At 53.6% G+C, this 56,393-nt stretch carries 58 protein-coding genes, 1 pseudogene and 1 other annotated feature (2 of these 60 cut by a window edge); of the genes and pseudogenes, 27 read left to right on the plus strand and 32 right to left on the minus strand.

What is annotated here, in order from left to right:
- Together LOC22_RS00285 and pdeR are read left to right on the plus strand one after the other, a co-directional pair.
- Positions 1-1,191 carry the 3' portion of an exoribonuclease II gene (locus tag LOC22_RS00285; protein ID WP_045335015.1) on the plus strand. The gene continues 744 nt to the left of window position 1, outside the view, so only the last 1,191 of its 1,935 coding nucleotides appear in the window; its start codon lies off the left edge, out of view; it ends in the stop codon at positions 1,189-1,191.
- Between the two features lie 204 nt (positions 1,192-1,395).
- Positions 1,396-3,387 (plus strand): cyclic di-GMP phosphodiesterase, encoded by a 1,992-nt coding sequence (pdeR, locus tag LOC22_RS00290; protein ID WP_032103394.1) that lies wholly within the window; start codon positions 1,396-1,398, stop codon positions 3,385-3,387.
- Here pdeR and LOC22_RS00295 read toward each other — a convergent pair.
- The gene (locus tag LOC22_RS00295; protein WP_003856826.1) at positions 3,384-4,253 is read right to left on the minus strand and encodes a crotonase/enoyl-CoA hydratase family protein; all 870 of its coding nucleotides are present in this window, start codon (positions 4,251-4,253) and stop codon (positions 3,384-3,386) included. The two genes, pdeR and LOC22_RS00295, sit on opposite strands and share 4 nt — an antisense overlap.
- Before the next feature lie 191 nt (positions 4,254-4,444).
- On the opposite strand from LOC22_RS00295, the gene LOC22_RS00300 reads away from it, so the two are divergent.
- The 3 genes from LOC22_RS00300 to osmB all read left to right on the plus strand — a co-directional run bounded on the left by LOC22_RS00300 (position 4,445) and on the right by osmB (position 5,898).
- Complete coding sequence (locus LOC22_RS00300) at positions 4,445-4,627, plus strand: hypothetical protein (RefSeq protein WP_003856825.1); 183 nt, start codon at positions 4,445-4,447, stop codon at positions 4,625-4,627.
- Between the two features lie 37 nt (positions 4,628-4,664).
- A complete protein-coding gene (locus LOC22_RS00305; RefSeq protein WP_048247243.1) occupies positions 4,665-5,417 on the plus strand; it encodes a DNA-binding transcriptional regulator YciT in 753 nt (250 codons plus the stop codon).
- Positions 5,418-5,679: 262 nt separating this feature from the next.
- Positions 5,680-5,898 (plus strand): osmotically-inducible lipoprotein OsmB, encoded by a 219-nt coding sequence (gene osmB / locus LOC22_RS00310; RefSeq protein WP_017384212.1) that lies wholly within the window; start codon positions 5,680-5,682, stop codon positions 5,896-5,898.
- A 104-nt stretch (positions 5,899-6,002) separates the two neighbouring features.
- Here osmB and yciH read toward each other — a convergent pair whose 3' ends face one another.
- From yciH to pgpB, 5 genes are all read right to left on the minus strand, one after another.
- The gene (yciH, locus tag LOC22_RS00315) at positions 6,003-6,329 is read right to left on the minus strand and encodes a stress response translation initiation inhibitor YciH (RefSeq protein WP_003856822.1); all 327 of its coding nucleotides are present in this window, start codon (positions 6,327-6,329) and stop codon (positions 6,003-6,005) included.
- Positions 6,329-7,066: an orotidine-5'-phosphate decarboxylase gene (gene pyrF, locus LOC22_RS00320; RefSeq protein WP_058700665.1), complete on the minus strand. Its 738-nt coding sequence runs from the start codon at positions 7,064-7,066 to the stop codon at positions 6,329-6,331. The genes yciH and pyrF overlap by 1 nt, the downstream gene beginning before the upstream one ends.
- A 184-nt stretch (positions 7,067-7,250) precedes the next feature.
- Positions 7,251-8,420: a lipopolysaccharide assembly protein LapB gene (lapB, locus tag LOC22_RS00325; RefSeq protein WP_003856819.1), complete on the minus strand. Its 1,170-nt coding sequence runs from the start codon at positions 8,418-8,420 to the stop codon at positions 7,251-7,253.
- 6 nt (positions 8,421-8,426) lie between these two features.
- On the minus strand, positions 8,427-8,735 hold the full coding sequence (locus tag LOC22_RS00330) for a LapA family protein (RefSeq protein ID WP_003856817.1): 309 nt from the start codon (positions 8,733-8,735) through the stop codon (positions 8,427-8,429).
- Positions 8,736-8,883: 148 nt separating this feature from the next.
- Positions 8,884-9,651, minus strand: coding sequence for a phosphatidylglycerophosphatase B (pgpB, locus tag LOC22_RS00335; protein WP_003856815.1), 768 nt, complete (start codon positions 9,649-9,651; stop codon positions 8,884-8,886).
- A 197-nt stretch (positions 9,652-9,848) separates the two neighbouring features.
- Between pgpB and ribA the strand changes: the two genes are divergently transcribed.
- Positions 9,849-10,439 (plus strand): GTP cyclohydrolase II, encoded by a 591-nt coding sequence (ribA, locus tag LOC22_RS00340; RefSeq protein ID WP_003856813.1) that lies wholly within the window; start codon positions 9,849-9,851, stop codon positions 10,437-10,439.
- A 37-nt stretch (positions 10,440-10,476) separates the two neighbouring features.
- Here the strand turns inward: ribA and acnA are convergent, their stop codons facing one another.
- From acnA to topA, 6 genes are all read right to left on the minus strand, one after another.
- Positions 10,477-13,152 (minus strand): aconitate hydratase AcnA, encoded by a 2,676-nt coding sequence (gene acnA / locus LOC22_RS00345; protein WP_017693321.1) that lies wholly within the window; start codon positions 13,150-13,152, stop codon positions 10,477-10,479.
- 165 nt (positions 13,153-13,317) lie between these two features.
- Positions 13,318-13,416: a small membrane protein YmiC gene (gene ymiC / locus LOC22_RS00350; protein WP_032103392.1), complete on the minus strand. Its 99-nt coding sequence runs from the start codon at positions 13,414-13,416 to the stop codon at positions 13,318-13,320.
- Between the two features lie 137 nt (positions 13,417-13,553).
- Positions 13,554-13,718, minus strand: coding sequence for a hypothetical protein (locus tag LOC22_RS00355; RefSeq protein ID WP_162183706.1), 165 nt, complete (start codon positions 13,716-13,718; stop codon positions 13,554-13,556).
- Between the two features lie 8 nt (positions 13,719-13,726).
- The gene (locus tag LOC22_RS00360; RefSeq protein WP_213083754.1) at positions 13,727-13,867 is read right to left on the minus strand and encodes a YmiA family putative membrane protein; all 141 of its coding nucleotides are present in this window, start codon (positions 13,865-13,867) and stop codon (positions 13,727-13,729) included.
- Between the two features lie 336 nt (positions 13,868-14,203).
- Positions 14,204-15,178, minus strand: coding sequence for an HTH-type transcriptional regulator CysB (cysB, locus tag LOC22_RS00365; RefSeq protein WP_006810844.1), 975 nt, complete (start codon positions 15,176-15,178; stop codon positions 14,204-14,206).
- Between the two features lie 186 nt (positions 15,179-15,364).
- A complete protein-coding gene (gene topA / locus LOC22_RS00370) occupies positions 15,365-17,962 on the minus strand; it encodes a type I DNA topoisomerase (RefSeq protein WP_017384217.1) in 2,598 nt (865 codons plus the stop codon).
- 398 nt (positions 17,963-18,360) lie between these two features.
- On the opposite strand from topA, the gene LOC22_RS00375 reads away from it, so the two are divergent.
- Entirely contained in the window at positions 18,361-18,612 is a 252-nt protein-coding gene (locus LOC22_RS00375; RefSeq protein WP_003856804.1) for a YciN family protein, read from the plus strand.
- A 35-nt stretch (positions 18,613-18,647) separates the two neighbouring features.
- Here LOC22_RS00375 and sohB read toward each other — a convergent pair whose 3' ends face one another.
- Positions 18,648-19,694: a protease SohB gene (gene sohB, locus LOC22_RS00380; protein WP_023296716.1), complete on the minus strand. Its 1,047-nt coding sequence runs from the start codon at positions 19,692-19,694 to the stop codon at positions 18,648-18,650.
- Positions 19,695-19,946: 252 nt separating this feature from the next.
- Here sohB and LOC22_RS00385 point away from each other — a divergent pair, with 252 nt between their 5' ends.
- Positions 19,947-20,708, plus strand: a complete 762-nt coding sequence (locus LOC22_RS00385) for a YciK family oxidoreductase (RefSeq protein ID WP_017384219.1) — start codon at positions 19,947-19,949, stop codon at positions 20,706-20,708.
- Positions 20,705-21,295, plus strand: a complete 591-nt coding sequence (gene cobO, locus LOC22_RS00390) for a cob(I)yrinic acid a,c-diamide adenosyltransferase (protein WP_015570385.1) — start codon at positions 20,705-20,707, stop codon at positions 21,293-21,295. Before LOC22_RS00385 ends, cobO begins: the two co-directional genes overlap by 4 nt.
- 34 nt (positions 21,296-21,329) lie before the next feature.
- Here cobO and rluB read toward each other — a convergent pair whose 3' ends face one another.
- The 3 genes from rluB to rnm form a co-directional block, all read right to left on the minus strand.
- The gene (gene rluB, locus LOC22_RS00395; RefSeq protein ID WP_230239248.1) at positions 21,330-22,205 is read right to left on the minus strand and encodes a 23S rRNA pseudouridine(2605) synthase RluB; all 876 of its coding nucleotides are present in this window, start codon (positions 22,203-22,205) and stop codon (positions 21,330-21,332) included.
- A gap of 97 nt (positions 22,206-22,302) precedes the next feature.
- Positions 22,303-22,923 carry an L-threonylcarbamoyladenylate synthase gene (locus LOC22_RS00400; protein WP_003856793.1) on the minus strand — a complete coding sequence of 207 codons (621 nt, stop codon included), beginning with the start codon at positions 22,921-22,923 and terminating at the stop codon, positions 22,303-22,305.
- Positions 22,920-23,813, minus strand: a complete 894-nt coding sequence (gene rnm / locus LOC22_RS00405; RefSeq protein ID WP_026080677.1) for an RNase RNM — start codon at positions 23,811-23,813, stop codon at positions 22,920-22,922. Before rnm ends, LOC22_RS00400 begins: the two co-directional genes overlap by 4 nt.
- Before the next feature lie 127 nt (positions 23,814-23,940).
- Here rnm and trpL point away from each other — a divergent pair, with 127 nt between their 5' ends.
- The 8 genes from trpL (at position 23,941) to yedF (ending at position 32,228) form a co-directional block, all read left to right on the plus strand.
- Complete coding sequence (gene trpL / locus LOC22_RS00410; RefSeq protein WP_071524153.1) at positions 23,941-23,985, plus strand: trp operon leader peptide; 45 nt, start codon at positions 23,941-23,943, stop codon at positions 23,983-23,985.
- Positions 23,962-24,056, plus strand: a sequence feature (Trp leader region). Its footprint overlaps the gene before it by 24 nt.
- Before the next feature lie 23 nt (positions 24,057-24,079).
- Positions 24,080-25,642 carry an anthranilate synthase component 1 gene (locus tag LOC22_RS00415; protein ID WP_230239249.1) on the plus strand — a complete coding sequence of 521 codons (1,563 nt, stop codon included), beginning with the start codon at positions 24,080-24,082 and terminating at the stop codon, positions 25,640-25,642.
- Positions 25,642-27,237: a bifunctional anthranilate synthase glutamate amidotransferase component TrpG/anthranilate phosphoribosyltransferase TrpD gene (gene trpD, locus LOC22_RS00420; protein ID WP_017384223.1), complete on the plus strand. Its 1,596-nt coding sequence runs from the start codon at positions 25,642-25,644 to the stop codon at positions 27,235-27,237. The genes LOC22_RS00415 and trpD overlap by 1 nt, the downstream gene beginning before the upstream one ends.
- Before the next feature lie 3 nt (positions 27,238-27,240).
- Positions 27,241-28,599, plus strand: a complete 1,359-nt coding sequence (gene trpCF / locus LOC22_RS00425) for a bifunctional indole-3-glycerol-phosphate synthase TrpC/phosphoribosylanthranilate isomerase TrpF (RefSeq protein ID WP_230239250.1) — start codon at positions 27,241-27,243, stop codon at positions 28,597-28,599.
- 10 nt (positions 28,600-28,609) lie between these two features.
- Positions 28,610-29,803 (plus strand): tryptophan synthase subunit beta, encoded by a 1,194-nt coding sequence (trpB, locus tag LOC22_RS00430; protein WP_003856780.1) that lies wholly within the window; start codon positions 28,610-28,612, stop codon positions 29,801-29,803.
- A complete protein-coding gene (trpA, locus tag LOC22_RS00435) occupies positions 29,803-30,612 on the plus strand; it encodes a tryptophan synthase subunit alpha (protein ID WP_015570379.1) in 810 nt (269 codons plus the stop codon). The genes trpB and trpA overlap by 1 nt, the downstream gene beginning before the upstream one ends.
- A gap of 174 nt (positions 30,613-30,786) precedes the next feature.
- The gene (gene yedE, locus LOC22_RS00440; protein WP_047717426.1) at positions 30,787-31,998 is read left to right on the plus strand and encodes a selenium metabolism membrane protein YedE/FdhT; all 1,212 of its coding nucleotides are present in this window, start codon (positions 30,787-30,789) and stop codon (positions 31,996-31,998) included.
- Positions 31,995-32,228 carry a sulfurtransferase-like selenium metabolism protein YedF gene (yedF, locus tag LOC22_RS00445; protein WP_003856774.1) on the plus strand — a complete coding sequence of 78 codons (234 nt, stop codon included), beginning with the start codon at positions 31,995-31,997 and terminating at the stop codon, positions 32,226-32,228. Before yedE ends, yedF begins: the two co-directional genes overlap by 4 nt.
- A gap of 286 nt (positions 32,229-32,514) precedes the next feature.
- On the opposite strand, the gene ompW is transcribed toward yedF, so the two are convergent.
- Entirely contained in the window at positions 32,515-33,147 is a 633-nt protein-coding gene (ompW, locus tag LOC22_RS00450) for an outer membrane protein OmpW (protein ID WP_017693317.1), read from the minus strand.
- 282 nt (positions 33,148-33,429) lie between these two features.
- Between ompW and LOC22_RS00455 the strand changes: the two genes are divergently transcribed.
- The 5 genes from LOC22_RS00455 (at position 33,430) to yciA (ending at position 38,017) form a co-directional block, all read left to right on the plus strand.
- On the plus strand, positions 33,430-33,834 hold the full coding sequence (locus LOC22_RS00455; RefSeq protein ID WP_017384228.1) for a YkgJ family cysteine cluster protein: 405 nt from the start codon (positions 33,430-33,432) through the stop codon (positions 33,832-33,834).
- Between the two features lie 25 nt (positions 33,835-33,859).
- Positions 33,860-34,603: a YciC family protein gene (locus tag LOC22_RS00460; protein WP_015570376.1), complete on the plus strand. Its 744-nt coding sequence runs from the start codon at positions 33,860-33,862 to the stop codon at positions 34,601-34,603.
- A 13-nt stretch (positions 34,604-34,616) separates the two neighbouring features.
- The gene (locus tag LOC22_RS00465; RefSeq protein ID WP_003856762.1) at positions 34,617-35,156 is read left to right on the plus strand and encodes a septation protein A; all 540 of its coding nucleotides are present in this window, start codon (positions 34,617-34,619) and stop codon (positions 35,154-35,156) included.
- Positions 35,157-35,336: 180 nt separating this feature from the next.
- Positions 35,337-37,523, plus strand: coding sequence for a TonB-dependent siderophore receptor (locus LOC22_RS00470; protein ID WP_193135748.1), 2,187 nt, complete (start codon positions 35,337-35,339; stop codon positions 37,521-37,523).
- A gap of 98 nt (positions 37,524-37,621) precedes the next feature.
- Positions 37,622-38,017: an acyl-CoA thioester hydrolase YciA gene (yciA, locus tag LOC22_RS00475; protein ID WP_003856759.1), complete on the plus strand. Its 396-nt coding sequence runs from the start codon at positions 37,622-37,624 to the stop codon at positions 38,015-38,017.
- A gap of 38 nt (positions 38,018-38,055) precedes the next feature.
- Here the strand turns inward: yciA and tonB are convergent, their stop codons facing one another.
- Entirely contained in the window at positions 38,056-38,778 is a 723-nt protein-coding gene (tonB, locus tag LOC22_RS00480; protein ID WP_230239570.1) for a TonB system transport protein TonB, read from the minus strand.
- 221 nt (positions 38,779-38,999) lie between these two features.
- Between tonB and LOC22_RS00485 the strand changes: the two genes are divergently transcribed.
- A complete protein-coding gene (locus LOC22_RS00485; protein ID WP_047062931.1) occupies positions 39,000-39,296 on the plus strand; it encodes a YciI family protein in 297 nt (98 codons plus the stop codon).
- A 33-nt stretch (positions 39,297-39,329) separates the two neighbouring features.
- Here the strand turns inward: LOC22_RS00485 and leuE are convergent, their stop codons facing one another.
- The 4 genes from leuE to LOC22_RS00500 form a co-directional block, all read right to left on the minus strand.
- Positions 39,330-39,965, minus strand: coding sequence for a leucine efflux protein LeuE (leuE, locus tag LOC22_RS00490; RefSeq protein WP_006810877.1), 636 nt, complete (start codon positions 39,963-39,965; stop codon positions 39,330-39,332).
- A gap of 67 nt (positions 39,966-40,032) precedes the next feature.
- The gene (locus LOC22_RS00495) at positions 40,033-40,443 is read right to left on the minus strand and encodes an Exc2 family lipoprotein (RefSeq protein WP_032609416.1); all 411 of its coding nucleotides are present in this window, start codon (positions 40,441-40,443) and stop codon (positions 40,033-40,035) included.
- An 11-nt stretch (positions 40,444-40,454) separates the two neighbouring features.
- On the minus strand, positions 40,455-40,580 hold the full coding sequence (locus tag LOC22_RS22290) for a KPN_01571 family protein (protein ID WP_208971014.1): 126 nt from the start codon (positions 40,578-40,580) through the stop codon (positions 40,455-40,457).
- Positions 40,581-40,697: 117 nt separating this feature from the next.
- Positions 40,698-40,871, minus strand: coding sequence for a YciY family protein (locus LOC22_RS00500; RefSeq protein WP_017384232.1), 174 nt, complete (start codon positions 40,869-40,871; stop codon positions 40,698-40,700).
- Between the two features lie 143 nt (positions 40,872-41,014).
- Between LOC22_RS00500 and cls the strand changes: the two genes are divergently transcribed.
- Together cls and LOC22_RS00510 are read left to right on the plus strand one after the other, a co-directional pair.
- On the plus strand, positions 41,015-42,475 hold the full coding sequence (cls, locus tag LOC22_RS00505; RefSeq protein WP_003856750.1) for a cardiolipin synthase: 1,461 nt from the start codon (positions 41,015-41,017) through the stop codon (positions 42,473-42,475).
- Between the two features lie 33 nt (positions 42,476-42,508).
- Positions 42,509-42,838 carry an HI1450 family dsDNA-mimic protein gene (locus tag LOC22_RS00510; RefSeq protein ID WP_003856748.1) on the plus strand — a complete coding sequence of 110 codons (330 nt, stop codon included), beginning with the start codon at positions 42,509-42,511 and terminating at the stop codon, positions 42,836-42,838.
- Between the two features lie 30 nt (positions 42,839-42,868).
- Here the strand turns inward: LOC22_RS00510 and LOC22_RS00515 are convergent.
- The 7 genes and pseudogenes from LOC22_RS00515 to LOC22_RS00545 form a co-directional block, all read right to left on the minus strand.
- Positions 42,869-43,736, minus strand: a pseudogene (locus LOC22_RS00515) (ion transporter).
- A gap of 14 nt (positions 43,737-43,750) precedes the next feature.
- Positions 43,751-44,755, minus strand: coding sequence for a murein tripeptide/oligopeptide ABC transporter ATP-binding protein OppF (gene oppF, locus LOC22_RS00520; protein ID WP_003856743.1), 1,005 nt, complete (start codon positions 44,753-44,755; stop codon positions 43,751-43,753).
- Positions 44,752-45,765, minus strand: a complete 1,014-nt coding sequence (locus LOC22_RS00525) for an ABC transporter ATP-binding protein (RefSeq protein WP_015570373.1) — start codon at positions 45,763-45,765, stop codon at positions 44,752-44,754. The genes oppF and LOC22_RS00525 overlap by 4 nt, the downstream gene beginning before the upstream one ends.
- A gap of 11 nt (positions 45,766-45,776) precedes the next feature.
- Positions 45,777-46,685 (minus strand): oligopeptide ABC transporter permease OppC, encoded by a 909-nt coding sequence (gene oppC / locus LOC22_RS00530; RefSeq protein ID WP_003856740.1) that lies wholly within the window; start codon positions 46,683-46,685, stop codon positions 45,777-45,779.
- 12 nt (positions 46,686-46,697) lie between these two features.
- Positions 46,698-47,618 carry an oligopeptide ABC transporter permease OppB gene (oppB, locus tag LOC22_RS00535; protein ID WP_003856738.1) on the minus strand — a complete coding sequence of 307 codons (921 nt, stop codon included), beginning with the start codon at positions 47,616-47,618 and terminating at the stop codon, positions 46,698-46,700.
- A gap of 82 nt (positions 47,619-47,700) precedes the next feature.
- Positions 47,701-49,332, minus strand: a complete 1,632-nt coding sequence (oppA, locus tag LOC22_RS00540) for an oligopeptide ABC transporter substrate-binding protein OppA (RefSeq protein WP_017693312.1) — start codon at positions 49,330-49,332, stop codon at positions 47,701-47,703.
- A gap of 770 nt (positions 49,333-50,102) precedes the next feature.
- A complete protein-coding gene (locus LOC22_RS00545; RefSeq protein WP_017384236.1) occupies positions 50,103-50,750 on the minus strand; it encodes a YchE family NAAT transporter in 648 nt (215 codons plus the stop codon).
- Between the two features lie 480 nt (positions 50,751-51,230).
- Between LOC22_RS00545 and adhE the strand changes: the two genes are divergently transcribed.
- A complete protein-coding gene (gene adhE / locus LOC22_RS00550; protein ID WP_032103375.1) occupies positions 51,231-53,912 on the plus strand; it encodes a bifunctional acetaldehyde-CoA/alcohol dehydrogenase in 2,682 nt (893 codons plus the stop codon).
- A gap of 69 nt (positions 53,913-53,981) precedes the next feature.
- Here adhE and tdk read toward each other — a convergent pair whose 3' ends face one another.
- Together tdk and LOC22_RS00560 are read right to left on the minus strand one after the other, a co-directional pair.
- A complete protein-coding gene (tdk, locus tag LOC22_RS00555) occupies positions 53,982-54,596 on the minus strand; it encodes a thymidine kinase (RefSeq protein ID WP_003856726.1) in 615 nt (204 codons plus the stop codon).
- 41 nt (positions 54,597-54,637) lie between these two features.
- The gene (locus tag LOC22_RS00560) at positions 54,638-54,826 is read right to left on the minus strand and encodes a hypothetical protein (protein ID WP_123912598.1); all 189 of its coding nucleotides are present in this window, start codon (positions 54,824-54,826) and stop codon (positions 54,638-54,640) included.
- A gap of 320 nt (positions 54,827-55,146) precedes the next feature.
- Here LOC22_RS00560 and hns point away from each other — a divergent pair, with 320 nt between their 5' ends.
- Positions 55,147-55,560, plus strand: coding sequence for a histone-like nucleoid-structuring protein H-NS (gene hns / locus LOC22_RS00565; RefSeq protein ID WP_003856724.1), 414 nt, complete (start codon positions 55,147-55,149; stop codon positions 55,558-55,560).
- Between the two features lie 202 nt (positions 55,561-55,762).
- Here the strand turns inward: hns and galU are convergent, their stop codons facing one another.
- Positions 55,763-56,393: the 3' portion of a UTP--glucose-1-phosphate uridylyltransferase GalU gene (galU, locus tag LOC22_RS00570; RefSeq protein ID WP_003856723.1), read on the minus strand. 275 nt of this gene lie beyond the right edge of the window; the window shows 631 of its 906 coding nt (coding positions 276-906); its start codon lies beyond the right edge, outside the window; its stop codon occupies positions 55,763-55,765.

Here is a 56,393-nt window from a genome sequence, read left to right on the forward strand (position 1 = left end):
TCGTTCACCAACTACCTGCCGGGCTTTAACATTCCGATGCTGCCGCGTGAACTCTCCGACGATCTTTGCTCGCTGCGTGCGCATGAAGTGCGTCCGGTGCTAGCCTGTCGGATGACCATTGCGGCTGACGGTACCATTGAAGAAGATATTGAATTCTTCGCCGCCACCATCGAATCCAAAGCCAAGCTGGCCTATGACGACGTGTCCGACTGGCTGGAGAACACGGGCAGCTGGAAACCCGAGTCCGACAACATTGCCGCACAAATTCGTCTGCTGCACCGCGTCTGCCTGAGCCGCAGCGAATGGCGTCAAACTCACGCGCTGGTCTTCAAAGATCGTCCGGACTACCGTTTTGTGCTGGGTGAAAAAGGTGAAGTACTGAATATCGTCGCTGAGCCGCGCCGTATTGCCAACCGCATCGTTGAAGAAGCGATGATTTCCGCCAACATTTGTGCTGCACGCGTGCTGCGCGACAAATTAGGCTTTGGCATTTACAACGTGCACACCGGGTTTGATCCGGCGAACACTGAAGCGCTGGCTGCCCTGCTGAAAACCCATGACGTACACGTCGATCCTGAGGAAGTGCTGACCCTGCAAGGTTTCTGCAAACTGCGCCGCGAGCTGGACGCACAGCCGTCAGGGTTCCTCGACAGCCGTATTCGCCGCTTCCAGTCCTTTGCGGAAATCAGCACCGAGCCAGGCCCGCACTTCGGCCTTGGCCTCGAGGCTTACGCGACCTGGACCTCCCCGATCCGTAAGTACGGCGACATGGTTAACCATCGTCTGCTGAAAGCGATCATCAAAGGGGAATCAGTTGCCCGCCCACAGGATGATACGACATTGCAGATGGCAGAACGTCGCCGTCTCAACCGTATGGCGGAGCGTGATGTCGGCGACTGGTTGTACGCGCGCTTCCTGAATGATAAGGCAGGGACTGACACCCGTTTCCCGGCTGAAATCATTGACATCAGCCGCGGCGGTATGCGCGTTCGTCTGGTGGATAATGGCGCCGTTGCCTTTATTCCTGCCCCGTTCCTGCATGCCGTTCGCGACGAATTGGTTTGTAGCCAGGAAAACGGGACCGTGCAAATTAAAGGCGAAACGGTTTACAAGGTCACTGACGTGATTGATGTCACCATCGCTGAAGTGCGCATGGAAACCCGCAGTATTATCGCGCGCCCTGTCGCCTGATAACCGCGTAAACTTCCGGCCGTTCCGTTAAGGGGTGGCCGGGAGTTCTCTCCAATATTATCTCCCGCAAAATCATCGTTTTTTCTCACACTTTTCTGTTTCCCATCGCCACATTTCGCCAGAATTATCTACAGTAAAAGAGAGCCGTCATTGTCGACTGCAAATGAATAATTTGTGCGCTACTCAGCAGCCGCGGGAGAAAACGTGATGGACGATCTGGAGCAGAATTTGCTGTTTCGTTACATGGGTACGCATAGCCCCTGGTGGCGACTGACAGCAGACAGCAATGCTCTGCATCTTGCTGCCAGTGAAAGCGCTGACATCATTCAGGTGGTGGCGCTGGATGATGAGCAGGCCGCGCTGATCCGCCAGCTCACCGTGATCACCTCCAGTATTGCCATGACCCTGCCCTTGTACGGTGTGGACGTTCCCGTTCATCTTGTCGGCCGTAAAATTAACAAAAATGAGTGGGCAGGAACGGCATCAGCCTGGAACGATACCCCTTCCGTGGCGCGCGACCTGGCGCAGGGGCTCTCCTTCGCCGAACAGGTGGTTTCCGAGGCTAACTCCGTGATTGTGATCCTCGATCAGAACGGGAATATTCAGCGCTTCAACCGTTTAAGTGAAGAATATACGGGCCTGAAGGAACAGGAAGTTATCGGGCAAAACGTGTTCAAACTGTTTATGAGCCGCAGCGAAGCCGCGGCCTCCAAACGCAACATCACCGGCTTTTTTCGTAACGGCAGCTCGTACGAGGTTGAACGCTGGATCAAGACCCGCAAGGGGCAGCGCCTGTTTCTCTTCAGAAATAAATTTGTTCACAGCGGCAGCGGGAAAAATGAAATTTTCCTCATCTGTTCAGGTACCGACATAACCGAAGAGCGTCGGGCCCAGGAGCGCCTGCGCGTACTCGCCAATACGGATACGATTACCGGTTTGCCTAACCGAAACGCCATCCATGAGCTGATCTCTGATGCCATCACCGCTCGGGGTGACACCCAGGTAGGCGTGGTTTATCTCGATCTGGATAACTTTAAAAAAGTGAACGATGCCTATGGGCATATGTTTGGCGACCAGCTGCTACAGGCCGTTGCGCTGGCGATCCTGAGCTGCCTGGACGAAGGACAAACCCTGGCGCGCCTGGGTGGGGATGAGTTTATCGTGCTAGCCACCGATACCTCGCAGGGCGCGCTGGAAGCCATGGCATCGCGCATACTGACCCGACTTCGTCAGCCTTTCCGCATCGGGCTGATAGAGGTTTACACCGGCTGCTCGCTGGGCATCGCGCTTGCGCCCCAGCACGGTAACGATCGCGAAAGCGTCATTCGTAATGCCGACACCGCCATGTACACCGCCAAAGAAAATGGCCGGGGCAAATTCTGCGTCTTCTCGCCAGAGATGAACCAGCGCGTATTTGAATACCTGTGGCTGGATACCAACCTGCGTAAAGCGCTGGATAACGATCAGCTGTTAATCCACTACCAGCCCAAAATAACCTGGCGCGGCGAAGTCAGAAGTCTGGAGGCGCTGGTGCGCTGGCAGTCCCCAGAGCGTGGCCTGATCCCGCCGATGGAATTTATCTCCTATGCTGAGGAGTCAGGGCTGATTGTGCCCCTGGGCCGCTGGGTTATGCTCGATGTGGTGCGCCAGGTGGCAAAATGGCGCGACAAGGGTATCAACCTTCGCGTCGCGGTCAACGTCTCCGCCCGTCAGCTGGCGGACCAGACCATCTTCAGCGACCTGAAGCAGGCGCTGAAAGACCTGAGTTTTGAATACTGCCCGATTGACGTGGAATTGACCGAAAGCTGTCTCATTGAAAATGAAGAGCTGGCCCTGTCAGTGATCCAGCAGTTTAGCCGCCTGGGAGCGCAAATTCACCTAGATGACTTTGGTACGGGGTACTCTTCCCTGTCGCAGCTGGCGCGCTTCCCTATCGATGCCATTAAGCTTGACCAGGCTTTCGTGCGGGACATCCATAAGCAGTCCATTTCACAGTCGCTGGTGCGTGCGATAGTCGCCGTGGCGCAGGCGTTAAATTTGCAGGTCATTGCTGAAGGGGTGGAAAGTGCAAAAGAAGACGCCTTTCTGACGAAGAATGGCGTCAACGAACGGCAGGGTTATCTTTTTGCTAAGCCCATGCCCGCTGCCGCATTCGAGCGATGGCTAAAGCGCTATCAGGCCAGAAATGTCCGTTAGCTGGCTTTGCGTAAGCCCGTCGCCTGATGGCGATTTTGCAGCATAACCAGCCGCTCCATGTAGGCGATATCCTTCGGTTCAAGGCAGAAGGCGGCATCAACCCAATCCTCAGTAATGTCCATCAGCTCGCTTCGCGGAAGTGGCAGCACGCGCGTACGCGCACGCAGCATGGCCCTTACGCCGTTGAGCTTCGGCTGTAGCGTGTCGATAAACGTCCGCACCGAAACATAGCTCTGTAACGGCTCGAATAAGAGATCCACAAGACCATGCTGCTCATACCATTCCGCCGTATGCGTCTCACCTTTGTAGATCAGCGCCTCCGCCATTTTCATGCCGGCACGACGCGCCACCAGTGAATAGCCGCCCATGCCCGGGAACAGATTGAACGCGATTTCCGGAAAGCCTAATCGGGCATCGCGCTGGGCCAGAATGAAATGATGCGCCAGCGCGGCTTCAAACCCGCCCCCTAAAGCGCTTCCTTCCACCATAGCCAGCGTGACAGCACCGGTATCAAACCCTCGCGAGGCGGCATGAACGCAGTCCACACAGGCCCGGGCATAGGCGCGTAACGCTTCGCGTCGGTTGTTTTTGATGCACTCAACGAAGAACTGTAAATCACCGCCGGTATTGTAGATGTCAGGGACCAGCGATCCGGTGACCCAAAAATCAACGACAAATCCGGACTGTCGAACCAGCCAGGAGAGATTCATGATCTCCTCGATCAGCGCATGATTGAAGCAAGGCCGTGGCGTGGCACGTAACATCATCCACACCGTACGCCGTTCGGCCTCATAATAAGCCGCCAGTTGAGTGAATCGTTCAGCATCAGTAAACAATGTGCAGGTTGTCTGGTTGATAACTGTCATAGTCGAATTCCTCTTATAAAAAAGCGCGTTGCGCGCAGTTTTAGACTAATCCACCCCTACAACCCGCAGCATACGGGGGCCAAATTTATCACTTTCATTTATGAACTTTGGTTATTGCATTTTTTACCTTCTCTTTTGAATCAATTTTCTGCATCATTGATAATATTAACTTTTCGCTTCAGGGTGAGCTTATGTCTAACATTGATGCAACAGCCGTGGCACAGCGTATTGATACTGTGCTGGATATTCTTGTCGCAGGCGATTATCACTCTGCTATCCGTAACCTTGAAATCCTCAAGTCTGAACTGCTGGCTGAGAACGGCGCTGATAACGCTCCAGAATCCACTCAACCTAAAGCCCCGTGGGAAGTGTAGCCACGTCGTTTCCGCCCTTGCCTTTTAAATGGATGCTATGAATTCCCGACAACAAATCATTTTGCAGATGGTGATCGATCAGGGACGCGTAAGCGTGGTCGATCTCGCTAAAGCCACCGGCGTTTCTGAAGTCACCATTCGTCAGGATCTGAATCTGCTGGAAAAACAGAGCTACCTGCGGCGTGCGCACGGATATGCCGTTCCACTGGACAGCGACGACGTCGAAACCCGCATGATGAACAATTATGCGCTCAAGCGGGAGCTGGCGGAGTTTGCTGCATCCTTAGTGAATAACGGTGAGACCGTCTTTATTGAAAATGGCAGCAGTAATGCCCTTCTGGCGCGCACGCTCGCCGATCAAAAAGACGTTACCATCATCACCGTAAGCAGCTATATCGCCCATCTGTTGAAGGAAACTCAGTGCGAGGTGATACTGCTGGGCGGCATTTACCAGAAGAAAAGCGAAAGCATGGTGGGGCCATTAACGCGTCAATATGTTCAGCAGGTTCACTTCAGTAAGGCATTCATTGGTATTGACGGCTGGCAGCCCGACACCGGCTTTACCGGTCGCGACATGATGCGTACAGACGTGGTTAACGCAGTGCTCGCCAAAGAGTGTGAAGCGATAGTGCTGACCGACAGCTCTAAGTTTGGCGCCGTACACCCTTATACGATGGGTCCGGCTTCACGCTTCAGCCGTGTGATTACGGATGAGCGTTTGCGCGATGAATATCGCCAGCAATTAGAACAAGACGGCCTGACTGTCGATATCGTGAAAAAAACGGCCTGATTATCCTGCTGCGCCCGAATAATGGGCGCACTTAAACCTTTCTCTGAGAGTATTCTGACCCTGCCTTTAAGAGTTTTTACCTGTTGAAACCGTTCTAAACACGTAAAATTAATATTAGCGATATAACAGGAAGTGACTATCACCTGCGTGATGATGAAACACCTGCGCGACCAGCTTTCACGGGAACAGAATTTAAGTATGGATATTGTCTATACTTAAAGTGCATTCCTTTCCGTGAATCGATAATTCAGGAGAAAGTATTATGACCTTTACCAGCAAAAAATTAGCCGCCGCTGTTCTGGCAATCACTGTAGCAATGTCCCTGAGCGCTTGCTCTAACTGGTCTAAACGTGACCGTAACACCGCGATTGGTGCCGGTGCTGGTGCGCTTGGTGGTGCAGTATTAACGGATGGTAGTACGCTGGGTACATTAGGTGGTGCTGCCGTAGGTGGTGTTATCGGTCACCAGGTGGGCAAATAATCACCATAACGGCTCTCACCGGTATAATAATATATTTTGTATTTTCAGGTCTGACTTACGCACGTAAAAAAAAGAGCCACGGCAATGTCCGTGGCTCATTTATTTTAGCCGCCCGCCAGTTTAACTTTCATTCCTTTGGCTTCCAGCAGCGTTTTAATTAAATCCCGTTTATCACCCTGAATCTCAATAATGCCGTCTTTTACTGCCCCACCGCATCCGCACTTCTTTTTAAGTTCAGCGGCGAGCTTTACCAGGTCTGCATCATCCAGATCAATGCCAGTGACAAGGCAAACCCCTTTACCTTTCCTGCCGCTGGTCTGGCGCTGAATTCGCACGATACCATCGCCTTTTGGACGTTCAGCTTTCTCTTTTGGCTCTTCAATGCGCCCGGTATCCGTTGAATAGACCAGACGACTGTTGGCGTCACGCATTATGCCCCCTTTTTCAGTGATGCATTAATCGCTTTCAGGGTCTCTGCCGGATGAGCGGATTGCGTCACCGGGCGACCAATCACCATATAGTCTACACCCGCGCTCAGCGCCTGCTCTGGCGTCATGATGCGTCGCTGATCCCCAGACTCGCTGCCTGCCGGACGGATGCCTGGCGTTACCAGTTTAAAGTCGCGGCCTAGCTCAGCTTTGAAGCGAACCGCCTCCTGAGCCGAACAGACCACGCCATCGAGACCACACTGTTGCGTGAGGCGCGCCAGACGCTCCGCGTGTTCGGCAGGTGACAACGTCACACCCAGGTCGCGCAGGTCGGATTCATCCATACTGGTCAGCACGGTGACGGCGATCAGAAGCGGAGCGTCATTGCCAAACGGCACCAGCGCTTCGCGCGCAGCCGTCATCATGCGTGCCCCGCCGGATGCATGAACGTTAACCATCCACACGCCCAGTTCAGCCGCCGCAGCTACGGCGTGCGCAGTGGTATTTGGAATATCATGGAATTTCAGGTCGAGGAAAACGTCGAAGCCACGCTGGTGCAGATCGCGGACGATTTGTGGGCCGAACAGCGTAAACATCTCTTTGCCTACTTTCAGACGGCAATCGCGGGGATCAATGCCATCAACAAAGGCCAGTGCGGCGTCACGGTTATTGTAATCCAGAGCAACAACTACGGGAGAATCGGTAACTACGCGGGAAGTGGAGGATGTAACAGACGTCATGACCAGCCCTTTTCGTCTATGGGCGCGCAGCGGCGCGGAACAGATAAACGGCGTGCATTCTACCTGCCCTCGGGGTAAATGAACAGAATCGAATGATTTTCCTGCCGAACCCCAGACCGCACGGTGCTGACGAAATTACCACAACAATTAGTATGTTGTAACTAAAAAGCGGTGTTTTAAAAAATCACTGTCCGTCCAGACCTCGGATTGGCTTAATGGTGGACCACGCCCGGCAGGAAGGGCAATGCCAGTAAAGCGAATAGGCGGTGAAGCCGCATTTCTGGCAGCGATAGCGCGGTTTGCTCCGCACCTGTTCACCCACCATGTCTCGCAGCACCATCAGGCTCTCTTTAGCGCGCCCTTCTTCTGCGTCATTAAGGTGGTAATCCATCAGCTTATGGAATACCCGCATGGTAGGATGACGCTGCAACTGACGGGTAATGTATACTTGGGCGGTATCACTCCCTTCGTGCTCTTCAACGACGTCGGACAGCATCAGCTCGGCTGTGGCACCGGTGTTTTCTTCAACGCAGCGACGCAGAAACGCAACCCACTCGTCCTGCTTACCTAACTGCTGATAGCAGGTTTGCAGCATTTCCAGCGTTTCGCTGACCAGCTCTTTGTCCTGATCGATAACGCGAAGCAGGCTCTCCACGGCTTTGGCGTAATCACCGTTAGCCATAAAGACCCGCCCCATCATGATCGAGATGCGCGCGCTGTTGCGATCGGCCGCAGCGCCTTTCTTTAACAATGCCATGGCTTTATCCATGTCATCGCTACCCATCTGCTGGAGAGCCAGCTCGCAATAGAAGTGGGCAATTTCGACGCGTTGTTTGTCTTTACCGAGTTTGACCAGCCGTTCGGCGGTATCAATCGCTTTTTGCCAGTCGCTGGTGGCCTGGTAGATTTGCAGAAGCTGCTGAAGCGCACCGATACGGAAGTCCGTCTCATCCACCAGCTGAGAGAACATATCCTCGGCGCGATCGTAAAGCCCCGCGGCCATGTAATCCCGCCCAAGCTGCTGCACGGCCAGCAACCGTTGCTCATAGGTCAACGAAGCGCTTTCCATCAGGGTCTGGTGGATACGAATGGCACGGTCAACCTCTCCGCGCGAGCGGAACAGGTTTCCCAGGGTGAGATGCGCCTCTACGGTGCCGGTATCCTCTTTGAGCATGTCGAGGAACAGATCCACCGCTTTATCCTGCTGATTGCTCAGCAGGAAGTTCACCCCCGCTACGTAGTCACGGGAGAGTCGGTTTGCTTCATCCTGTTTTGTTTGTTGCGCGCTTCTGCGGCCCATATACCAGCCATAGGCTGCGGCGACAGGCAAAAGCAGAAACAACAACTCCAGCATATTCGATTATTCCTTGACTACCGGCACACCAGAGCTCGCCGGAATGTCAGACGCAGGCGTAAGTTGATGTTCAAGTCGTTTAATTTTACGTTCAGCGCGAACAAGAGAAACACGAACCTTAAGCCAGAACAGGCCGCATACAAGCCAGCCGATGACAAAACCCGCCGCGAATAACACCGCCAGCAGGCTCGACACCCGGTACTCGCCCTGCGCCAGCAGATAGTTAAAACTTACCTGTTGATCGTTTTGCGCGCCCAATGTGACTGAAATGACAAAAATCGCCAACACCAGTAAGAAAATGAGTAAATATTTCACATGACTTCCCGTTATGTGGTTCGAGCGTATAAAGCGTGTTCAACTCACTGCAATCAGCCTTATAAGCTACCATTTTAGTGGCGGGCGCGAAATGGAAAAAGTAACGCGCCCTACATGGATTTATGGTCAAAATGCGGAATATCAACCTTCAGGTTCCGCCAGACTCCCTTTCGGCTATTTCTTCCTTCTCTTCCGGCGGCGGCGTCAATGGTCCACAAAAACGTTGTGCAAGCCAGGTCGCCAGCGTCACCAGTACCCACGAGATCAGCGTTGCCACCACCAAATCACGCGGCCAGTGCATCCCCAGCAGCATCCGGCTGCCCATTACGCCTGTCGCCCAGACCAGCAAAATCGCAATCGTGAGGGTACGCCGACGCGGCCACAGCAGTCCCACGCCAAGTAGCGCCCAGCTGGCAGCAAACATCGTATGCCCGGAAGGAAACGCAAAGCCGGTCTCTTTTTGCCAGTGTTTGCGTAAAAAGGTCGGGATATCCTGCTGTTCTGCAAGCTGCTCCTTTACCAACGCACCGCGATCTTTACGCTTTAAATTGTAGAACTCATCCACCGGAACATGATGCGTTTTTTCCAGCCAGACGACGAAAGGACGGGGTTCCTGCACGCGATCCTTGACCCACGACTTCACCCCCTGCCCGATAAGTATGGCGCCGCCGAGAATAGCGAACAGTACCAGCGCCGCGCGAAGGCGAAAGCGCAGGCACCACAGGAACCAGCCACAGAGCAGCACGTGCGTAATAATCCCCCACGGCTGGGTGACCGTCTCGGTTATCCAGTATAAGGCTTTCAGCCACGTCTCGTTTTGTCCGGGCTGCCACATCCAGCCGGAGAACCAAACGACCAGGGGTATAACGAGCAATACGGCGGCTCCTGCGGCCGTTCGTCTGGCAATTGAAAGCATGTCCTCTCCTTTTTCACTAAGCACCACAATCATAACTGAATTTCATCATTCTGGTGGATATGTCGGATTGTGCGTTTAACGTTTGTAAAGCGTGGTGGTGATTAGGTGAAGTTGCCGGGCTTGTGGCAAAATAGTCCGATACAGAAAGCATAATGGGGCAAAGGCACGAAACGTGTCAGCCTGGTCTGGAGAATCACATGCAGCTTAAACGTGTGGCAGAAGCCAAACTGCCAACCCCATGGGGCGATTTCCTGATGGTGGGTTTTGAAGAACTGGCAACCGGGCAAGATCACGTCGCCCTGGTGTTCGGCGACATTTCGGGGCAAACGCCGGTGCTGTCCCGCGTTCATTCAGAGTGTCTGACCGGTGACGCGCTGTTCAGCCTGCGCTGCGACTGCGGTTTTCAGCTTGAAGCCGCCCTTTCTCATATCGCAGAGGAAGGACGTGGCGTTCTGCTGTATCACCGTCAGGAAGGACGCAATATTGGCCTGCTGAATAAAATCCGCGCCTACGCGTTGCAGGATCAGGGCTACGATACCGTCGAAGCGAACCATCAGCTCGGCTTTGCTGCTGACGAGCGCGATTTCACCCTGTGCGCGGATATGTTCAAGCTGCTGGGCGTGGACGAAGTGCGTCTGTTGACCAATAACCCGAAAAAAGTGGAAATCCTCACTGAAGCGGGCATCAATATTGTGGAACGCGTACCGCTGATTGTCGGCCGCAACCCGAAAAACGCGCACTACCTCGATACCAAAGCTGCCAAAATGGGGCATCTGCTGAGCGAGTAAACGCAAAACGCCCGGCACATGTGCCGGGCGAGTTTGATCAGTCCAGCATCTTACGAATCACATAATGTAAAATGCCGTCGTTCTGATAATAGGTCAGCTCTGTTGCCGTATCAATACGACACCGGCAATCCAGCACTTCTGTCGTTCCATCTGCGCGCGTTAACTTCACCGGAACGGTTTTACCCGGTTGCAGATTTTGCAGACCGCTGATATCAATCTGCTCTTCCCCGGTCAAACCCAGCGTTTTACGCGTTACGCCCTGCGGGAACTCCAGCGGCAGGATCCCCATCCCGATCAGGTTTGAGCGGTGGATACGTTCAAAGGATTCGGCAATCACCACGCGAACCCCGAGCAGACGCGGACCTTTTGCCGCCCAGTCGCGACTGGAACCGGAGCCGTACTCTTTACCGGCAATAACGGCCAGCGGCGTACCCTGCTGCTGATACTTCATGGCTGCGTCATAAATTGAAATGACCTCTGTATCCGGCAGGTGGCGCGTCATACCCCCTTCCACGCCCGGGACCATTTCATTGCGAATGCGGATGTTGGCAAAGGTCCCGCGCATCATCACTTCGTGGTTACCGCGGCGCGAACCGTAGGAGTTGAAATCGCGACGTTCCACGCCACGACTTTGCAGATACCGACCTGCCGGACTGTCCGCCTTAATGCTCCCCGCCGGAGAGATATGGTCAGTGGTGACGGAATCGCCCAGCATCGCCAGAATGCGCGCGCCGTGAATATCTTTCAGCGGTGCAGGCTCCGCCAGCATTTCGTCGAAGAATGGCGACAGGCGAATATAGGTGGAATCATCCTGCCAGTCATAGGTATCGGAACCCACCACGTCGATCGCTTTCCACTCCGCTGTGCCTTCGAACACTTCCGCATACTCTTTGCGGAACATCTCGGTGGAAACTTTCTCTACCGCGCGCGCAATTTCGCGCGATGATGGCCAGATGTCTTTCAGATAGACCGGTTCATTTTTGCGATCGTGACCAATCGGATCGGTCGCCAGGTTAATGTTCATGTTTCCGGCCAGCGCATAGGCTACAACCAGCGGCGGCGAGGCCAGCCAGTTGGTTTTCACTAGCGGATGAATACGCCCTTCAAAGTTTCGGTTACCGGAAAGTACCGCGCCAACGGTCAAATCCCCCTGCTTGATCGCCATTTCAATAGGTTCAGGCAGTGGACCAGAGTTACCGATGCAGGTCGTACAGCCGTAGCCCACCAGGTTAAAGCCCAGCTCGTCGAGGTAAGGCGTGAGTCTGGCCTGTGCCAGGTAATCGGATACCACTTTCGAACCAGGCGCCAGGGAGGCTTTAACCCAAGGCTGTGGCTTGAGCCCCAGCTCTACCGCTTTTTTTGCCAGCAGCCCGGCAGCCATTAACACACTCGGGTTGGACGTGTTGGTACAGGAAGTGATAGCGGCGATCACCACGGCGCCGTCAGGGAGCTGATACTGATGCCCGTTCAGAACATAGTCCACCGGACGGTGATCTTTTTGTGCGGCGTTAACTTCCAGCTCATTGCTGGCGGCAAAGGCTTTCGGAACGTTGCTCAGGGCGACGCGGTCCTGCGGACGTTTTGGCCCTGCGAGGCTTGCCTCAACTGTGCCCATATCCAGCTCCAGCGTACTGGTAAATACCGGCTCGTCACCCGGGTTACGCCACATGCCCTGCGCTTTGGTGTAGGCCTCAACGAGAGCCACCTGCTCCTCGCTGCGACCACTGAGGCGCATATACTCCAGCGTAACGCTATCAATCGGGAAAAAGCCGCAAGTCGCGCCATATTCCGGCGCCATGTTGGCGATGGTGGCCCGGTCCGCCAGCGGCAGTGAATCCAGACCATCGCCATAAAATTCAACGAATTTGCCCACCACGCCATGCTTACGCAGCATCTGGGTGACCGTCAGAACCAGATCCGTGGCGGTAATGCCTTCGGACAATTTACCGGTCAGCTTAAAGCCCACCACATCGGGAATGAGCATTGATACCGGCTGGCCGAGCATGGCCGCTTCCGCTTCAATACCACCGACGCCCCAGCCCAGAACGCCAAGGCCGTTAATCATGGTGGTGTGTGAATCGGTGCCCACCAGCGTATCAGGGTAAGCCACCCACTCTTTATCCTGCAATTCACTCCAGACGGCTTTGCCAAGATATTCCAGGTTGACCTGGTGACAAATGCCAGTGCCCGGTGGAACAACGCTGAAGCGGCTGAACGCCTGCTGACCCCATTTCAGAAATACGTAGCGTTCATGGTTACGTTCCATCTCCAGACGGACGTTTTCGCCGAAAGCATCGTCGTCACCAAAGTGATCGACGGTGACGGAGTGGTCAATGACGAGGTCTACCGGGGACAAGGGGTTAACCTTAGCTGTATCGCCCCCGAGACGCTTAACGGCTTCACGCATAGCTGCCAAATCCACCACCGCTGGCACGCCGGTGAAATCCTGCATCAGCACTCTGGCCGGGCGATAGGCAATTTCTCTGTCTGCATGAGCATTTTTCAGCCACCCTGCCAGAGCCTGGATATCCTCCTCGGTAACCGAGTCGCCATCCTGCCAGCGCAAGAGGTTTTCCAGTAAGACTTTCAACGACTTGGGTAACCGCGAAATGTCCCCAAGCGTTCTGGCAGCCAGCGGTAAGCTGTAGTAGCGCCAGGTTTTATTTTCCGCCTGTAATGTGTCCTTACTGGCTTCGCGTAGGGTTAACGACATAAGCTCCTCCTTAAAAACAGGGATGTCCTGACAATCATCAGGGCTGTAATTAAAGATAACACAAAGATGTCGTAACGTTTTGATAACAACCCAAATTGATAAATTTAGGAATGGTCCAACGCGAGGGATAAAACAAAAAACCCCGCCGTGGCGAGGTTTTACGATTTAGTGCAGGGCCAGCCAGAGGAGCTGACACCAGAAGAGGATCGACGCTGAGAATACGCCGAGCCATGACCAGTATTTTACGGTTGTCATGTTATTCATCATAGGGACACCAGTCTTTAATTATTTAAGGTTGCGAGGTCTGCCCTCGTTCTATATTGCTGATGTGTATTTATTAAGGAGTACAAAAGTGCACAGTCTATATTCAGACTATTTGCATCATTACGCAAAAATCAAAATTATTGTTTTTTGGGTTCGTCTTCCGCGAACACATCAATAAAGGCCTGCTGCTGCGGCGTCAGTTTCCAGGAAGCTGGCACGCTGGTTGCTGGCGCCTTACGGGCTTTGTGAGCATTATCACGAAGCTGACACATCTCTTTTCTCGCTTCTGTACGCACCGTCATGACCATAATCAACCCCAGTAATTCCAGACAAGAAGAGCAACCACCACCCAGAACAGGGCAGAGCCAAGAAAGACCGCCAGCCAGGCTTTACGCTTAAGCGCGGGATCCCTTTGCGGTTCTTCACTTCCTGACGGCATTGCTAACCTCATACAATCGATATCGCTTATCATTTAGAGACCAAACAATTGGCACAAGTAATCATCTGATGAGATAAATCCTAAAGAAACTTTAGCCGAAAAGCCAGTGAATTTACGTATCCGAGCCCGGGAAAATTCAATCTTTTGACCAGAAATAAATAATTGAAAAGAATAATTTGCACAGCTGTAAATTAGTTTCTACTTTTGTCGCAAATTTGCGACAGTAAAACCATAGTCATCAAATGGGTTATGACGATATATGACAGTGGGCGTAGATGATGATAATTCTAATTCAGGTTTAAAGCGGAATGACGGTATCTTTCCGCAAGAGAAAGATACCGGGAGTGATTATTTGGCGGGAAGTTTAATGTCTTTAAACATCTCTTCGATGTCTTCATTGGAGCGTAACGCCACAGCTGTATCCACCACATCGCGCGTTAAATGTGGCGCAAAGCGTTGAATAAAATCATACATATAGCTGCGCAGGAACGTGCTGCGACGAAAACCTATCTTGGTGGTGCTGTGACTGAAAATATCATGCGCATCCAGACGCACCAGATCCGGGTCTGAGACAGGATCCACCGCCATGCTGGCAATAACCCCAACGCCCAGGCCCAGACGCACATACGTTTTTATGACGTCCGCATCCGTCGCCGTAAAGACAATCCGTGGCGTTAATCCGGCGCGGTTAAACGCGGTGTCCAGTTCAGACCGGCCCGTAAAGCCGAACGTATAGGTCACCAGCGGGTATTGCGCCAGTTCTTCGATTGTCACTTCGCCCTTCCCCGCCAGCGGGTGATCCGGGGTCACGACAATAGAGCGGTTCCAGTGGTAGCACGGGAGCATGACCAGATCATCGTACAGATGGAGCGCTTCCGTCGCGATAGCGAAGTCTGCATTGCCTTTAGACACGGCCTCTGCGATTTGCGTCGGTGAGCCCTGATGCATATGCAGGGAAACGCGGGGATAGCGTTCTATGAAGCCTTTGATCACCCCGGGAAGCGCATAACGCGCCTGTGTATGCGTGGTGGCAATATACAGAGAGCCTTTATCCGGCCAGGTATGTTCCCCGGCGACGGATTTAATGGCGTCGACTTTGGAGAGCACTTCCCGTGCGATGCGTATGATTTCCTGTCCTGCCGGGGTGACCTGAGTCAGGTGCTTACCGCTGCGGGCAAATATCTGAATACCTAACTCATCCTCCAGCATACGCACCTGCTTACTGATGCCGGGCTGAGAGGTATAAAGACCTTCTGCGGTGGAAGAGACATTGAGGTTATGATTGACGACCTCAACGATATAGCGAAGCTGCTGTAATTTCATGCCAGACCATCCGATTTAGCGCATGCGTCAATCGCTTAAGACGATTTGATAATAAGAAACGGGTTAACTATAACCACTATATCATTTATAGCCAGGCTGTATAGTACGGAACAAAAAATAATAACTACGTAATAAAAAAGGGCCGGAAGTCCGGCCCTTTTACAGGTAAGTTACGGTAAGGGAAGATTATTTCTTGCCTTCAACCCATTTCCCGTCGACAAAGAAGGCTGACCATCCGGTCGCTTTGCCCTCTTTCTCTGCCGCCACGTACTGCTGCTTCGTTTTACGGCTGAAGCGCACCACGGTTTTGTTGCCTTCCGGATCCTGCTGTGGCGCATCGGCCAGGTAACGCAGTTTCTCCGGCAGACGGTCGCGGAAGCGGTACAGCTCTTCTACCAGCGGCGCACGGGTTTCGCGCGATTTCGGGAAGGTGTTGGCCGCCAGGAATACCCCAGCAGCACCGTCACGCAGCACGAAATACGCGTCTGACTTCTCGCACGGCAGCTCAGGAAGCGGAACCGGATCTTCCTTCGGCGGCGCAACTTCACCGTTACGCAGGATCTTACGCGTGTTTTTACAGTCGTCGTTGGTGCATGCCATGTACTTACCGAAGCGTCCCATTTTCAGGTGCATTTCGGAACCACATTTCTCACACTCAACGATTGGACCGTCATAGCCCTTAATACGGAACTCACCTTCTTCGATCTCATAACCATCGCAGGTCGGGTTATTGCCACAAACGTGCAGTTTGCGTTTTGGATCGATCAGGTAGCTGTCCATCGCCGTGCCGCATTTCTTACAGCGGCGTTTGGCGCGCAGTGCGTTGGTCTCCGCATCGTCACCTTCCAGCACGTTGAGAACTTCGTTCTCCGGCACGAGGTTGATGGTGGTTTTGCAACGCTCTTTCGGCGACAGTGCATAGCCAGAGCAACCGAGGAACACGCCCGTGGTCGCGGTACGGATCCCCATTTTACGGCCGCAGGTTGGGCAGTCGATGCTAGTCAGCACCATCTGGTTAGGCAGCATGCCGCCCTCTTCAGGATCTTTCTCGGCTTTCTCAAGCTGATTGGTAAAATCGCTGAAGAAGCTGTCGAGAACTTTCTTCCACTCTGCCTTATGGCTGGCAACCTCATCGAGGCTGTCTTCCATCTGCGCGGTGAAGTCATAGTTCATCAACTCGCGGAAGTTCGCTTCCAGACGGTCGGTGACAATCTCACCCATTTTTTCAGCATAGAAACGACGGTTCTCGACGCGAACGTATCCACGATCCTGAATGGTCGAAATGATTGACGCATAGGTGGACGGGCGACCGATGCCGCGTTTTTCCAGCTCTTTCACCAGCGATGCTTCGCTGAAGCGCGCAGGTGGCTTGGTGAAGTGCTGAGCCGGGACCAGATCAACCAGCGACAGCTCGTCACCTTTGTTGACTGAAGGCAGCGTTCTGTCTTCATCGCCTTTACGCAGCGCAGGCATCACTTTTGTCCAGCCGTCGAAGCGCAGAATGCGGCCGCGCGCTTTCAGGCGGAAATCACCCGCGCCGACCGTCAGCGTGGTGGAGTCGTATTTCGCTGGCGTCATCTGGCAGGCTACGAACTGGCGCCAGATCAGCTGATACAGCTTCTGGGCGTCCGCTTCCATATCTTTCAGCGATTCAGCCAGAACGGAAACGTCAGAAGGACGAATCGCTTCGTGCGCTTCCTGAGAATTCTCTTTGCTGGCGTACTGATTAGGCCCGTCCGGCAGGTATTTCTTACCGAAGTTGTCCTCGATATAGCCACGCACCATGTTGACAGCGTCCTGGCTCAGGTTGGTGGAGTCAGTACGCATGTAGGTGATGTAACCCGCTTCATACAAGCGCTGGGCCATCATCATGGTTTTCTTCACGCCGTAACCCAGACGGGTACTTGCCGCCTGCTGGAGAGTTGACGTGATAAACGGTGCGCCAGGCTTGCTGCTGGTTGGTTTATCTTCACGATCCAGAACCTGATAACGCGCTTTTTCCAGCAGCGCCACGGCGGCCATGGTCTGATCGCGATTTTCAGGACGGAACGGTTTGTCGTTGTGATGGCTCACCTGCAACGGCAGCGCATCGCCGCCCGGCGTGGTGACATTCGCATCCACTTCCCAGAACTCTTCCGGGACGAACGCTTTGATCTCGCGTTCACGCTCAACAACAAGACGAACAGCCACAGACTGCACACGCCCCGCAGACAGGCCGCGAGCGACCTTTTTCCACAGCAACGGCGAGACCATGTAGCCTACAACGCGGTCCATAAAGCGACGCGCCTGCTGAGCGTTAACACGGTCGATATTCAGTTCACCCGGCTTTTCAAACGCCTGGCGAATCGCATTCTTTGTAATTTCGTTGAACACTACACGGCTGTAGCGTTTGTCATCACCCCCGATCACTTCCCGCAGGTGCCATGCGATGGCCTCCCCTTCGCGGTCAAGGTCGGTTGCGAGATAAATGTGGTCTGCTTTTTCAGCAAGCTGTTTCAGCTCGTTAACGACTTTTTCTTTGCCTGGCAGCACTTCGTAATGTGCATCCCAGTTGTGCCATGGGTTAACACCCATGCGGTTGACAAGCGCGCTACGTTCATCCTTTTTAGGCTTTTTAGCCCCTTTGGTGGAGGTAGAGTCTGCGCTCTTTTTGCTGGCTGAGCCACTGGTCGGCAAGTCGCGAATGTGACCAACGCTGGACTTAACCACGTAGTCATTGCCCAGATATTTATTGATCGTTTTGGCTTTTGCCGGGGACTCAACGATGACGAGAGCTTTACCCATATTCACCTTTACCTAATTTAATTCTTCCAGGAATACGCCGCACGTTGATTTCCCTTCCGCTGACGACGAGCCATTGATATTGCGACATCGTCAGGGGATATCAACCCCTATGTGTTACCGAACGTCAGAATGGCGACATCCAGGTCATTGAGTTTTCGGGTATTTTTCTCACATCAAAGTTCATTCGTGACGAATTCCCGGTCGAATGTCAAGCAATTCTGTTGCCAGAATGACGAAAGCGCACACTGTACCTGATAAAATTCGTTACGCAACTTTATTAGCATGCAAAAGCAAATCCCGCCAGCCAGCCCCTGTTTCTTATCCCCTCGGATAACAGGGAAAATTTGCCCCCGAAGCGACCCAGGCGTAGACTATTGTCACTGTTTAAGGAGTGGAATATGCAGAATACGACCCAACCCATTGACCGAGCTTCATTGCTTATCGAAGCAAACAAACTCATTCGCGACCATGAAGACACCCTGGCGGGAATTGAAGCGACTGGCGTGGAACAACGTAATGGCGTGCTGGTGTTCAGCGGTGAATACTTCCTTGATGAACAAGGGCTACCCACCCCGAAAAGCACCGCCGTGTTTAACATGTTTAAATACCTGGCGCATACCCTCTCAGAGAAGTACCACCTGGTCGATTAAAACGAAAACGCGAGGCATCTGCCTCGCGTTTTTCTTTACAGCAGCGGCTTTTGTCCGCGCTGCAACCAGCGTAGCAGCAGGCGATCCGCGCTTTCTGCCGCGCTATTGGTAAAACGGTCGAGCAGGCGCTTACGTCGGGTGAAGCGCACCCCCACCAGCTCACGGCCTTCCATCAGGTTGAGCAGGAGGTCGTCGCTGGTACCCACCTCATCCACCAGCCCTTTCTCCTGCGCCTGCGTGCCGTACCAGTGCTCGCCCGTAGCCACCTGCTCAATGTCCAGCGTTGGGCGCATGCGGTGCACGAAATCTTTGAACAGATGGTGGGTTTCGTTCAGATCTTCCCGGAATTTCTGCCGTCCCTCTTCGGTATTTTCGCCGAGCAGCGTCAGCGTACGTTTGTACTGACCCGCCGTATGCAGTTCGATGTCGATCTCTTTATTTTTCAGGAAACGATTGAAGTTAGGGATCTGCGCGACCACCCCAATCGAGCCGATAATGGAGAACGGTGCCGCGACGATTTTATCCGCCACGCACGCCATCATATAGCCGCCACTCGCCGCGACCTTATCTACCGCAACAGTGAGCGGGATCTGTTTATCCCGCAGACGTTGTAACTGCGAAGCCGCCAGTCCATACCCATGCACTACGCCGCCCGGGCTTTCAAGGCGTACCACCACCTGATCCTGGGCTGTCGCCACGGCCAGCACCGCCGTCACTTCTTCACGCAGAGAGGAGACTTCATGCGCATCCATGCTACCTTTAAAATCGAGCACATAGACGCGCGGTTTTGCGTCAGCCTGTGGCGTGGCGAGCTTAGCTTTCGCCTTCGCGGCTTTGGCGTCCTGCTTATGTTTTTTCTTCTGGGCTTTTAGCCACAGCTTCTGTTGATGGTCGTCAAGCAGCGCCAGAGACATCTCCTCCTGCATCTCTTTATACTGCTCGCTCAGGCGGGTAATGCGTAACTCACCACGCTGACGCTTACGCTGCGTCAGGTTGACAATCAGGACGGCAATCACCGCGACAGCAATAACCACCGTCGCGATTTTGGCCAAAAACAACCCATACTGAGAAAGTAATTCCACGCGTTCCACCTTGATTTAACCACGAATCTTTCACGCCAGTGTACAACAGCCCTGCGCAGGCGTCTCGCTCTGGACATTACCTCTGCGAGGCGGCTTCAGGAATCCCCCGCTTCTGGTTTAAATCTTTGCAAATTGTTAATTTCCCAGCGTTCTGTCCTGTAGACTGATTGAATTCTGACGCTGTTTCGGGCATAAAGCCGAAAAGTCATAAATAAAGGTGCAAGTCACGCCCAATGCGCCTGAGGAGCCACCGTGCATTATCAGCCACAAAAAAACCTTCTACAGAACCGCATCATTCTGGTTACCGGTGCCAGCGACGGGATTGGTCGCGAAGCGGCGCTGACCTATTCTGAATACGGTGCGAGCCTTATTCTGCTGGGACGTAATGAAGAAAAGCTCAAGGCCGTCGCCCGTGAAATCGAAAACGCCGGCGGTACCCCCACGCCCTGGTATACGCTCGATCTGCTGACCTGCACGCCAGCGTCATGTCAGGCCCTTGCCCAGCGGATCAGCACACATTATCCGCGTCTGGACGGCGTACTGCACAACGCGGGGTTACTGGGCGAAGTGCGCCCGATGGATGAACAGGATCCGGAAATTTGGCAGCAGGTGATGCAGGTTAACGTCAACGGGACGTTTTTCCTGACCCAGGCCTTGCTTCCTTTATTACTCAACTCCGATTCCGGCTCGCTGGTATTTACCTCCTCCAGCGTGGGGCGTCAGGGGCGTGCGAACTGGGGGGCTTACGCCGTCTCAAAATTTGCCACCGAAGGAATGATGCAGGTGCTGGCCGAAGAGTACCAAAGCCGCCACCTGCGGGTTAACTGTATTAATCCAGGCGGTACGCGCACCAAAATGCGCGCCAGCGCCTTCCCGACAGAAGATCCGCAGAAGCTTAAAACCCCGGCCGATATCATGCCCCTTTACCTGTGGCTGATGGGTGACGACAGCCGTCGCAAAACCGGAATGACCTTCGATGCCCAGCCTGGCCGCAAACCGGGGATATCGCAATGAGTGATGATCGTCATCAGCAGCGCCAGCAGCGTCTGAAAGAACAGGTTGATGCACGCGTGGCGGCCGCTCAGGACGAGCGCGGTATCCTAATCGTGTTCACCGGCAACGGCAAAGGCAAAACCACCGCCGCATTTGGGACCGCCACCCGCGCAGTCGGGCATGGGCAGAAAGTGGGCGTGATCCAGTTTATCAAGGGTGAATGGCCCAACGGCGAGCGTAATCTGCTCGAGCCGCATGGCGTCGAGTTTCAGGTTATGGCGACCGGTTTTACCTGGGATACCCAGAACCGGGAAACCGATACCGCAGCCTGCCTCGCCGTCTGGGAGCATGCCAAAAGAATGCTTTCAGACCCGTCGCTGAACATGGTGTTGCTGGATGAGATCACCTATATGGTCGCCTACGACTACCTGCCGCTGGAAGCCGTGCTGGAGGCCCTCAGGAACCGCCCTGCACACCAGACGGCGATCGTCACGGGGCGCGGGTGTCATCGGGACATTCTGGAGCTGGCCGATACCGTCAGCGAGCTGCGTCCGGTTAAGCATGCGTTCGATGCGGGTATCAAAGCGCAAATTGGGATTGATTACTGAAAAAAAAGCCCGGTATATTCACCGGGCTTTTCAATTAACCGTTGTTATTACGGCTGCCAGAGCGGCGATTGCTGCTGACCTGGCTATGACGTTTCACCGCACGGCGGATTTGATTCGCCTTCATGCGACGACGATCTTTCTCTACCGCCACTTTCGACGTGGTTTCTGGCGTCAGGCCAACCAGATCGCGCAGGTAGTTGGTTTGCGTCAGATCCAGTTCGGTATAGCCGCCACGTGGCAGGCCTTTCGGCAGCAGAATGTCGCCATAGCGGACGCGAATCAAGCGACTCACCTGGACACCGACCGCTTCCCACAGTCGACGCACCTCGCGGTTACGTCCCTCTGTCAGGGTAACGTTGTACCACTGGTTAGTGCCTTCACCACCGGTAAACTTGATGGTTTTGAACGCCGCAGGGCCGTCCTCCAGCTGAACACCACGCGACAGGTCGCGCAGTTTGTTCTCATCAACCTGGCCGAAAACACGAACGGCGTATTCACGTTCCACTTCACGACTCGGGTGCATCAGACGGTTTGCCAGTTCACCATCGGTGGTGAACAGCAGCAGGCCGCAGGTGTTCACGTCCAGACGCCCTACGGCAATCCAGCGGGCGCCACGCAATTTTGGCAGACGGTCAAACACCGTCGGGCGACCTTCCGGGTCGTTGCGGGTACACAGTTCGCCTTCCGGCTTGTAGTAAGCCAGTACGCGGCAGATCTGTTCAGCAGACTCTTTCACGGAGATAAGATGGCCGTCAATGCGGATCTTCAGCCCCGGTACGATTTCAACGCGGTCACCGAGCGTGGCGATTTTACCGTCCACACTCACGCGGCCTGCTTCAATAATGGCTTCGATTTCACGGCGCGAACCGTGGCCGGCGCGCGCCAGCACTTTCTGTAACTTCTCGCTCATTGAGCTTCCTCAGGTGTCGCCTTCACAGGCGTCGAATCAGGTCAAAAACAGGGCGGCGCCCTGCTTTGATGGCCGCGTAGTATATCTGCTTACACCCTTACAAGAAAGGCTTAACATCGCCCACGCCTTCACGAATCACTTCTGGCGCGTCTTCGGTGAGATCCACCACGGTGGTCGGCTGCTGACCAAGATAGCCGCCATGAATAATCAGCTCCACCACCTTCTCCAGACGATCTTTGATCTCTTCCGGGTCGGACTCGGTAAACTCACTGCCCGGCAGCATCAGCGATGTGGAGAGCATCGGCTCGCCGAGGGTTTCCAGCAGCGCCTGGGCAATCGGGTTCGACGGTACGCGCATGCCGATGGTTTTACGTTTTTCCTGCAGCAGACGACGCGGTACCTCTTTTGTCCCTTTCAGAATGAAGGTGTAGTTACCGGGCGTGTTGTTCTTAATCAGGCGAAACGCCACGTTATCAACATAAGCATAGGTCGACAGCTCAGAGAGATCGCGACACATCAGGGTGAAGTTGTGGCCGTCCGGCAGCTGGCGGATGCGACAGATGCGCTCCATCGCCCCTTTGTCCTCGATTTTACAGCCCAGCGCATAGCCAGAATCGGTTGGGTAGACAATAACGCCGCCTTTGCGGACGATCTCCACGGCCTGATTAATCAGTCGTGGCTGGGGGTTATCCGGATGGATATAGAAAAACTGACTCATACTTCCCTCTCTTCAATTTGCTGTGGCTGTTCCCAGAGCTGCCAGACAGGCTCAACGCCCGCGGGTAACCAGAGCTTGCGCCCCAGTTCAATCCACGCGCAGGGCTGATGGAAATCTGAACCCTGTGACCCAAGCAGACCAAACTGACGGGCGTAGGTCGCAAGCTGCGAACGCTCATTGGGTGCCTGCTGACACTGGGCAACTTCCATCGCCTCACCGCCGCATTCGGCAAAGTGTGCCAGCAGTCTTTTCAGCCATTTAGCAGAAAGATTATACCGCCCCGGATGGGCCAGCACGGCCTTACCGCCAGAATGATGAATCACATCAATAGCTTGTTTTATTGTACACCACTGTGGGGGAACGTATCCGGTTTTCCCGCGCGCCAGATACTTTTTAAAGACATTCGCCATGGTCGTCGCCTTACCGGCGTCCACCAGAAAACGGGCGAAATGGCCGCGCGTCACCGCCCCACCGTTCGCCAGCTTTCGCGCGCCTTCCAGCGCACCGGGAATATGCGCTTTTTCCAGACGTTCGCCAATCATCTCCGCGCGTTGATTGCGGCGTGTTTTTTGTTCTTGCAAAAAAGCACGCATGGCCGGATGTTCTGTATCGATATTCAGGCCAACGATATGAATTTCGTGGTTTTCCCAGACCGTCGAGATCTCAACCCCGGCCACCAGATCCAGCGCCAGTCCGCTGCGGGCAATCTCGGCGCGCGCGGCGGGAATGCCGTCAGTGGTATCGTGATCGGTTATTGCCAGCGTGCCGACACGCATTTCAACGGCGCGATGGACCAGAGCTTCGGGTGTCAGCAGGCCATCTGAAGCCTGCGTATGGCTATGTAAATCATAAATTACGGCGTAGGTGGTATCGCTCAAAGCACTTCCCATAACAGGTTGGAGACATCCGAAGCCCCTATGATACCGACTAACCGTGAAATACTGAAATCAGGGGTTGACAACACGCCATCGAACTAGTTAACTAGTACGCAAGTTCACACGAGAAAGGTATCTGAAAATGACAGCACATTTCGCTCTGCACGGTTGGTGGCGTACTTCCTGATCTTCGGGCAGTGTCACGCGTCTGCGATAAGCAAACAGATACCCGGCCCGCTACCCAGCGGGCTTTTTTTTGAACAGAATATGAGAACAACAACATGCAAACAGCCAAACCTCATCTCGAACTGCTGACCTGCGAGGCGGCCTATCGCCATAACCCTACCGCGCTGTTTCATCAGGTGTGCGGCGCACGTCCCGCGACGCTGCTGCTGGAGTCAGCTGATATCGACAGTAAGGACGACCTCAAAAGCCTGCTGCTGGTTGACAGCGCGCTGCGCATTACCGCGTTAGGTGACACCGTCACTATCAGGGCGTTGTCTGACAATGGCGCGTCGCTCCTGCCGCTGCTGGATGCGGCGCTGCCTTCAGGCATTGAAAATGAACGCCACCCGGACCTGCGTATTCTGCATTTCCCGCCGGTGAGCCAGCTGCTGGATGAGGATGCCCGCCTCTGCTCGCTCTCCGTTTTTGACGCCTTTCGCCTGCTGCAAAATCTGGTGGCCGTGCCGGAAGTTGAGCGCGAAGCAATGTTTTTTGGCGGGCTGTTTGCTTACGACCTGGTTGCTGGCTTTGAAGATTTACCGGAAACCGAGCAGGGAAACCGCTGCCCGGACTACTGTTTCTACCTGGCCGAAACCCTGCTGGTGATCGACCATCAGAAAAAATATACCCGCATCCAGGCCAGCCTTTTCACGCCGTCTGAGTCTGAGAAAAATCGCCTCGCGCAGCGCATCGCCCAACTGCAACAGCAGATGTCAGAAGCACCGCCCGCGCTCCCGGTGCAGCGTGTTGAAAAGATGACCTGCGAGGTGAGTCAGACCGACGATCAGTACGGCGCGGTGGTACGTCAGATGCAAAAAGCGATTCGTGCCGGGGAGATTTTCCAGGTAGTGCCGTCCCGTCGCTTCTTACTGCCCTGCCCGTCGCCGCTGGCGGCTTACGATGTGCTGAAAAAGAGCAACCCAAGCCCGTACATGTTCTTTATGCAGGACAATGATTTCACCCTGTTTGGCGCGTCGCCGGAAAGCTCCCTCAAGTACGACGCCACCAGCCGCCAGATTGAGATCTACCCGATAGCGGGAACCCGTCCACGCGGCCGTCGTGCCGATGGCTCCCTGGACCGCGATCTCGACAGCCGCATCGAACTTGAAATGCGTACCGACCATAAAGAGCTCTCCGAACACCTGATGCTGGTTGACCTGGCGCGTAACGATCTGGCACGTATTTGCACCCCAGGCAGCCGCTACGTGGCGGACCTGACCAAAGTCGACCGCTACTCCTTCGTCATGCACCTGGTATCCCGCGTGGTGGGTGAACTGCGCCACGACCTCGACGTTCTGCATGCCTACCGCGCCTGCATGAACATGGGCACCCTGAGCGGCGCGCCGAAAGTCCGCGCTATGCAGCTGATCGCCGAAGCGGAAGGACGCCGTCGCGGCAGCTACGGTGGTGCCGTGGGCTATTTCACCGCTCACGGTGACCTTGATACCTGCATCGTGATCCGCTCCGCCTACGTTGAGGACGGCATTGCCACCGTCCAGGCCGGGGCCGGGATTGTGCTGGATTCTGTTCCGCAGTCGGAAGCCGACGAAACCCGCAGTAAAGCGCGCGCGGTACTGCGCGCCATTGCTACCGCACATCATGCACAGGAGATTTTCTGATGGCTGACATTCTGCTGCTCGATAATATCGACTCCTTTACCTACAACCTGGCAGATCAGCTGCGTGCGAATGGTCACAATGTCGTTATCTATCGCAACCACGTTCCGGCCCAGACGCTAATTGACCGTCTGGCGACCATGCAAAACCCGGTGCTGATGCTCTCCCCGGGCCCAGGCGCACCGAGCGAAGCAGGCTGTATGCCTGAGCTGTTGACCCGTATGCGCGGCAAGCTGCCGATTATCGGCATCTGCCTCGGCCACCAGGCGATTGTCGAAGCCTACGGCGGTTACGTGGGTCAGGCGGGGGAGATCCTCCATGGTAAAGCGTCAAGTATTGAACATGACGGTCAGGCGATGTTTGCCGGTCTGCCGAACCCGCTTCCGGTAGCGCGTTACCACTCGCTGGTCGGCAGCAACATTCCGGCCGGGCTGACCATTAACGCCTCGTTTGAAGGGATGGTGATGGCGGTGCGTCACGATGCGGATCGCGTCTGCGGGATGCAGTTCCACCCGGAATCTATCCTGACGTCCAACGGCGCGCGTCTGCTGGAGCAAACGCTCGACTGGGCGCTACAAAAGCTGGAGCAGACCAACACCCTGCAACCGATTCTGGAAAAACTGTATCAGGCTCAGACCCTGAGCCAGCAGGAGAGCCATCAGCTGTTCTCCGCCGTCGTGCGCGGCGAGCTGAAGCCTGAGCAGCTGGCCGCTGCGCTGGTGAGCATGAAGGTACGTGGCGAAAGCCCGCAGGAGATCGCCGGCGCGGCAACCGCGCTGCTGGAAAATGCCGCCCCGTTCCCGCGCCCGGACTATCCGTTTGCCGATATTGTCGGGACCGGTGGCGACGGCAGTAACAGTATCAATATTTCCACCGCCAGCGCCTTTGTGGCCGCGGCATGCGGTCTGAAGGTGGCGAAACACGGCAACCGCAGCGTGTCCAGCCGTTCAGGATCGTCCGACCTGCTGGCGGCTTTCGGTATCAACCTGGACATGAACGCCGAGCGTTCCCGTGAAGCGCTGGATGACCTGGGCGTCTGTTTCCTGTTTGCGCCGAAGTATCACACCGGTTTCCGCCACGCGATGCCGGTTCGCCAGCAGCTCAAAACCCGTACGCTGTTTAACGTGCTCGGTCCACTCATTAACCCGGCGCACCCGCCGCTGGCGCTGATTGGCGTTTACAGCCCGGAACTGGTCCTGCCGATTGCGGAGACGCTGCGCGTCCTCGGTTACCAACGCGCCGCCGTGGTACACAGCGGCGGGATGGATGAAGTTTCCCTGCATGCGCCCACGCTGGTGGCGGAACTGAATAACGGCGAAGTGCTGAACTATCAGCTTGAGGCCGCTGACTTCGGGTTGACCCCGTACCATCAGGACGCCTTGGCGGGCGGCACGCCGGAAGAAAACCGTGACATTCTCACGCGCTTATTACAAGGTAAAGGTGAGGCCGCCCATGAGGCCGCCGTGGCGGCCAACGTAGCCATGCTGATGCGTTTACATGGCGAGGAAGATCTGAAAGCCAACGCCCAAAAAGTTCTGGACGTACTGCGCTCCGGTGCAGCTTACGATCGCGTTACCGCACTTGCGGCAAGAGGGTAAATAATGCAGACCGTTTTAGCGAAAATCGTCGCCGATAAGGCCATCTGGGTGGAAGCCCGTAAGCAACAGCAGCCGCTCGCCAGTTTTCAGAATGACGTCGTTCCGAGCAGCCGTCGTTTTTATGATGCGCTCCAGGGCGCGCGTACCGCGTTTATTCTGGAGTGTAAAAAAGCGTCTCCGTCCAAAGGCGTGATCCGCGACGATTTCGACCCGGCGCGTATTGCCGGTATCTACAAGCATCATGCGTCTGCCATTTCTGTGCTGACGGATGAGAAATATTTCCAGGGCAGCTTCGATTTTCTGCCCGTAGTCAGCGGCATCGCGCCGCAGCCGATACTGTGCAAAGACTTTATTATCGACCCGTATCAGATCTGGCTGGCGCGCTTTTACCAGGCAGATGCCTGCCTGCTGATGCTCTCCGTGCTGGATGACGAGCAGTATCGCCAGCTCTCCGCCGTCGCGCACAGCCTGAATATGGGCGTGCTGACCGAAGTGAGCAACGAAGAGGAGCTGGAGCGCGCCATCGCGCTGGAAGCCAAAGTGGTCGGCATTAACAACCGCGACCTGCGCGACCTGTCGATTGACCTCAACCGTACGCGCCAGCTTGCGCCGCGTCTGGGCGCGGGCGTCACGGTGATCAGCGAATCCGGGATTAACAGCTACGCTCAGGTGCGCGAACTCAGCCACTTTGCCAACGGTTTCCTGATAGGTTCCGCAATGATGGAACACGAAGACCTTAACGCGGCCGTGCGCCGCGTGCTGTTGGGTGAGAACAAAGTCTGCGGCCTGACCCGTGAACAGGATGCGCAGGCCGCATATGAAGCGGGCGCAATCTATGGTGGTCTGATCTTTGTCGAGTCCTCTCCTCGCGCAGTAAATGAAGAACAGGCGCGCAAGGTGATGGCAGCTGCGCCACTGAGCTACGTGGGCGTGTTCCGCAATGCGGATATTAACGACGTTGCGGCAAAAGCGGACGCGTTATCCCTGAGCGCGGTCCAGCTGCACGGCGATGAAGATCAGGCGTACATCGATGCTCTGCGACATGTTCTGGCGCCTCAGGTTCATATCTGGAAAGCGCAAAGCGTTGGCGCCACCCTGCCCGCGCGTAACCTGAAGCATGTTGATAAATACGTGCTCGACAACGGCCAGGGCGGCACGGGGCAGCGTTTTGACTGGTCACTGCTGCGTGGCGAAGTGCTGGACAATGTCCTGCTGGCGGGGGGATTAAGCCCCGATAACTGTGTGGAAGCGGCCAAAACCGGCTGCGCAGGCCTCGATTTCAATTCAGGCGTAGAGTCCCAACCGGGCATTAAAGACGCCAGCAAGCTGGCATCGGTATTTAAAACTCTGCGTGCATATTAAGGAAGAGAAGATGACGACATTACTTAACCCGTATTTTGGTGAGTTCGGTGGGATGTATGTCCCACAAATCCTGATGCCCGCGCTGCGCCAGCTGGAAGAAGCGTTCGTGAGCGCACAGAAAGATCCGGCGTTTCAGGCGGAGTTTACCGACCTGCTGAAAAACTACGCCGGTCGTCCGACGGCGCTGACAAAGTGCCGCAACCTGACCGAAGGCACTAAAACTACGCTGTATCTTAAGCGTGAAGATCTGCTGCACGGTGGCGCGCATAAAACTAACCAGGTGCTTGGCCAGGCGCTGCTCGCGAAGCGGATGGGTAAAACCGAAATCATCGCCGAAACCGGCGCGGGACAGCACGGTGTGGCCTCAGCGCTCGCCAGCGCCCTGCTCGGTCTGAAATGCCGCATTTACATGGGGGCGAAGGACGTTGAGCGCCAGTCGCCAAACGTGTTCCGTATGCGTCTTATGGGGGCGGAAGTGATCCCGGTGCACAGCGGTTCTGCCACGCTGAAAGATGCCTGTAATGAAGCGCTTCGCGACTGGTCTGGCAGCTACGAAACCGCCCACTACATGCTCGGTACCGCCGCGGGCCCGCACCCGTTCCCGACCATCGTGCGTGAATTCCAGCGCATGATCGGCGAAGAGACTAAAGCGCAGATCCTCGAAAAAGAGGGTCGCCTGCCGGATGCGGTGATCGCCTGCGTTGGCGGCGGATCTAACGCCATCGGCATGTTTGCCGATTTTATCGACGAAACCAGCGTTGGGCTGATTGGCGTTGAGCCTGCCGGCCACGGTATTGAAACGGGCGAGCATGGTGCGCCGCTGAAGCATGGCCGCGTGGGGATCTACTTCGGCATGAAGGCCCCGATGATGCAGACCGATGAAGGGCAGATTGAAGAGTCTTACTCAATCTCTGCCGGGCTGGATTTCCCGTCCGTAGGGCCGCAGCACGCGTTCCTCAACAGCACCGGCCGCGCGGATTATGTCTCCATCACCGATGACGAAGCGCTGGAGGCCTTCAAAACGCTGTGCCGCAATGAAGGGATCATCCCGGCGCTGGAGTCTTCCCACGCGCTGGCGCACGCGCTGAAAATGATGAAGGAAAACCCGGAAAAAGAGCAGCTGCTGGTGGTAAACCTTTCCGGTCGCGGTGACAAAGATATCTTCACCGTTCACGATATTCTGAAAGCACGAGGGGAAATCTGATGGAACGCTACGACAACGCATTTGCACAACTGAAAGCTCGCCAGGAAGGCGCCTTCGTTCCCTTCGTGACGCTGGGCGACCCCGGCCCGGAGCAGTCGCTGAAGATTATCGACACCCTGATTGATGCCGGTGCCGACGCGCTGGAGCTCGGTATTCCGTTCTCCGATCCGCTGGCGGATGGCCCGACCATTCAGAACGCAACGCTACGCGCGTTTGCCGCGGGCGTGACGCCGAGCCAGTGCTTTGAAATGCTGGCGGCGATCCGTCAGAAGCACCCGACCATTCCGATCGGCCTGCTGATGTACGCCAACCTGGTGTTCAGCCGCGGTATTGATGCGTTTTACGCAGAGTGCGCCCGCGTGGGCGTTGACTCCGTGCTGGTGGCTGACGTGCCCGTTGAAGAGTCTGCGCCATTCCGTCAGGCGGCAATGCGCCACAACGTCGCGCCGATTTTCATCTGTCCACCGAATGCCGATGACGATCTGTTGCGCCAGATTGCCTCTTACGGACGAGGTTACACCTACCTGCTCTCCCGTGCGGGCGTCACCGGTGCGGAAAACAAAGCCGCGCTGCCGCTGCATCATCTGGTGGAGAAGCTGGCAGAATACCATGCTGCACCGCCACTTCAGGGCTTTGGCATTTCCTCACCGGATCAGGTTACTGCGGCGATTGACGCGAAAGCCGCCGGAGCCATTTCCGGTTCGGCTATCGTGAAAATTATCGAGAAGAACGTGGATAAGCCAGAGCAGATGCTGGCTGAGTTACACGCATTCGTCACATCCATGAAAGCGGCCACGCGCAAGGCGTAACCGTTAACACCGTCTGGCCCCGGCGTCAGGCGGTTTTCCCTTCTCTCTTCCTGAAAGAAGCAGGTCAAAATTGATCCTGTCGATATTTTCGGTGTGAATGACTTTCCAAACTTTCGCGTAAGCGTATGATCTGGGCTCTTTTTAGCGTTACCCTTCTGAGTTCAGAGGTTATTCATGTCATGGCATTCCTTCAAACAGACTTACCTGGTTAAGTTCTGGTCACCTGTTCCGGCCGTTATCGCGGCAGGCATTCTCTCTACTTATTATTTCGGTATTACCGGCACCTTCTGGGCTGTTACGGGCGAGTTTACCCGCTGGGGTGGGCAGCTATTACAGCTGGCAGGCGTCCATGCCGAAGAGTGGGGCTACTTCAAACTGATCCATCTTGAGGGCACACCGCTGACCCGCATCGACGGGATGATGATCATTGGCATGTTCGGCGGCTGTTTTGCGGCCGCGCTGTGGGCCAACAACGTTAAGTTGCGCATGCCGAAAAGCCGCATCCGCATTATGCAGGCCGTGGTCGGCGGCATCATTGCCGGGTTTGGCGCCCGCCTGGCGATGGGCTGTAACCTTGCCGCGTTCTTTACCGGTATTCCGCAGTTCTCGCTGCATGCCTGGTTCTTTGCCGTCGCCACCGCCATCGGCTCCTACTTCGGTGCTAAATTCACCCTGCTGCCACTGTTCCGCATTCCGGTGAAAATGACGAAAGTTAGCGCTGCCTCTCCGTTAACGCAAAAACCCGATCAGGCGCGTCGTCGCTTCCGCCTCGGTATGCTGGTCTTTTTTGCCATGGTTGCCTGGGCGATTTGCACGGCGATGAATCAGCCAAAACTTGGCCTGGCCATGCTGTTCGGCGTCGGTTTTGGTCTACTGATTGAACGCGCGCAGATCTGCTTTACCTCCGCGTTTCGCGATATGTGGATCACCGGACGCACCATGATGGCGAAGGCGATCATTGCCGGTATGGCCGTGAGCGCGATCGGCATCTTCAGCTACGTTCAGCTCGGCGTGGAACCGAAAATCATGTGGGCGGGCCCAAATGCCGTCATTGGCGGGCTGCTGTTTGGTTTTGGCATCGTGCTGGCGGGCGGGTGTGAAACCGGCTGGATGTATCGCGCTGTGGAAGGCCAGGTGCATTACTGGTGGGTGGGTCTGGGTAACGTGATTGGCTCTACCATTCTGGCCTACTACTGGGATGACGTCTCTCCGGTACTGGCAACAAACTGGGACAAGGTCAACCTGCTGAAAACCTTTGGTCCACTCGGAGGACTCCTGGTGACCTACGCCCTGCTGCTTATCGCCTTCTTACTGGTTGTTGCACAAGAGAAGCGCTTCTTCCGACGCGCCACCGCCAAAACTAAAACTCAGGAGAATGCCGCATGAAAGAGATCGTGCCTGACTATCGTCTCGATATGGTGGGTGAACCTTGCCCTTACCCGGCCGTCGCCACGCTTGAAGCGCTACCGCAGCTAAAGAAAGGTGAAATTCTGGAAGTGGTGAGCGATTGCCCCCAGTCGATCAATAACATTCCGTTGGATGCCAAAAATCACGGCTATACCGTGCTGGATATCCAGCAGGACGGACCAACCATTCGTTATTTAATTCAGAAGTGACTTCACGATCTAAAAAGGCCTCTCAGAGGCCTTTTCTAGTTTACTGGCTTTGGCCACCGTCGTCGTCTGAGCTTCGGCAGGCATGAATGAATGGTGAGACGTGTTCCGCAAACGGAACAGATAGCACCGTGAGGTAGGCTATGTGCTGGGCTGAACGTCGTGAACTGAAACTGTTTACCTGCACAAACCGGACACTCAAATTTGATGTTGGGGATATCCCCTCCAGCCAGGTGTGTGGAACAACCACCATACAGCAATCACCGGCTGACAGGGGATATATCTTCTGTCAGAAACGATAGCCTGCTGAGAACATAAATACCCACGGATCCAGACGGGTATTGATACTTTGCTGCTGGCCGCCAGCTTTAAAGCGCACGTCCGTATCAATGTCCATATACCAGACCGAGGCGTTGATCAGCCAGTCACGGTTAATCAGATAATCCAGACCAACCTGCCCCGCCATGCCCCACGAGTCTTTCAGGCTGAGATCGGAGAGCCCGGCCTCTTTACCGGTATCGTTAAATTTCTCATCAAAGAAGGTGGTGTAGTTAACCCCTGCACCAATATAAGGGCGCACCTTGCTGCTGGAATCGCCGAAGTACCACTGCGCCATCAGCGTTGGTGGCAAATGGTGCACCGTGGCAATGTCCCCGGTCGGTCCTAAACCGACGCGGTGACGGAATGGCGTGGCGGCTAAAAGCTCGACGCCAACGTTATCCGTTGCCATATACGTAAACGTCAGGCCTAACTGGGTGTTATTGCTGACGTTAAACCCGCCCATACCCAGTACATTATCGGACCCTTCCGTTGGACGTACCGTTGCCGAACCGGCACGAATAAAGAATTCGCCTGCTTCATGCGCGTACGCGCCGCCAGAGAGACTGCTTAAGATAAGGGCTGCCACCGCTAATTTTTTCATATCCGCTCCATCGTTGTGGTTTTAATTGCGGAGGAGAATATACTCACAAATGAGTAATAAGTGATCTAACACAGATCACATTAAAACCAGTAAGTTAACATTCATTGATCTAGGTTAATTTTTGGTGACACCTCATAAAGCAATAAGTTGTTACCGCGTCAATTTTTGGCATTTCATGGTTACAAAATTTTCTGTCTTCCCTCTCTTGCGCTTCCTGTAGCGGCTGGATAATTTATCGCTCTCACAATGTGATTTGATGCGTTCTACTTTTGCAGGTGTGCCATGAGTGATCATAACCCGTGCATGACGTGCGGAGCCTGTTGTGCGTATTTTCGAGTCTCTTTCTACTGGGCTGAAGCCAGCGATGGCGGCGGCACCGTTCCGGTTGATCTCACTGAACCCTTAACCCCTTTTCTGCGCTGTATGCGCGGCACCAACCAAAAACAGAGCCGCTGTGTGGCACTGCAAGGTGAGCCTGGGGTATCCACCCGCTGTTCCATTTACGCGGATCGCCCCAGCCCGTGTCGCACTTTCGCGATGTCGGGAGAGGATGGGCAGGTCAATGAGGCATGCAATCGCGCCCGCGCCCGCTATGGATTACCGCCGCTTTACAAAGATATGCTTTTCCATACAAGCCTTGATGCTGCCACCAGCGTGTTATCCGGTGTACAATTGCCAGCTAATTAACACCTGCAATACTCAAGGAGAGTGCATGTCTATCACGGCGAAGTCTGTCTACCGTGACACGGGAAATTTTTTCCGCAATCAGTTCATTACCTTTTTACTGATCGCGTTGTTGTGCGCCTTTATTACGGTGGTGCTGGGTCATGCGTTCTCACCCAGTGATGAACAGATTGCCACGCTGAGCCAGGGGGAAAATCTTGCAGGCAGCGCAGGGTTGTTTGACCTTGTGCAGAATATGACGCCAGAGCAACAGCAAATCTTGCTGCGCGCATCTGCGGCATCTACCTTCTCGGGCCTGATTGGCAACGCCATTCTGGCGGGTGGCGTGTTGCTGATGATCCAGCTGGTGTCTGCCGGCCAACGTGTCAGCGCGTTACGTGCAATCGGGGCCAGCGCTCCGGTGCTGCCAAAACTGTTTATCCTCATCTTCCTTACCACGCTGCTGGTCCAGATGGGGATAATGTTGGTTGTCGTTCCGGGCGTGCTGCTGGCTATCGTGCTTTCATTCGCGCCAGTAATGGTTGTGCAGGACAAAATGGGCATTTTCACCGCCATGCGCAGCAGCATCAGGCTCGCATGGGCCAATATGCGACTGGTCGCCCCGGCCGTTATCAGCTGGCTGCTGGCCAAAACTCTGCTGTTGCTGTTTGCGCCGAATTTTGCGGTGTTAACGCCAAACGTCGGAGCGGTTGTCGCCAATACGCTGAGCAATCTGATTTCAGCCGTGCTGCTGGTCTATTTGTTCCGCCTGTACATGTTAATTCGTCAGTAACTGGGATCGCAGAATGAAGCAGTTTCTTGATTTTTTACCGCTGATCGTATTTTTCGCTTTTTATAAGCTGTACGACATTTATGCCGGTACGCTGGCGCTGATTGTGGCAACGGCTGTGGTGCTGATTTACAGCTGGGTTCGCTATCGCAAAGTTGAAAAGATGGCGCTCATCACCTTCCTGATGGTGGCGGTGTTTGGAGGTCTGACGTTGTTCTTCCACAATGATGAATTTATCAAATGGAAGGTCACGGTGATTTACGGCCTGTTTGCGGGCGCACTCCTCATCAGCCAGTGGGTGATGAAGAAGCCGCTGATCCAGCGCATGCTGGGGAAAGAACTGACCCTGCCGCAGGCTGTGTGGGGGCGTCTGAATATCGCCTGGGCACTATTTTTTATTCTGTGTGGTCTGGCGAATATCTATATCGCATTCTGGCTGCCGCAGAATATCTGGGTCAACTTCAAGGTGTTTGGTCTGACGGCGCTGACTCTTATCTTCACCCTGCTCAGCGGCGTTTATATTTATCGCCACATGCCGCAGGATGACAAGCACTGATCCTTCTGGCCAGATCGCCACGCGGTCTGGCCTCTTTTCCCGCCTTCTCTTTTCTCTACATCCTCCCTGCGAAAATGTCTGAATCATGAAGATTTTATGGAGATTGCTGTCACTTTATTGTAATGAGAATGACTATCATTAATATTCGTCATCGCATTTTTAACAAATGGAAATGAGTTGATGAATAACATAATAAGATTTGCCCCGGCTACACTTACGCTCGCCATTCTTTCAACGTTATACCAGAGCGCACACGCAGCGGAAGATCCTCTCGCCGATGGTGAAACAATGGTTGTTCAGGCCACCGCTGAAGAGGCGCTGAAGCAACAGCCGGGGGTTTCCATCATCACGGCAAAGGACATAGAAAAGGATCCACCGGTTAACGATCTTTCTGAAATTATTCGCAAAATGCCCGGGGTTAACCTCACCGGAAACAGCGCGACAGGCAGCCGCGGTAACAACCGCCAGATCGACATCCGCGGTATGGGGCCGGAGAACACGCTGATTCTGATTGACGGTGTGCCGGTGACGTCACGTAACTCGGTGCGCTACAGCTGGCGCGGGGAGCGCGACACCCGCGGGGATACCAACTGGGTTCCGCCAGAGATGGTTGAGCGCATTGAAGTGCTCCGGGGACCTGCTGCCGCCCGCTATGGTTCGGGGGCGGCCGGCGGCGTCGTCAACATCATTACCAAACGCCCGACTAACGACTGGCACGGCTCGCTCTCCCTGTACACTAACCAGCCTGAAAATGATAAAGAGGGAGCGACGAAACGCGCTAATTTTGATCTGAGCGGCCCCCTTGCGGGCGATGCGTTAACGATGCGCCTGTACGGGAATATCAACAAAACTGACGCAGATGCTCAGGACATCAACACCGCGCAAAACGGCTCTTACGCCGCCGGACGTGAAGGCGTGCGCAACAAGGACATCAATGCCCTGCTCTCCTGGAAACTCACGCCACAGCAGATTATCGATTTCGACTACAGCTACAGCCGCCAGGGCAATATCTACGCGGGTGATACTCAATACAGCAACAGCAACGTTAGCCCTGACGGTCTGGTGTCGTCCCTGTATGGACACGAAACGAACCGAATGTACCGCCAGTCTTATGGCATTACGCACAACGGCATCTGGGACTGGGGTCAGTCAAAGTTTGGGGTCTATTATGAAAAGACCAACAACACCCGTCTGGAAGAAGGCTCTACGGGCAAAGTTGAAGGGATGATCAATAGCGATAAATACGATACCAGCCGGCTGGAGTCATACCGTTCAACGGGTGAACTGAACATTCCTTTCTTCTGGCTGGTCGAACAGACGCTAACCGTGGGTGCAGAATGGAATCGTGATGAACTGAACGATCCGGCCTCAATGCAGGCGACAAATGTGTCGGGAGAAGTGATTAACGGCGTTCCCGGCACGGCTTCTGAGCGCAACAGCAAAAACAGCGCTGACCTCACCGGCATCTATCTTGAGGACAATATTGAAGCGCGTCAGGGCACCAACCTGATCCCGGGGCTCCGCTTTGATTATCACAATCAGTTTGGCAGCAACTGGAGTCCGAGCCTGAACGTCTCTCAGGATTTGGGCGACATGTTCAAGGTTAAAGCGGGTATCGCTCGGGTATTTAAAGCGCCAAACCTGTATCAATCCAGCGAAGGCTATCTGCTTTCCACCCGCGGTAATGGCTGCCCGAATAACGTTTCCGAAGGAAGCTGTTACCTGTTAGGTAACCCGGATCTGGATCCTGAAATCAGCGTGAACAAAGAGATTGGCCTGGCCTTTGCGCTGGAAGGCTACGAGGCGGGCATAACCTGGTTCCGCAACGATTACAAAAACAAGATCGTTTCAGGAACGGATGTGCTGGGCCAGACAAGCAGCGGTGCAAATATCCTTCAGTGGCAGAACGGAGGAAAGGCTGTGGTTGAGGGGCTGGAAGGCAACCTCACCGTCCCGGTTATCCGCGACACGCTAACCTGGCGTACCAATGCGACGTATATGATTCAGTCTGAAAGTAAGGACACCGGCAACCCTCTGTCGATTATTCCAAAATATACCGTCAACACGATGCTCGACTGGCAGGTTAGCAGCAAACTTTCAGCGAACCTTAGCTGGACGATGTATGGCCGCCAGAAGCCAAGAGAAAATGCTGAAATCCGCAAAGAGCAGAATGCGATGTCAGATAAAGAGATTGGCGCCTATTCCATCGTTGGGATCGGCAGCAATTATCAGCTGACAAAAGATCTCCGCCTGAATGCCGGGATCAGCAACCTCTTTGATAAGCAGATTTACCGAGAAAATGACGGTGCATCGACCTATAACGAACCAGGCCGTGCGTATTACGCAGGCGTGACCCTGTCCTTCTGACCCTAAGGCGCCTGCTCTGCGGGCGCTAACCCTATTCTCTCCAGCCAGAAATCATAGTAGCATCCCGCCTGAAGTCTTCAGTTACGAGTTTAAAAACAATGACAACAAATGACGCCCCACAGGGCGAACTGGTTTTACGCACACTGGCAATGCCTGCGGATACGAATGCCAATGGCGATATTTTTGGCGGCTGGTTGATGTCGCAGATGGATATGGGCGGTGCAATCCTGGCAAAAGAGATTGCACACGGGCGCGTGGTGACAGTCCGGGTCGATGGTATGACCTTCCTGCGCCCTGTCGCGGTGGGGGACGTGGTGTGCTGTTATGCACGCTGCGTAAAACGCGGCAATACGTCTGTCTCCATCAACATTGAAGTATGGGTGAAAAAAGTCTCTTCTGAACCGATTGGTCAGCGCTATAAGGCGACGGAAGCATTATTCATCTATGTGGCGGTGGATAGCGACGGTAAGCCCCGCCAGCTCCCACGGAGCTGATCCTCAGGTAAAAAAAAGCCTCCTTGCGGAGGCTTCTTTTATTCCATCTGTGCCCCGCCGTTCAGGCGGAAGACAATGTTCACAATCAACCCATTGCCGGGTTTACCGGCTTCATAGCGCCACCTGCGCATGGCCGATTTAACTTCACGTTCAAACATATTCGCCGGCTGTGCGGACAGGATTTCCACGTTATCGACACGTCCATCGGCCGTAACGTCGAATTTCACCCGTACACGCCCTTCAATACGTAACGCCTGAGCACGTGCCGGGTACTGCGGCTGGTTACGGCTCAGCGCGCGCGGGCCTGCTGGCGCCGTTACCGTCGGTTTTGTCGCGGTCGTGGTGTTATTCATCAGCGGACGTGACGGGGCGGCATTTTCAACCGGCTGCGTGGCGCGTGGCTCAACCGGACGCACTTCGCGTTTCGGACGCTCTTCCACCTTTTTGACCGGCTTGGGTTTTGGCTTCGGCTTAGGTTTCGGCTCCGGCTTATGGATCACCACCGGCGCTTCTTTCGGCGGTTCAGGAACCGGCTCTGGCTCCGGCTCGGGTTCAGCAACGGGCTGTGGCGGCGGCGGCGCAACCTGCGGCGGCTCAAGATCCGCAGGCGATACCATGGTCACAGAAATTGGCTGCGCAGGCGCTGGCATTTCAATAACCTGATGAACCGAGGTATAGAGCAGACCCGCCACGACAGCACCGTGAATAACGACGGAAAGCAGCGTCGGCCATGGAAAGCGGCGAGGTAAATCAAGGGTCATCGAAGTCATAATCATCAACGTTAAAAAACCGAACCTCGATTTTAAATGCAAATAGCAATCATATTCAATAAGACACTTTGTCCTGGCGCAATTTAAGCGTACATGAGGGCAAAAAAGGGGCATCCAGATCAGGGTTTTAACATTGTTATTATCTTTACATTGCAGTCATTTGTGCTTTCACATAACGTAATTGTCACTTTTACCGGTTAAGGAGCTTTGCCGTGCTTTACGTGATTTACGCTGAAGATGTATCTGATTCTCTGGAAAAACGTCTTTCCGTTCGCCCTGCTCATCTGGCGCGTTTACAGTTGCTACAGGATGAAGGTCGGTTGCTGACCGCAGGCCCGATGCCTGCCGTTGACAGCAACGATCCGGGCGCGGCGGGTTTTACCGGCTCCACGGTGATTGCCGAGTTTGAATCTCTGGAAGCCGCACAGGCCTGGGCAGAAGCAGACCCGTACGTCGCAGCTGGCGTGTACGAGAAAGTCACGGTTCGCCCGTATAAAAAAGTGTTCTGAAACGAAAGGCTCCCTCGGGAGCCTTTTCTTCATTCAGTGCAGCGACGCCAGCCTCGCCGCAAATCCGACAAACAGCAGGCCTATCAGCCCGTTCCCCAGCTTCGCCAGTTTCTTTTTGGTTTTCAGGTAGCGCGTGACAAACGCGCCTGAGAAAATCAGGAAGCTCATGTACATGAAGCTGATCAGCTCAAGCGTTGTGGCGAGGATCAGGAACGACGTGCCGGTATTCTTCGCATTGACATCAATGAACTGCACGAAGAACGACACGTAAAAGAGAATCGCTTTCGGGTTCGTCAGGCTCAGCACCAGCGAACGCTTAAGGATTGCGCTTGCCGGTTCGGCGCTACTTTCGTGCGCATTTTTTTGACGCGTCATAACGGACCAGAGCATTTTTCCGCCCAGCCACAGCAGATAAAACGCGCCCAGATAGCGGACAATATTAAATAAAACCGGAGTGGTCTGGATCAACGCGGCGACGCCCGCCCAGGCCAGAAACATCAGCACGGCATCACCAATAAACACACCGGTGGCTGCCAGATAGCCTTTCTTAACGCCGTGGCCAATCCCTGTTTTCAGCACAAACAAGGTGTTCGGTCCTGGAACCAGCACGATAAAAAATGCGCCGACAACATAGGTCCAGAAATTCAGTACACCAAACTCCGCAAACACGTCTTACTCCTTTCGCTCAAAAACAGCGGGGATACCGGTAATTACGGTATCCCCTGAATCAGTTGCGCTATTGTACGCCGTTATAGCCATCAAGATAAGTCGCGGCCAGTTCGTTACCAAATAATAGGGCGTCTTTACTGTCCATGTCCGAAGACCATTTATCCTTCGCGTTGCCTGCGAACAGTTCCTGCGACTTCGCATTTTCTTTTAGCTGATCGCGAATGCTTTGCGCGTATTCACTGGCTTCAGCCTGAGTCCGCCCTTCCGCGCGGTCAGCTTTGCCCCGGGCATAAAGCTCGCGGAACTGCGCCACGTTCAGCTGATAATTTTTCTGCACGCTGGAGGTGTAATTGCCGCCAGTAAAGCTGGACTGATGCGACACGAAATAAAACGCGTGCCGTTCGGGTGAGGTTTTGCTGCTGGCACAACCGCTTAATATCGCAATCCCAAAGAGTGCTGCCATTACTTTTCCGTTCATCCTTTTTTCCTTTAATAAAAATGTATTCCCCATGCGAAAACATAATCTGCCAATGAGGAAAATGACGAAAGTCCTAAATCTTCCCTGAGCGCATCCAGCGCCAAAAGTACAATAAAAATCCAGAGATAAGGATTCATCTTTTAATATCATGACGTTATGGGAAGTTAGTATATCGCGGAAGCAGATGGGAAGAGACTGCAAAAATTGATAGCCTGGATGTTTAATGGGCACCTTTACGGTGCCCTTCATGCTTTTCAGATGTCCTGGACCGCGAACAACAGCGCGTTACGGTGTCTGTTCAGGCCACATTTTCTGATGGCGTGGATACGCATATTGCGGCGGGATTGTGCTTCCAGCCAACGAGCCTTACGACGACTCACCTGTCGCAACATGCGCCAGCGCCCAACTTCAGTTCTACTGCGCTTCATGTCTACAACTCTTTCTCTAACAGAGATGCCATTATATGCCTAAGCAGGCGGCAAACCAGCGCTTTTATCTGCCGTTTTTATTTGCCAGATGAATCCTGATGCGTAAACTCATAACAATACGCTTTCAAAAGGATTTTTTATTTATGACAACCTTCTACACCGTGGTGAGTTGGCTGGTCATTTTAGGATACTGGCTGTTAATTGCCGGGGTGACGTTGCGCATTCTGATGAAACGCAGAGCGGTACCTTCCGCCATGGCCTGGCTTCTGATTATCTACATTCTGCCGCTGGTGGGCATCATCGCCTATCTCTCTTTCGGTGAACTTCATCTGGGTAAACGCCGCGCCGAACGCGCCCGCGCCATGTGGCCCTCCACGGCGAAATGGCTTGCCGACCTTAAAGCCTGCAAGCATATCTTCGCTGAAGAGAACAGTAGCGTGGCCGCATCTCTGTTCAAGCTGTGCGAACGCCGCCAGGGGATTGCTGGGGTAAAAGGCAATCAGCTGCAACTGATGACCTCTTCTGATGATGTGATGCAGGCGCTGATCCGTGATATCCAGCTCGCCCGGCATAATATCGAGATGGTGTTTTATATCTGGCAGCCGGGCGGCATGGCGGACCAGGTCGCCGAATCGCTAATGGCCGCTGCACGTCGCGGTATCCACTGCCGCCTGATGCTGGACTCCGCCGGCAGCGTGGCCTTTTTCCGTAGCCCGTGGGCAGGCATGATGCGCAACGCCGGTATCGAGGTGGTCGAGGCGCTAAAAGTGAATCTTTTCCGCGTCTTTCTGCGCCGCATGGATCTCCGCCAGCACCGGAAAATGGTTCTGATCGATAACTACATCGCCTACACCGGCAGCATGAACATGGTTGACCCCCGCTTCTTCAAGCAGGATTCCGGCGTGGGGCAATGGATCGATCTGATGGCGCGGATGGAGGGACCGATCGCGACCTCAATGGGCATCGTCTACTCCTGCGACTGGGAAATTGAAACCGGTAAACGCATTCTTCCCCCGCCGCCGGATGGCAATATCATGCCGTTTGAGGAAGCCAGCGGGCACACTATCCACACTATCGCCTCCGGTCCTGGCTTCCCGGAAGATCTGATCCATCAGGCACTGCTGACCGCCGCGTACTCCGCGCGGGAATATCTGATCATGACCACGCCCTATTTCGTTCCCAGCGACGACCTTCTGCATGCCATCTGTACAGCGGCACAGCGCGGAGTGGATGTGAGCATTATTATGCCGCGCAAGAACGATTCGCTGCTGGTGGGATGGGCAAGCCGCGCGTTCTTTAGTGAGCTGCTGGCCGCAGGCGTTAAAATTTATCAGTTCGAAGGCGGGCTGTTACACACCAAGAGCGTGCTGGTGGACGGAGAGCTGAGCCTGGTGGGTACCGTCAACCTCGATATGCGCAGTCTGTGGCTGAATTTTGAAATTACGCTGGTTATTGATGACGCCGGGTTCGGTGGCGATCTGGCGGCGGTTCAGGACGATTATATCTCCCGCTCACGCCTGCTGGACGCCAGACTGTGGGCGAAACGTCCGCTGTGGCAGCGAATTGCCGAACGACTGTTTTACTTCTTTAGTCCGTTGCTGTAAAACGTGCCCAACGATGTTTAACAGGTAGTCATCATGGAAATGGATCTGAACAATCGCCTGACCGAAGACGAAACGCTCGAACAGGCCTACGATATTTTTCTCGAGCTGGCGGTCGATAATCTCGACCCTGCTGACGTCATTCTTTTCAACCTGCAATTTGAAGAGCGTGGCGGTGCTGAGCTGTTCGATCCGGCTGAAGACTGGGCCGAACATGTCGATTTTGATCTCAACCCGGACTTCTTCGCCGAGGTGGTGATTGGCCTTGCAGATGAAGACGGCGGAGAAATTAACGACATCTTTGCCCGCGTCCTGCTGTGCCGCGAGAAAGATCACAAACTGTGCCATATCCTTTGGCGCGAATAATAAAAAAGGCTGCCCGCGCAGCCTTTTTATTTAATCCGGTAAGGCATTTCCACAGCGGTGACAAAACCGCGCGCCGGGTTCATGATTCCCCTGCTGACAATTCGGACATTTGCGTTGCTGCTTGCTGTTCTGGAAGGCGCTGCTCATATGGGTGGTAATTAACCCCGTCGGAATCGCTATCACAGAATAGCCGATCAGGATAAGAACCGATGCCACAATACGTCCGAGCGGCGTATGCGGGGTAATATCGCCATAGCCCACGGTGGTCACCGTGACGATAGCCCAGTAAACAGACGCATTAAGCGTGGTAAACCCGTATTTCGGCCCTTCGATTAAATACATCAGGGAGCCAAAAACGATCATCACGATAGCAATAAACGAATAGAAGAGAATCAGCTGGTGGCGGGCGCTGACAATGGCAACCCAAAAAACCCGCAGCGACGGCATAAAGCGCAGCAGTTTGAGAATCCGTAACACACGAATCGCCCGCATTGCACGCCAGGCAAACACATAATTCAGGCTGATCTCAGGCCACAGCCACATGACATACAGCGGCAGGATAGTGGCTAAATCAATAAATCCCCAGAAGCTGAAAACGTATTTCGCCGGATTTGGCCAGCTAATGACCCTCAGCACATATTCCGCAGTAAACACCAGCGTGACAATCAATTCCAGCCAGACGAAAACGTGCCACTCCTCATACGTCATGTGGTACTGCGTTCCGGCGCCGGATTCGATAAAGATAATAATGACGCTAATCAGCGCAAATAAACCACACAGACCTTCGAAGCGGCGACCGGAAACCGTTTCAGGATCGAATAAAAGGTGATACAGCCGCTGACGGGCCGACGTGAATAATCGCGACACATTAACCTCGAAAAATAAGGGCTGACATCATGTCAGCCCTTGCGATTATAACGGGTCTACTTTCAGGCAGGAAACCGCATGTCGGAAACTGCCCTCCAGAACCGGCCGTGTTTTTGCACATTCCGGCCCGGCTATTGGGCATCGAGTACGGAATACGCAGCCTGAAGGCGGGTTGATTGGCGAAGGCAGTTCACCTTCCAGAAGCTGAATGGTTTTATTTTTTTCCAGATCGGGGTCCGGAACGGGAACCGCAGACATCAGCGCTTTGGTATAAGGGTGCAGAGGATTGTGGTACACCTCATCATACGTGCCCAGCTCTACGGCGTGGCCCAGATACATGACCAGCACACGGTCCGAAATGTGTTTTACCACCGCCAGATCGTGGGCGATGAAGATCAGCGACAGCCCCATTTCCCGTTGCAGTTTCTGTAGCAGATTAACCACCTGGGCCTGGATGGAAACGTCCAGCGCCGAAACCGGCTCATCACAGATAATCAGTTTTGGTTCAAGGATCAACGCGCGTGCGATACCGATACGCTGGCACTGACCGCCGGAAAACTCGTGTGGGTAGCGGTTGATGAGGTTAGGCAGCAGACCCACCTTGAGCATCATCGCTTTCACCCGATCGCGAACTTCCTGGCGCGGCATCTTCGGATGATAGGTGCGCAGCGGCTCGGCAATGATTTCGCCAATGGTCATACGCGGGTTCAGGGACGCCAGCGGATCCTGGAAAATCATCTGGATGTCGCTGCGCACGTCGCGCCATTCATCCGGCTTCATCCCCAGCAGATCTTTACCAAGCCAGGCCACTTTCCCGTCGGTGGCTTTCACCAGGCCGATGATCGCCCGCGCAAACGTCGATTTGCCGCAGCCGGATTCGCCCACCACGCCCAGGGTCTCCCCTTCGTACAGGCGTAGGGTGACGCCATCCACCGCTTTCAGGGTTTTGGCAGGCTGCCAGAACCACTGTTTACCGTCTTTGATATCGAAATGGACCTTCAGGTCAGCGATTTCAAGCAGCACATTTCTTTTTTCGTCGATTGCGTTCATACCAGCTCCTCCAGCGGCTTAAAGCAGGCGCGCAGACGGCCTGGGGCAAACGCTTCCAGCGGCGGTGCGCTGTTACAGATTTCCATCGCATGCGGACAACGCGGCTGGAACGGGCAGCCTTTTGGCAGACGCAGCAGGTTTGGCGGGTTGCCCGGGATAGTCAGCAGCGACTCCCCTTCCGCATCAAGACGCGGTACGGCATTCAGCAGCCCGATAGAGTACGGATGGGCTGGCTGGTAAAACACATCGCGAGCATTACCGTATTCCATCGTGCGGCCTGCATACATGACTAACACTTTGTCGCAGATCCCGGCAACAACGCCTAAATCGTGGGTGATCATAATGATGGCGGTGTTGAACTCGCGCTTCAGCTCGTTCAGCAACGTCATGATCTGCGCCTGAACGGTCACGTCCAGGGCGGTGGTTGGTTCATCAGCGATCAGCAGTTTTGGCCGGCAAAGCAATGCCATCGCGATCATGACGCGCTGGCGCATACCGCCGGAGAATTCGTGCGGATACATGCGCATGCGCTTGCGTGCTTCAGGCATTTTCACCGCATCCAGCATTTTGACGGACTCTTCAAACGCTTCGGCTTTACCCAGCCCCTTGTGGAGCATCAGCACTTCCATCAGCTGTTCGCCCACCCGCATATAGGGGTTCAGGGACGTCATCGGATCCTGGAAAATCATTGAAATCTGCTCGGCGCGCAGCTTGTTCAGCTCATGTTCCGGCAAATTCAGGATCTCTTTCCCGTTAAACGTCGCCGAACCGCCGATCACACCGTTTGACGCCAGCAGGCCCATCAGCGCGAATGCGGTCTGGGATTTACCGGAACCGGATTCGCCCACAATGCCCAGCGTTTCACCGGCACGCAGGTCGAAGTTGAGATCGTTAACGGCAGTAACATCACCGTCAGGGGTTTTAAACGTCACGCGGAGGTCTTTAACGTCCAGCAGTGCGCTGGTCCACTGTTGCGCCTGTGGCGCGGTTGCCGTTTCAATAATGGTCATGACGGCGCTCCTTAACGGTCTTTCGGGTCGAGGGCATCACGCAGGCCATCGCCGATAAAGTTGAAACAGAACAGGGTGACGACCAGGAAGCCCGCCGGATACAGCAGTAACCACGGTGACACTTCCATGGAGTTTGCGCCATCACTTAACAGAGCGCCCCAGCTACTCAACGGCTCCTGCGTACCTAATCCCAGGAAGCTCAGGAAAGATTCAAACAGGATCATACTTGGCACCAGCAGGGAGGCGTACACCACCACCACGCCCAGCACGTTAGGAACGATATGACGCACCACAATATTGGCGGTAGAAACGCCGCCAACCTGTGCGGCTTCGATAAACTCCTTACGTTTGAGGCTCAGCGTCTGGCCGCGCACAATACGCGCCATATCCAGCCAGGACACCATCCCGATCGCCACGAAGATCAGCAGGATATTTTGACCAAAGAAGGTCACCAGCAGAATGACGAAGAACATGAACGGGAAGGAGTTCAGGATTTCTAGCAGACGCATCATCACGGAGTCCACTTTCCCGCCGAGGTAACCGGAAAGCGAGCCGTAAAGCGTGCCGACAATCACCGCCACCAGCGCCGCCGCGATGCCAACCATCAGGGAGATACGGCCGCCAATCGCCACACGCACCAGCAAATCACGCCCGGAGGAGTCGGTGCCGAAATAGTGCCCGGATTCCATATCCGGCGCGCTGGACATCATGCCCCAATCCGTATCGAAATAGGTGAACTGAGAGAGCATTGGTGCCAGGGTTACGAACAGCGCGATAAGCACCAGCACGACCAGGCTGGCAACGGCGGCACGGTTATGCATAAAACGACGGCGGGCGTCCTGCCAAAGGCTACGACCTTCGACCTCCAGCTTTTCACTGAAGTTTTCCAGCGCCTCGCTGTTTTTCTTACTCAACATCATGGCGTGCTCCAGTTAGTAACGGATTTTCGGGTCGATAACGGCATACAGCACATCGACAACGGCATTAAACAGAATGGTCAGCGCGCCCACGAGGATCGTCAGGCTCAGCACCAGCGAATAGTCACGGTTAAGCGCCCCGTTAACAAACAGCTGCCCGATGCCCGGCAGGCCATAAATGGTTTCAATCACCATTGAACCCGTGATAATGCCGACAAAAGCCGGACCCATATAGGAGAGTACCGGTAACAGTGCAGGCTTGAGGGCATGACGGAAAATAATCCGGCGCATCGGCAGCCCTTTCGCACGGGCGGTACGGATGAAGTTCGAGTGCAGGACTTCAATCATTGAACCGCGGGTAATACGGGCGATGCTGGCGATGTAGGCCAGAGATAATGCCACCATCGGCAATATCATGAACTTCAGCGCCCCGCCGTTCCAGCCGCCCCCGGGAAGCCATTTCAGGGTTATGGCGAATATCATGACCAGCAACGGCGCGACAACGAAGCTGGGGATAACCACCCCGGTCATTGCGACCCCCATTACGGCGTAATCCCATCGGGTATTTTGTTTTAGCGCAGCGATAACGCCCGCAGTGACACCGAGAACAACGGCCAGGATAAATGCAGCAGCCCCTAATTTAGCCGATACCGGGAAGCTGGACGCCACCAGGTCGTTAACGGAATAGTCTTTATATTTAAATGACGGACCAAAATCACCGTGTGCAAGCTGCTTCAGATAGTTGAAGTACTGCGTGGTGATAGGATCGTTTAAATGGTATTTCGCTTCGATGTTGGCCATAACTTCTGGCGGAAGCGTGCGTTCACCGGTAAAAGGACTGCCCGGTGCAAGACGCATCATGAAGAAGGAAATTGTAATTAGAATAAATAACGTTGGAATCGCTTCAAGACAGCGACGCAGGATAAATTTCAACATTGCCCGTACCTTCTGGCGTGTGCCTGATGAATGTTACAAAATAGACACAGTGGGGCAAGCTCGCTCGCCCCACGTATTGCCATTAATGCTTGATAATATAAAGATTCTTAACGGAAATATTATCCAACGGGTCTTTACCGGTATAACCCCCTACCCATGGTTTCACCAGGCGGGCGTTAACGTAGTAGTAAACCGGAACGATCGCAGAGTCTTTATCGAGCTGTTGTTCTGATTTTGCGTACAGATCGGCGCGCTGGGCGTCATCTGCCACCTTCAGGGTTTCGCCAATCAGCTTATCAAACGCCGGGCTCTTATAGTGTGCGGTGTTGTTCGAACTGTCGCTCAGCATGGTGTTCAGGAATGAGGTCGGTTCGTTATAGTCCGCACACCATCCTGCACGTGCCACGTCAAAGGTTCCCTGGTGGCGCGTATCGAGGAAGGTTTTCCATTCCTGGTTTTCCAGCTTCACGTTCACGCCGAGGTTTTTCTTCCAGATTGACGCGACGGCAATAGCCAGCTTTTTATGCAGATCGGAGGTGTTGTACAACAGGCTAAAGGTCAGCGGCTTGTCGGCGGTATAGCCAGCTTCAGCCAGCAGTTTTTTCGCTTCTTCGTTACGTTTTTCCTGGGACCATTTGAACCATTCAGGTTCAACCAGCTTCATACCGTCGGTGTAAGGCGGGGTGTAGCTGTAAGCCGGCAGGTCGCCCTGATTCTTCACTTTATTCACGATAATGTCGCGATCCAGAGCCAGCTTCAGTGCGGTACGAACACGTACGTCGGTGAACGGTGCTTTCTGGTTGTTAATTTCGTAATAGTAGGTGCACAGATACGGATCGACGTGAACTTCTTTAGGGATCTCTTTTTTCAGCTTCTGGAACAGTTCAATCGGCATATTGTTATAGGTCATGTCGATTTCACCGCTGCGGTAGCGGTTTACGTCCGTCACTTCAGAAGAGATTGGCAGGTAGGTGACCTGATTGATAACGGTCTTCGCATTATCCCAATACTGCGGGTTGCGCTCCAGCACCATACGTTCGTTAACGACCCAGTCCTTCAGCTTATATGCACCGTTGGTCACGATATTCGCAGGCTGCGTCCATTTTTCACCAAATTTTTCTACTGCGGATTTTGGTACCGGGGAGACGGACGGGTGAACCAGCAGCTTATAGAAGTACGGAACAGGTTCGCTCAACGTCACTTCAAAGGTGTTGGCATCGATGGCTTTTACGCCCAGGTCGGTAACTGGCTTTTTACCCGTGATGATGTCATCGATATTGGCAATATGGCCATACTGGAGGTAACTCGCATACGGGGAGGCGGTATTCGGATCCGCCAGACGCTGCCAGCTATAGACGAAATCTTCGGCGGTAACCGGCGTACCGTCAGACCATTTCGCATCTTTACGCAGATGGAAGGTCCAGACTTTAAAATCTTTGTTGTCCCATTTTTCCGCCACGCCCGGAGCCGGGTGGCCGTCTACGTCAGTCACCAGCAGACCTTCAAACAGATCGCGGTTAACGTTAGACTCTGGAACACCTTCAATTTTGTGCGGATCAAGAGACTGCACTTCCGCACCGTTATTACGTACCAGCGTTTGCTTCTCAGCCAGCTGAACACCAGCAGGAACGTCCGCAGCCATTGCAGCGTTGCCCGCGATTAGCGCAGTTAAAATCCCCGCCGCTACCAGATTTTTTTTTGTGATGATGGACATTGTGTTGATACTCCACTCATTATAATGACCGGCCTTCGCCAGTTGTGTAATCCCCTGTTGGGGCCTGTACAGCGCAGGAGTTTTTTTTGCTACTGTCAGGTTCTTTTTTTACTTCTTGCTATCACCGACTTCATTATTACTGACCGCTCGTACGGCGGTCTTGCGTCGATTCTTTACACCTCTCCCCTGTCAGAGAGATGCGTTGGATATCTTATGTGAGGGCTATATGAAAATAGTTCTCATCAACTTGTTTAATGCTGCAAAATATAAGGCCGGAAAGTACCAAATGGTGCCAACTCTCGCCAATACATTTTGCAAATTTGTTAAGCATTTCTCTTTTACGATGGCTGGCATAACTGTGGTGCCAACCCTGGCTTACGCCGAAATCAACAAAAAGAGATGTAATTCATACAGATAAGAAATTTTGTTGCTACAAACGCGACGACAAAGCTTGGCTGAACGATTTTTCACGATAATTTAACAATTGATTATTATTTAGCACATTCGTCTGAGTCAGCGTCGAAATTACTAATATCATTTCGGTTATCTGTCAGCAAGCCCCAGAGTATCATGTGAGTAAAATAACAGAGGGTTTGAGGGATTTATGCGCGGCAAGGGGAAATGAAAATAAACAACCCCTTGAAAAACAACAGAAGAGGATTATTAGTAGAACTTATTATGACTGGCGCCTATTTCAACTTTATTTATATGATTTGCAGATAATCACGTAAAAAAAACGGAGCCGCTGGCTCCGCTCTTTCAAATGAAAGTCAGTGTACTAACCCGGGGAATATACTTTTAATACCGGTAACGATAAATTCGATGCCCAACGCCATTAACAACAGACCCATGATACGGGTAATCACGTTGATGCCCGTTTGTCCCAGCAAGCGAACCAGCCATGGCGCCATACGAAATACACCCCAGCAGCACAGCGCGAACAGCGCAATAGCGACGGAAAAGCCAATCAGGTGCATCAGGCTGTGGTAGCGCGTTCCCCAGACAATAGTGGAACTGATCGCCCCCGGGCCCGCCATCAGCGGCAGTGCCAGTGGCACGACCCCGATGCTCTCGCGGATAGCTGTCTCTGATTTTTCCTGCTTGTTCTGTTTATCCTCCCCCAGCTTGCCGCTGATCATCGACATGGCAATCGTCACCACCAGGATCCCGCCTGCTATTCGGAACGAATCAATCGAGATGCCGAAGACCTGAAGAATGGCGTCCCCGAGATAAAGAGACGTAAGTAGGATGATCGCCACCGACAGGTTTGCCGTCAGGTTGGTTTTATTTCGTGCCGCAGCCGTCTGATAGCTGGTCATACTAATGAAGACAGGGATGATCCCTACCGGGTTAACCAGAGCAAACAAGCCGATAAAAAACTTGAAATATGTAGGGAAATCAAAGAGCGTTTGAATCACATTAAGCTCCGCAATTGAGCATGGCCAGGGAGAAACTGCGTGTCATGATAAATCCGCGCTGAAGATACGCTTTTTAGCCGCATACTTCACCAGAAATCTGTTCTTAAACGTTATCAATTCATGATGTTAAACATTTGTGTAATCAATGATATCGCTGCTTCCAATAGTTACTTAATTATTTAACAGTAGAATAATTAGCACAAAATAACCCTGCTGAAAGGTATCAGCTTAGGACAAAATTGATCTCGATCATAATTTTCGTACTCAGAAGTGAGTAATCTTGGTTACGCCGCCAGGGAGATCACCTATCAAAAAGGTATGATGCTAAGGTAAGGCTCTTTTAGTAAATTAGTGAGCTGGAGCAGTGAGTAATCCTTTGTTTTACTGTGTGTTACGCAAGTGGGATCGGCTCTGACTATACTGTCAGACGTATCGAGCGCTGGTTTACTAAAAGAGTTTAAACATTATCAGGAGAGCATTATGGCTGTTACCAATATCGCTGAACTGAACGCCCTCGTCGAGCGCGTAAAAAAAGCCCAGCGTGAATATGCCAATTTCACCCAAGAACAGGTTGATAAAATCTTCCGCGCGGCCGCTCTGGCTGCTGCTGATGCTCGAATCCCTCTCGCTAAAATGGCCGTTGCCGAATCCGGCATGGGTATCGTTGAAGATAAAGTGATCAAAAACCACTTTGCTTCAGAGTATATCTACAACGCCTATAAAGATGAGAAAACCTGCGGTGTGCTGTCAGAAGACGATACTTTCGGCACCATCACCATCGCAGAACCGATCGGCATCATTTGCGGTATCGTTCCAACCACTAACCCAACCTCTACCGCCATCTTCAAATCTCTCATCAGTCTGAAGACACGTAACGCAATCATTTTCTCCCCGCATCCACGTGCGAAGGACGCCACCAACAAAGCAGCAGATATCGTGCTTCAGGCTGCCATTGCGGCGGGTGCGCCAAAAGATCTCATCGGCTGGATCGACCAACCTTCTGTTGAACTGTCCAACGCCCTGATGCATCACCCGGACATTAACCTGATTCTGGCGACCGGTGGTCCTGGTATGGTTAAAGCTGCGTACAGCTCCGGTAAACCAGCCATCGGCGTAGGCGCAGGTAATACCCCTGTGGTGATCGACGAAACGGCTGATATCAAGCGTGCTGTTGCCTCTGTGCTGATGTCTAAAACCTTCGATAACGGCGTTATCTGTGCATCTGAACAGTCTGTTGTCGTGGTTGATTCGGTATACGACGCCGTTCGTGAACGTTTCGCCAGCCACGGCGGCTACCTGTTGCAAGGTAAAGAACTGAAAGCCGTTCAGGACGTGATTCTGAAAAATGGTGCGCTGAACGCGGCTATCGTAGGTCAGCCTGCGTATAAAATCGCTGAGCTCGCTGGCTTTAGCGTCCCTGCTACCACCAAGATTCTGATTGGTGAAGTGAAAGTCGTTGATGAAAGTGAGCCGTTTGCTCACGAGAAACTCTCCCCGACGCTGGCAATGTACCGTGCGAAAGATTTCGATGACGCGGTAGATAAAGCAGAGAAGCTGGTGGCGATGGGCGGTATCGGCCACACCTCTTGCCTGTACACCGACCAGGATAACCAGCCTGAGCGTGTTGCTTACTTCGGTCAGAAGATGAAGACGGCACGTATCCTGATCAACACCCCTGCTTCTCAGGGTGGTATCGGTGACCTGTACAACTTCAAACTCGCACCTTCCCTGACTCTGGGTTGTGGTTCCTGGGGTGGTAACTCCATCTCTGAAAACGTTGGTCCAAAACACCTGATCAACAAGAAAACCGTTGCTAAGCGAGCTGAAAACATGTTGTGGCACAAACTTCCGAAATCTATCTACTTCCGCCGCGGCTCTCTGCCAATCGCGCTGGATGAAGTGATTACTGATGGCCACAAACGTGCGCTCATCGTGACCGACCGTTTCCTGTTCAACAATGGCTATGCAGACCAGATCACCTCTGTTCTGAAAGCGGCTGGCGTCGAAACTGAAGTCTTCTTTGAAGTTGAAGCTGACCCAACCCTGAGCGTTGTACGTAAAGGCGCTGAACTGGCGAACTCCTTCAAACCTGATGTGATCATCGCACTGGGTGGCGGTTCCCCAATGGACGCCGCGAAAATTATGTGGGTGATGTACGAGCATCCGGAAACTCACTTCGAAGAACTGGCGCTGCGCTTTATGGATATCCGTAAACGTATCTACAAGTTCCCGAAAATGGGCGTGAAAGCGAAAATGATCGCCGTCACCACCACTTCCGGTACTGGTTCAGAAGTGACGCCATTTGCCGTTGTGACTGATGACGCAACCGGTCAGAAATACCCGCTGGCTGACTACGCACTGACGCCAGATATGGCTATCGTTGACGCCAACCTGGTCATGGAAATGCCGAAATCACTGTGTGCGTTCGGTGGTCTGGATGCGGTAACTCACGCTCTGGAAGCTTACGTTTCCGTACTGGCTTCTGAGTTCTCTGACGGTCAGGCTTTGCAGGCGCTGAAACTGCTGAAAGAAAACCTGCCAGCTTCTTACAACGAAGGTTCGAAAAACCCTGTTGCGCGTGAACGTGTACACAGTGCGGCAACCATCGCGGGCATTGCGTTTGCTAACGCCTTCCTGGGTGTCTGTCACTCCATGGCGCACAAGCTAGGTTCACAGTTCCACATTCCTCACGGTCTGGCGAACGCCCTGTTGATCAGCAACGTTATCCGCTATAACGCCAACGACAACCCAACCAAGCAGACTGCATTCAGCCAGTACGACCGCCCACAGGCGCGCCGTCGTTATGCTGAAATCGCAGATCACCTGGGTCTGAGCGCACCGGGCGACCGTACTGCCGCGAAGATCGAGAAACTGCTGGCATGGCTGGAGAGCCTGAAGGCTGAACTGGGTATTCCTAAATCTATCCGCGAAGCAGGCGTTCAGGAAGCTGACTTCCTCGCTCACGTAGATAAGCTGTCTGAAGATGCATTCGATGACCAGTGTACTGGTGCTAACCCGCGCTACCCACTGATTTCCGAACTGAAACAGATCCTGCTGGATACTTATTACGGTCGTAATTTCACTGAAAGCGATGTCGCTGCCGTAAAAGTTGAAATCCCCGCAGTTGTAAAGGCTGACAAGAAAGCGAAGAAAAACGCTTGATTGACAGTGTGACAAAAAACCCGCCGCTGGCGGGTTTTTTTATATCTGAGGATACGTGAAACATTCTTATTATTTTCGATTGTCGCCCTGTAACGCCGTCAGCGAGCCTACAGCCAGCGCCTCTTTATAATGCTTGCGGCAGACCGAGACATAACGTTCATTGCCTCCTATCACCACCTGCTCGCCATCAGCATAGGGTTTACCCGACTGGTCCAGGCGAAGAACCATACTTGCCTTGCGGCCACAAAAGCAGATCGTTTTCAGCTCAACCAGCTTATCCGACCAGGCGAGCAGATACTGACTGCCGGCAAATAACTCCCCACGAAAATCGGTACGTAATCCATAGCAAAGAACGGGAATATCCAGCTCATCAACGACCTCTGAAAGCGCATGAACCTGCTCACGGGTCAGGAACTGGCTTTCATCTACCAGCACGCAATGGACAGGCTTAGAGGCATGCTCGGCACGAATGTCCTCCAGCAGGTCCGTTTCAGGGTTAAACAGCCTTGCAGGCGACGAGAGCCCTATTCTTGAGCTTACCTTCCCTGCCCCAAAGCGATCGTCGATTTCGGCGGTATAAACAACGGTACGCATCCCCCGCTCCTGATAATTGTATGAGGATTGCAGTAACGCCGTCGATTTCCCTGCATTCATTGCCGAATAGTAGAAATAAAGTTGTGCCATTGGCCGAAGAACCCTAATCAATGTGTAATATTCCCGATGGATCATTGTACCATATTTTGTACCGTCATCAGCGGCGGGCTGCGCTCTCCAGCCTGCCATGCATCAGTAAATCCTTCGCGAATGGCGCAAAATAATGCGTTAAAACAGGCAGTAAAGGCATTAAACACTGACAATAAGGTGAGTCCGCAACCAGAGATAACACTTCTTTTTATAGTGTCTTCTTCGTTCATTAAAATTCACTATTTATTAACTATTCTTGTCTTCGCTGCGCTTACTCGGGGTAATACAAAAGGCTGATATTTATCAATCGCAACTATAATTCCTGAGGTAAAAGTCACAAAACATACACGCAAATGACGCGCTTTTGCCGTTTGAAACGATATCTCACAGACCCAACAAACAATGAAATTTAAGTTAGCGTAATTAATAATAGCGTCGTTTATTTTGTATTTTTTGAATTCCTTACATTCCCACCTATTGCACAAGTGAAATTAAGGCTCTATTATTAGGACAACAAACCCACCCCCATTATAAGTTTGAGATTACTACAATGAGCGAAGCACTTAAAATTCTGAACAACATCCGTACTCTTCGTGCGCAGGCAAGAGAATGTACCCTTGAGACGCTTGAAGAAATGCTCGAAAAATTAGAAGTTGTAGTTAACGAACGTCGTGAAGAAGAAAGCGCTGCTGCGGCTGAAATCGAAGAACGTACACGTAAACTGCAACAGTATCGTGAAATGCTGATTGCCGATGGTATCGATCCAAACGAATTGCTGAACAGCATGGCTGCGGCTAAAACCGGTACCAAAGCAAAACGCGCGGCACGTCCTGCTAAATATAGCTACATCGATGAGAACGGCGAAGAGAAAACCTGGACCGGCCAGGGCCGTACTCCTGCTGTAATCAAGAAAGCAATGGACGAACAAGGTAAACAACTGGATGACTTCCTGATCAAGGATTAATCTGGAAAGATTCTGAAAAATCCCGCTTAATGCGGGATTTTTTATGCCTGTAATATTCGCCCGAACATCTCCTTACATTCTGTCATATTGTGAGGCTCCCTATTTAACGTCCTTGACAATCCCCCGCCTATTACGGAGCGACAGGCATAAAAAAACCGGTGGACATCGCTCCACCGGTCTTGTTCACTGGGCTGTGAGTTTATTACTTAATACCCACGCTACCTTTGAGCCAGGCTTTAAATTCTTCACCCAGGCTGTTATGGCGAATACCATATTCGACGAATGCCTGCATATAACCGAGCTTATTCCCGCAGTCATGGCTCTTACCTTTCATATGGTAGGCTTCCACGGTCTCTTTCTCGATCAGCATATCGATAGCATCCGTCAGCTGGATTTCATCGCCCGCACCCGGAGGCGTTTTCGCCAGCAGAGCCCAAATTTCAGCGCTCAGGACGTAACGACCAACGACAGCAAGGTTAGACGGCGCGACGTCCGCTTTAGGTTTTTCAACAACGCCAACCATCGGTACGCTTTCGCCAGGTTGCAGGTCAACGCCTTTGCAGTCAACCACGCCGTAAGCGGTCACGTCGTCGACTGGCTCAACCATAATCTGGCTGCTGCCGGTTTCGTCGAAGCGTTTAATCATTTCCGCCAGGTTTTCCTGGGAAAGATCGGACTCGTACTCATCAAGAATCACGTCAGGCAGAATAACCGCGACCGGCTCATCACCCACTACCGGGTGTGCACACAATACTGCGTGCCCCAGGCCTTTCGCCAGGCCCTGACGAACCTGCATAATGGTAACGTGTGGAGGGCAAATAGACTGCACTTCC

Source organism: Enterobacter sp. AN-K1 (genome assembly GCF_020971765.1).
Classification (GTDB): Bacteria; Pseudomonadota; Gammaproteobacteria; order Enterobacterales; family Enterobacteriaceae; genus Enterobacter; species Enterobacter hormaechei_C.

Excerpts from the sequence above, each read along its gene's own strand:
- acnA (WP_017693321.1), bottom strand. The coding sequence starts at position 13,152 with ATGTCGTTAACCCTACGCGAAGCCAGTAAGGACACATTACAGGCGGAA.
- rluB (WP_230239248.1), bottom strand. The coding sequence starts at position 22,205 with ATGAGCGAGAAGTTACAGAAAGTGCTGGCGCGCGCCGGCCACGGTTCG.
- osmB (WP_017384212.1), top strand. The coding sequence starts at position 5,680 with ATGACCTTTACCAGCAAAAAATTAGCCGCCGCTGTTCTGGCAATCACT.
- topA (WP_017384217.1), bottom strand. The coding sequence starts at position 17,962 with ATGGGTAAAGCTCTCGTCATCGTTGAGTCCCCGGCAAAAGCCAAAACG.
- LOC22_RS00400 (WP_003856793.1), bottom strand. The coding sequence starts at position 22,923 with ATGAGTCAGTTTTTCTATATCCATCCGGATAACCCCCAGCCACGACTG.
- LOC22_RS00355 (WP_162183706.1), bottom strand. The coding sequence starts at position 13,718 with ATGACGGTGCGTACAGAAGCGAGAAAAGAGATGTGTCAGCTTCGTGAT.
- pyrF (WP_058700665.1), bottom strand. The coding sequence starts at position 7,066 with ATGACGTCTGTTACATCCTCCACTTCCCGCGTAGTTACCGATTCTCCC.
- cobO (WP_015570385.1), top strand. The coding sequence starts at position 20,705 with ATGAGTGATGATCGTCATCAGCAGCGCCAGCAGCGTCTGAAAGAACAG.
- LOC22_RS00300 (WP_003856825.1), top strand. The coding sequence starts at position 4,445 with ATGTCTAACATTGATGCAACAGCCGTGGCACAGCGTATTGATACTGTG.
- trpB (WP_003856780.1), top strand. The coding sequence starts at position 28,610 with ATGACGACATTACTTAACCCGTATTTTGGTGAGTTCGGTGGGATGTAT.
- LOC22_RS00455 (WP_017384228.1), top strand. The coding sequence starts at position 33,430 with ATGAGTGATCATAACCCGTGCATGACGTGCGGAGCCTGTTGTGCGTAT.
- yedE (WP_047717426.1), top strand. The coding sequence starts at position 30,787 with ATGTCATGGCATTCCTTCAAACAGACTTACCTGGTTAAGTTCTGGTCA.
- ompW (WP_017693317.1), bottom strand. The coding sequence starts at position 33,147 with ATGAAAAAATTAGCGGTGGCAGCCCTTATCTTAAGCAGTCTCTCTGGC.
- tonB (WP_230239570.1), bottom strand. The coding sequence starts at position 38,778 with ATGACCCTTGATTTACCTCGCCGCTTTCCATGGCCGACGCTGCTTTCC.
- trpD (WP_017384223.1), top strand. The coding sequence starts at position 25,642 with ATGGCTGACATTCTGCTGCTCGATAATATCGACTCCTTTACCTACAAC.
- pgpB (WP_003856815.1), bottom strand. The coding sequence starts at position 9,651 with ATGCTTTCAATTGCCAGACGAACGGCCGCAGGAGCCGCCGTATTGCTC.
- LOC22_RS00560 (WP_123912598.1), bottom strand. The coding sequence starts at position 54,826 with ATGAACGAAGAAGACACTATAAAAAGAAGTGTTATCTCTGGTTGCGGA.
- lapB (WP_003856819.1), bottom strand. The coding sequence starts at position 8,420 with ATGCTGGAGTTGTTGTTTCTGCTTTTGCCTGTCGCCGCAGCCTATGGC.
- LOC22_RS00470 (WP_193135748.1), top strand. The coding sequence starts at position 35,337 with ATGAATAACATAATAAGATTTGCCCCGGCTACACTTACGCTCGCCATT.
- LOC22_RS00495 (WP_032609416.1), bottom strand. The coding sequence starts at position 40,443 with ATGAACGGAAAAGTAATGGCAGCACTCTTTGGGATTGCGATATTAAGC.
- hns (WP_003856724.1), top strand. The coding sequence starts at position 55,147 with ATGAGCGAAGCACTTAAAATTCTGAACAACATCCGTACTCTTCGTGCG.
- LOC22_RS00510 (WP_003856748.1), top strand. The coding sequence starts at position 42,509 with ATGGAAATGGATCTGAACAATCGCCTGACCGAAGACGAAACGCTCGAA.
- LOC22_RS00460 (WP_015570376.1), top strand. The coding sequence starts at position 33,860 with ATGTCTATCACGGCGAAGTCTGTCTACCGTGACACGGGAAATTTTTTC.
- LOC22_RS00375 (WP_003856804.1), top strand. The coding sequence starts at position 18,361 with ATGCAGAATACGACCCAACCCATTGACCGAGCTTCATTGCTTATCGAA.
- trpCF (WP_230239250.1), top strand. The coding sequence starts at position 27,241 with ATGCAGACCGTTTTAGCGAAAATCGTCGCCGATAAGGCCATCTGGGTG.
- LOC22_RS00360 (WP_213083754.1), bottom strand. The coding sequence starts at position 13,867 with ATGAGGTTAGCAATGCCGTCAGGAAGTGAAGAACCGCAAAGGGATCCC.
- LOC22_RS00415 (WP_230239249.1), top strand. The coding sequence starts at position 24,080 with ATGCAAACAGCCAAACCTCATCTCGAACTGCTGACCTGCGAGGCGGCC.
- ymiC (WP_032103392.1), bottom strand. The coding sequence starts at position 13,416 with ATGAATAACATGACAACCGTAAAATACTGGTCATGGCTCGGCGTATTC.
- oppA (WP_017693312.1), bottom strand. The coding sequence starts at position 49,332 with ATGTCCATCATCACAAAAAAAAATCTGGTAGCGGCGGGGATTTTAACT.
- yciA (WP_003856759.1), top strand. The coding sequence starts at position 37,622 with ATGACAACAAATGACGCCCCACAGGGCGAACTGGTTTTACGCACACTG.
- rnm (WP_026080677.1), bottom strand. The coding sequence starts at position 23,813 with ATGGGAAGTGCTTTGAGCGATACCACCTACGCCGTAATTTATGATTTA.
- tdk (WP_003856726.1), bottom strand. The coding sequence starts at position 54,596 with ATGGCACAACTTTATTTCTACTATTCGGCAATGAATGCAGGGAAATCG.
- LOC22_RS00525 (WP_015570373.1), bottom strand. The coding sequence starts at position 45,765 with ATGACCATTATTGAAACGGCAACCGCGCCACAGGCGCAACAGTGGACC.
- yciH (WP_003856822.1), bottom strand. The coding sequence starts at position 6,329 with ATGCGTGACGCCAACAGTCGTCTGGTCTATTCAACGGATACCGGGCGC.
- oppC (WP_003856740.1), bottom strand. The coding sequence starts at position 46,685 with ATGATGTTGAGTAAGAAAAACAGCGAGGCGCTGGAAAACTTCAGTGAA.
- LOC22_RS22290 (WP_208971014.1), bottom strand. The coding sequence starts at position 40,580 with ATGAATCCTTATCTCTGGATTTTTATTGTACTTTTGGCGCTGGATGCG.
- cysB (WP_006810844.1), bottom strand. The coding sequence starts at position 15,178 with ATGAAATTACAGCAGCTTCGCTATATCGTTGAGGTCGTCAATCATAAC.
- LOC22_RS00465 (WP_003856762.1), top strand. The coding sequence starts at position 34,617 with ATGAAGCAGTTTCTTGATTTTTTACCGCTGATCGTATTTTTCGCTTTT.
- LOC22_RS00500 (WP_017384232.1), bottom strand. The coding sequence starts at position 40,871 with ATGAAGCGCAGTAGAACTGAAGTTGGGCGCTGGCGCATGTTGCGACAG.
- LOC22_RS00295 (WP_003856826.1), bottom strand. The coding sequence starts at position 4,253 with ATGACAGTTATCAACCAGACAACCTGCACATTGTTTACTGATGCTGAA.
- yedF (WP_003856774.1), top strand. The coding sequence starts at position 31,995 with ATGAAAGAGATCGTGCCTGACTATCGTCTCGATATGGTGGGTGAACCT.
- oppF (WP_003856743.1), bottom strand. The coding sequence starts at position 44,755 with ATGAACGCAATCGACGAAAAAAGAAATGTGCTGCTTGAAATCGCTGAC.
- oppB (WP_003856738.1), bottom strand. The coding sequence starts at position 47,618 with ATGTTGAAATTTATCCTGCGTCGCTGTCTTGAAGCGATTCCAACGTTA.
- cls (WP_003856750.1), top strand. The coding sequence starts at position 41,015 with ATGACAACCTTCTACACCGTGGTGAGTTGGCTGGTCATTTTAGGATAC.
- adhE (WP_032103375.1), top strand. The coding sequence starts at position 51,231 with ATGGCTGTTACCAATATCGCTGAACTGAACGCCCTCGTCGAGCGCGTA.
- ribA (WP_003856813.1), top strand. The coding sequence starts at position 9,849 with ATGCAGCTTAAACGTGTGGCAGAAGCCAAACTGCCAACCCCATGGGGC.
- LOC22_RS00305 (WP_048247243.1), top strand. The coding sequence starts at position 4,665 with ATGAATTCCCGACAACAAATCATTTTGCAGATGGTGATCGATCAGGGA.
- trpA (WP_015570379.1), top strand. The coding sequence starts at position 29,803 with ATGGAACGCTACGACAACGCATTTGCACAACTGAAAGCTCGCCAGGAA.